General features: G+C 62.1%; 54 protein-coding genes (1 of these 54 cut by a window edge). 27 read left to right on the forward strand and 27 right to left on the reverse strand.

Annotated features, from left to right (window positions below; translation table 11 throughout):
* Positions 1–365: the 5' end (the start) of an adenylate/guanylate cyclase domain-containing protein gene (locus JL2886_RS15965; RefSeq protein ID WP_065273763.1), read on the reverse strand. It extends 1,336 nt beyond the left edge of the window; the window shows 365 of its 1,701 coding nt (coding positions 1–365); its start codon is at positions 363–365; the stop codon falls past the left edge of the window.
* Between the two features lie 160 nt (positions 366–525).
* Positions 526–1,467, reverse strand: coding sequence for a thioredoxin-disulfide reductase (trxB, locus tag JL2886_RS15970; protein ID WP_065272904.1), 942 nt, complete (start codon positions 1,465–1,467; stop codon positions 526–528).
* 223 nt (positions 1,468–1,690) lie between these two features.
* Here trxB and JL2886_RS15975 point away from each other — a divergent pair, with 223 nt between their 5' ends.
* A complete protein-coding gene (locus JL2886_RS15975; protein ID WP_065272905.1) occupies positions 1,691–2,191 on the forward strand; it encodes an Lrp/AsnC family transcriptional regulator in 501 nt (166 codons plus the stop codon).
* Positions 2,192–2,234: 43 nt separating this feature from the next.
* Here the strand turns inward: JL2886_RS15975 and JL2886_RS15980 are convergent, their stop codons facing one another.
* The 5 genes from JL2886_RS15980 to lgt all read right to left on the reverse strand — a co-directional run bounded on the left by JL2886_RS15980 (position 2,235) and on the right by lgt (position 6,336).
* A complete protein-coding gene (locus JL2886_RS15980; RefSeq protein ID WP_065272906.1) occupies positions 2,235–2,999 on the reverse strand; it encodes a Hint domain-containing protein in 765 nt (254 codons plus the stop codon).
* A gap of 280 nt (positions 3,000–3,279) precedes the next feature.
* Positions 3,280–3,432: a hypothetical protein gene (locus tag JL2886_RS19515; protein ID WP_156767925.1), complete on the reverse strand. Its 153-nt coding sequence runs from the start codon at positions 3,430–3,432 to the stop codon at positions 3,280–3,282.
* Positions 3,433–3,620: 188 nt separating this feature from the next.
* Positions 3,621–4,376, reverse strand: coding sequence for a peptidoglycan editing factor PgeF (gene pgeF / locus JL2886_RS15985; protein WP_065272907.1), 756 nt, complete (start codon positions 4,374–4,376; stop codon positions 3,621–3,623).
* Positions 4,373–5,440, reverse strand: coding sequence for a class I SAM-dependent methyltransferase (locus JL2886_RS15990; protein ID WP_065272908.1), 1,068 nt, complete (start codon positions 5,438–5,440; stop codon positions 4,373–4,375). Before JL2886_RS15990 ends, pgeF begins: the two co-directional genes overlap by 4 nt.
* The gene (gene lgt / locus JL2886_RS15995) at positions 5,437–6,336 is read right to left on the reverse strand and encodes a prolipoprotein diacylglyceryl transferase (RefSeq protein WP_065272909.1); all 900 of its coding nucleotides are present in this window, start codon (positions 6,334–6,336) and stop codon (positions 5,437–5,439) included. The genes JL2886_RS15990 and lgt overlap by 4 nt, the downstream gene beginning before the upstream one ends.
* Before the next feature lie 97 nt (positions 6,337–6,433).
* Here lgt and JL2886_RS16000 point away from each other — a divergent pair, with 97 nt between their 5' ends.
* The 5 genes from JL2886_RS16000 (at position 6,434) to JL2886_RS16020 (ending at position 9,688) form a co-directional block, all read left to right on the forward strand.
* On the forward strand, positions 6,434–6,682 hold the full coding sequence (locus JL2886_RS16000) for an accessory factor UbiK family protein (RefSeq protein WP_065272910.1): 249 nt from the start codon (positions 6,434–6,436) through the stop codon (positions 6,680–6,682).
* Between the two features lie 361 nt (positions 6,683–7,043).
* The gene (locus JL2886_RS16005; RefSeq protein ID WP_065272911.1) at positions 7,044–7,544 is read left to right on the forward strand and encodes a YbjN domain-containing protein; all 501 of its coding nucleotides are present in this window, start codon (positions 7,044–7,046) and stop codon (positions 7,542–7,544) included.
* 43 nt (positions 7,545–7,587) lie between these two features.
* The gene (gene proC / locus JL2886_RS16010) at positions 7,588–8,403 is read left to right on the forward strand and encodes a pyrroline-5-carboxylate reductase (protein WP_065272912.1); all 816 of its coding nucleotides are present in this window, start codon (positions 7,588–7,590) and stop codon (positions 8,401–8,403) included.
* Complete coding sequence (locus JL2886_RS16015; protein ID WP_065272913.1) at positions 8,396–8,734, forward strand: tRNA-binding protein; 339 nt, start codon at positions 8,396–8,398, stop codon at positions 8,732–8,734. The genes proC and JL2886_RS16015 overlap by 8 nt, the downstream gene beginning before the upstream one ends.
* Positions 8,735–8,737: 3 nt before the next feature.
* Positions 8,738–9,688: a 2-hydroxyacid dehydrogenase gene (locus JL2886_RS16020; protein ID WP_065272914.1), complete on the forward strand. Its 951-nt coding sequence runs from the start codon at positions 8,738–8,740 to the stop codon at positions 9,686–9,688.
* Positions 9,689–9,703: 15 nt separating this feature from the next.
* Here JL2886_RS16020 and JL2886_RS16025 read toward each other — a convergent pair whose 3' ends face one another.
* Positions 9,704–10,294: a thymidine kinase gene (locus JL2886_RS16025; RefSeq protein ID WP_065272915.1), complete on the reverse strand. Its 591-nt coding sequence runs from the start codon at positions 10,292–10,294 to the stop codon at positions 9,704–9,706.
* Between the two features lie 437 nt (positions 10,295–10,731).
* Between JL2886_RS16025 and JL2886_RS16030 the strand changes: the two genes are divergently transcribed.
* A complete protein-coding gene (locus tag JL2886_RS16030) occupies positions 10,732–11,202 on the forward strand; it encodes a hypothetical protein (protein ID WP_065272916.1) in 471 nt (156 codons plus the stop codon).
* Between the two features lie 74 nt (positions 11,203–11,276).
* Here JL2886_RS16030 and JL2886_RS16035 read toward each other — a convergent pair whose 3' ends face one another.
* Entirely contained in the window at positions 11,277–12,404 is a 1,128-nt protein-coding gene (locus tag JL2886_RS16035; RefSeq protein ID WP_065272917.1) for a beta-ketoacyl-ACP synthase III, read from the reverse strand.
* 226 nt (positions 12,405–12,630) lie between these two features.
* Here JL2886_RS16035 and JL2886_RS16040 point away from each other — a divergent pair, with 226 nt between their 5' ends.
* The 4 genes from JL2886_RS16040 (at position 12,631) to JL2886_RS16055 (ending at position 18,468) form a co-directional block, all read left to right on the forward strand.
* Positions 12,631–13,110, forward strand: coding sequence for a MarR family winged helix-turn-helix transcriptional regulator (locus JL2886_RS16040; protein WP_065272918.1), 480 nt, complete (start codon positions 12,631–12,633; stop codon positions 13,108–13,110).
* A complete protein-coding gene (locus JL2886_RS16045; protein WP_065272919.1) occupies positions 13,107–14,165 on the forward strand; it encodes an efflux RND transporter periplasmic adaptor subunit in 1,059 nt (352 codons plus the stop codon). Before JL2886_RS16040 ends, JL2886_RS16045 begins: the two co-directional genes overlap by 4 nt.
* Positions 14,166–14,175: 10 nt before the next feature.
* Positions 14,176–17,217 (forward strand): efflux RND transporter permease subunit, encoded by a 3,042-nt coding sequence (locus JL2886_RS16050; RefSeq protein WP_065272920.1) that lies wholly within the window; start codon positions 14,176–14,178, stop codon positions 17,215–17,217.
* A 372-nt stretch (positions 17,218–17,589) separates the two neighbouring features.
* The gene (locus tag JL2886_RS16055) at positions 17,590–18,468 is read left to right on the forward strand and encodes a delta-class carbonic anhydrase (RefSeq protein WP_065272921.1); all 879 of its coding nucleotides are present in this window, start codon (positions 17,590–17,592) and stop codon (positions 18,466–18,468) included.
* A 66-nt stretch (positions 18,469–18,534) separates the two neighbouring features.
* Here JL2886_RS16055 and JL2886_RS16060 read toward each other — a convergent pair whose 3' ends face one another.
* From JL2886_RS16060 to carB, 7 genes are all read right to left on the reverse strand, one after another.
* Positions 18,535–19,659: an ABC transporter permease gene (locus JL2886_RS16060; RefSeq protein ID WP_065272922.1), complete on the reverse strand. Its 1,125-nt coding sequence runs from the start codon at positions 19,657–19,659 to the stop codon at positions 18,535–18,537.
* 1 nt (position 19,660) lies between these two features.
* Entirely contained in the window at positions 19,661–22,402 is a 2,742-nt protein-coding gene (gene rbbA, locus JL2886_RS16065; protein ID WP_065272923.1) for a ribosome-associated ATPase/putative transporter RbbA, read from the reverse strand.
* A 10-nt stretch (positions 22,403–22,412) separates the two neighbouring features.
* Positions 22,413–23,411, reverse strand: a complete 999-nt coding sequence (locus JL2886_RS16070) for an HlyD family secretion protein (RefSeq protein WP_065272924.1) — start codon at positions 23,409–23,411, stop codon at positions 22,413–22,415.
* A complete protein-coding gene (locus JL2886_RS16075) occupies positions 23,401–24,621 on the reverse strand; it encodes an acetate/propionate family kinase (protein WP_065272925.1) in 1,221 nt (406 codons plus the stop codon). The genes JL2886_RS16070 and JL2886_RS16075 overlap by 11 nt, the downstream gene beginning before the upstream one ends.
* Positions 24,618–25,985 carry a bifunctional enoyl-CoA hydratase/phosphate acetyltransferase gene (locus tag JL2886_RS16080; RefSeq protein WP_065272926.1) on the reverse strand — a complete coding sequence of 456 codons (1,368 nt, stop codon included), beginning with the start codon at positions 25,983–25,985 and terminating at the stop codon, positions 24,618–24,620. Before JL2886_RS16080 ends, JL2886_RS16075 begins: the two co-directional genes overlap by 4 nt.
* Positions 25,986–26,076: 91 nt before the next feature.
* On the reverse strand, positions 26,077–27,822 hold the full coding sequence (locus JL2886_RS16085; RefSeq protein WP_065273764.1) for a PHA/PHB synthase family protein: 1,746 nt from the start codon (positions 27,820–27,822) through the stop codon (positions 26,077–26,079).
* 356 nt (positions 27,823–28,178) lie between these two features.
* Positions 28,179–31,541 carry a carbamoyl-phosphate synthase large subunit gene (gene carB / locus JL2886_RS16090; RefSeq protein WP_065272927.1) on the reverse strand — a complete coding sequence of 1,121 codons (3,363 nt, stop codon included), beginning with the start codon at positions 31,539–31,541 and terminating at the stop codon, positions 28,179–28,181.
* Between the two features lie 203 nt (positions 31,542–31,744).
* On the opposite strand from carB, the gene JL2886_RS16095 reads away from it, so the two are divergent.
* The 5 genes from JL2886_RS16095 to JL2886_RS16115 all read left to right on the forward strand — a co-directional run bounded on the left by JL2886_RS16095 (position 31,745) and on the right by JL2886_RS16115 (position 38,650).
* The gene (locus tag JL2886_RS16095; protein WP_065272928.1) at positions 31,745–32,974 is read left to right on the forward strand and encodes an aminodeoxychorismate synthase component I; all 1,230 of its coding nucleotides are present in this window, start codon (positions 31,745–31,747) and stop codon (positions 32,972–32,974) included.
* Positions 32,893–33,570, forward strand: a complete 678-nt coding sequence (locus tag JL2886_RS16100) for an aminotransferase class IV family protein (RefSeq protein ID WP_065272929.1) — start codon at positions 32,893–32,895, stop codon at positions 33,568–33,570. The genes JL2886_RS16095 and JL2886_RS16100 overlap by 82 nt, the downstream gene beginning before the upstream one ends.
* A gap of 397 nt (positions 33,571–33,967) precedes the next feature.
* Positions 33,968–35,821: an aspartate--tRNA ligase gene (gene aspS, locus JL2886_RS16105; protein WP_065273765.1), complete on the forward strand. Its 1,854-nt coding sequence runs from the start codon at positions 33,968–33,970 to the stop codon at positions 35,819–35,821.
* Positions 35,822–36,017: 196 nt separating this feature from the next.
* Positions 36,018–37,403: a DUF1800 domain-containing protein gene (locus JL2886_RS16110; protein ID WP_065272930.1), complete on the forward strand. Its 1,386-nt coding sequence runs from the start codon at positions 36,018–36,020 to the stop codon at positions 37,401–37,403.
* Between the two features lie 14 nt (positions 37,404–37,417).
* A complete protein-coding gene (locus JL2886_RS16115) occupies positions 37,418–38,650 on the forward strand; it encodes a DUF1501 domain-containing protein (RefSeq protein ID WP_065272931.1) in 1,233 nt (410 codons plus the stop codon).
* 99 nt (positions 38,651–38,749) lie between these two features.
* Here the strand turns inward: JL2886_RS16115 and JL2886_RS19520 are convergent, their stop codons facing one another.
* Positions 38,750–38,890 (reverse strand): hypothetical protein, encoded by a 141-nt coding sequence (locus tag JL2886_RS19520; RefSeq protein WP_156767926.1) that lies wholly within the window; start codon positions 38,888–38,890, stop codon positions 38,750–38,752.
* 1 nt (position 38,891) lies between these two features.
* Positions 38,892–39,611, reverse strand: coding sequence for a response regulator (locus JL2886_RS16120; RefSeq protein WP_065272932.1), 720 nt, complete (start codon positions 39,609–39,611; stop codon positions 38,892–38,894).
* A 231-nt stretch (positions 39,612–39,842) separates the two neighbouring features.
* Here JL2886_RS16120 and mce point away from each other — a divergent pair, with 231 nt between their 5' ends.
* Both mce and JL2886_RS16130 read left to right on the forward strand, forming a co-directional pair.
* Positions 39,843–40,247, forward strand: a complete 405-nt coding sequence (gene mce, locus JL2886_RS16125; protein ID WP_065272933.1) for a methylmalonyl-CoA epimerase — start codon at positions 39,843–39,845, stop codon at positions 40,245–40,247.
* Between the two features lie 56 nt (positions 40,248–40,303).
* A complete protein-coding gene (locus JL2886_RS16130; protein ID WP_065272934.1) occupies positions 40,304–40,579 on the forward strand; it encodes a DUF1467 family protein in 276 nt (91 codons plus the stop codon).
* Positions 40,580–40,638: 59 nt separating this feature from the next.
* On the opposite strand, the gene JL2886_RS16135 is transcribed toward JL2886_RS16130, so the two are convergent.
* The 3 genes from JL2886_RS16135 to JL2886_RS16145 all read right to left on the reverse strand — a co-directional run bounded on the left by JL2886_RS16135 (position 40,639) and on the right by JL2886_RS16145 (position 42,438).
* Entirely contained in the window at positions 40,639–41,331 is a 693-nt protein-coding gene (locus tag JL2886_RS16135) for an EI24 domain-containing protein (RefSeq protein ID WP_065272935.1), read from the reverse strand.
* Entirely contained in the window at positions 41,328–41,906 is a 579-nt protein-coding gene (locus JL2886_RS16140; protein ID WP_065272936.1) for a nitroreductase family protein, read from the reverse strand. Before JL2886_RS16140 ends, JL2886_RS16135 begins: the two co-directional genes overlap by 4 nt.
* 97 nt (positions 41,907–42,003) lie before the next feature.
* Complete coding sequence (locus JL2886_RS16145; protein WP_065272937.1) at positions 42,004–42,438, reverse strand: hypothetical protein; 435 nt, start codon at positions 42,436–42,438, stop codon at positions 42,004–42,006.
* A 189-nt stretch (positions 42,439–42,627) separates the two neighbouring features.
* On the opposite strand from JL2886_RS16145, the gene JL2886_RS16150 reads away from it, so the two are divergent.
* Positions 42,628–42,906 carry a DUF167 domain-containing protein gene (locus JL2886_RS16150; protein ID WP_065272938.1) on the forward strand — a complete coding sequence of 93 codons (279 nt, stop codon included), beginning with the start codon at positions 42,628–42,630 and terminating at the stop codon, positions 42,904–42,906.
* On the opposite strand, the gene JL2886_RS16155 is transcribed toward JL2886_RS16150, so the two are convergent.
* A complete protein-coding gene (locus tag JL2886_RS16155; RefSeq protein WP_065272939.1) occupies positions 42,901–43,167 on the reverse strand; it encodes a hypothetical protein in 267 nt (88 codons plus the stop codon). The genes JL2886_RS16150 and JL2886_RS16155 overlap by 6 nt on opposite strands.
* 173 nt (positions 43,168–43,340) lie before the next feature.
* On the opposite strand from JL2886_RS16155, the gene JL2886_RS16160 reads away from it, so the two are divergent.
* The 6 genes from JL2886_RS16160 to JL2886_RS16185 all read left to right on the forward strand — a co-directional run bounded on the left by JL2886_RS16160 (position 43,341) and on the right by JL2886_RS16185 (position 48,781).
* Complete coding sequence (locus JL2886_RS16160) at positions 43,341–44,075, forward strand: M48 family metalloprotease (protein WP_065272940.1); 735 nt, start codon at positions 43,341–43,343, stop codon at positions 44,073–44,075.
* A 2-nt stretch (positions 44,076–44,077) separates the two neighbouring features.
* Positions 44,078–44,458 carry a YigZ family protein gene (locus JL2886_RS16165; RefSeq protein WP_065272941.1) on the forward strand — a complete coding sequence of 127 codons (381 nt, stop codon included), beginning with the start codon at positions 44,078–44,080 and terminating at the stop codon, positions 44,456–44,458.
* A gap of 102 nt (positions 44,459–44,560) precedes the next feature.
* On the forward strand, positions 44,561–44,830 hold the full coding sequence (locus JL2886_RS16170; RefSeq protein WP_065273766.1) for a DUF6455 family protein: 270 nt from the start codon (positions 44,561–44,563) through the stop codon (positions 44,828–44,830).
* 28 nt (positions 44,831–44,858) lie between these two features.
* Positions 44,859–45,131: a DUF6455 family protein gene (locus JL2886_RS16175; protein WP_065272942.1), complete on the forward strand. Its 273-nt coding sequence runs from the start codon at positions 44,859–44,861 to the stop codon at positions 45,129–45,131.
* 117 nt (positions 45,132–45,248) lie between these two features.
* Entirely contained in the window at positions 45,249–46,661 is a 1,413-nt protein-coding gene (gene rimO / locus JL2886_RS16180; protein ID WP_065272943.1) for a 30S ribosomal protein S12 methylthiotransferase RimO, read from the forward strand.
* Between the two features lie 188 nt (positions 46,662–46,849).
* Positions 46,850–48,781 carry an AsmA family protein gene (locus JL2886_RS16185; protein WP_065272944.1) on the forward strand — a complete coding sequence of 644 codons (1,932 nt, stop codon included), beginning with the start codon at positions 46,850–46,852 and terminating at the stop codon, positions 48,779–48,781.
* A gap of 117 nt (positions 48,782–48,898) precedes the next feature.
* On the opposite strand, the gene JL2886_RS16190 is transcribed toward JL2886_RS16185, so the two are convergent.
* From JL2886_RS16190 to JL2886_RS16205, 4 genes are read right to left on the reverse strand one after another with little or no spacing between them, the layout of a single operon-like run.
* Positions 48,899–50,395, reverse strand: coding sequence for a phosphomannomutase/phosphoglucomutase (locus JL2886_RS16190; RefSeq protein WP_065272945.1), 1,497 nt, complete (start codon positions 50,393–50,395; stop codon positions 48,899–48,901).
* 18 nt (positions 50,396–50,413) lie between these two features.
* Positions 50,414–51,247, reverse strand: coding sequence for a 3-deoxy-8-phosphooctulonate synthase (gene kdsA, locus JL2886_RS16195; protein ID WP_065272946.1), 834 nt, complete (start codon positions 51,245–51,247; stop codon positions 50,414–50,416).
* Positions 51,248–51,251: 4 nt separating this feature from the next.
* Positions 51,252–52,946 (reverse strand): capsule biosynthesis protein, encoded by a 1,695-nt coding sequence (locus JL2886_RS16200; protein WP_065272947.1) that lies wholly within the window; start codon positions 52,944–52,946, stop codon positions 51,252–51,254.
* Positions 52,924–53,583: an ABC transporter ATP-binding protein gene (locus JL2886_RS16205; RefSeq protein WP_065272948.1), complete on the reverse strand. Its 660-nt coding sequence runs from the start codon at positions 53,581–53,583 to the stop codon at positions 52,924–52,926. The genes JL2886_RS16200 and JL2886_RS16205 overlap by 23 nt, the downstream gene beginning before the upstream one ends.
* A 299-nt stretch (positions 53,584–53,882) precedes the next feature.
* Here JL2886_RS16205 and JL2886_RS16210 point away from each other — a divergent pair, with 299 nt between their 5' ends.
* Together JL2886_RS16210 and JL2886_RS16215 are read left to right on the forward strand one after the other, a co-directional pair.
* Positions 53,883–54,485, forward strand: a complete 603-nt coding sequence (locus JL2886_RS16210; protein ID WP_065273767.1) for a uracil-DNA glycosylase family protein — start codon at positions 53,883–53,885, stop codon at positions 54,483–54,485.
* Entirely contained in the window at positions 54,485–55,276 is a 792-nt protein-coding gene (locus JL2886_RS16215) for an SseB family protein (protein WP_065272949.1), read from the forward strand. The genes JL2886_RS16210 and JL2886_RS16215 overlap by 1 nt, the downstream gene beginning before the upstream one ends.
* Before the next feature lie 87 nt (positions 55,277–55,363).
* On the opposite strand, the gene yghU is transcribed toward JL2886_RS16215, so the two are convergent.
* Positions 55,364–56,239, reverse strand: a complete 876-nt coding sequence (gene yghU, locus JL2886_RS16220; protein ID WP_065272950.1) for a glutathione-dependent disulfide-bond oxidoreductase — start codon at positions 56,237–56,239, stop codon at positions 55,364–55,366.
* Positions 56,240–56,269 lie beyond the last annotated feature (30 nt).

Here is a 56,269-nt window from a genome sequence, read left to right on the forward strand (position 1 = left end):
TCGTTGACGTTGTGAAGCTCATGCGCGTAGCGGGTGTAGGTAATGTGCCGCAACAGCTGCAATGGGATTAGAAGGCCAAGCCCCAACTGCACCGCCTCGTTCCAGGTCATCCGCCAGCTGCGTCGCCGGGTCAGTTGCCACAGGGCTAGCCCGGCATGCAGGATCAGCGCGCTATAGAGAATGACACCGCCCAGCACACTGCGGGTGATGATCTGGCGGGCGCTCTGCATGGCCTCCACCGCCGCAGGAGAGAACAGCGCCAGGCCCAAGTTGATGAAATGGAAGAACACATAGGTGAACAGGACCAGCCCGGTCACCATCCGGGTGCGGATAATCCAGTTGCCCTGCCACAGCGCATGCGTCACCTGCTGCTCTCCCCCGTGTTGCCTGCGGTGACTGTGACGGGATGCCGCGATCCGGGTCAAGGCTCTGCAAAAGGAAAGCCGCGCGCCCTTTGGGGGCGTGCGGCTGTTTTCGGCATCGGGCCCGGCCTGCGGCGGTATGCCCGCAGGACCTCGGCGTTGGTTATTCCTGTTCGGCTAGGAACCGTTCGGCATCCAGGGCCGCCATGCAGCCCATCCCGGCAGAGGTCACGGCCTGACGGTATTTGTGGTCAGTCAGATCGCCGGCTGCGAAAACACCGGGGACCGAGGTTTCGGTGGAGCCGGGCTTGACCTTCACATAGCCGCCATTGTGCAGCTCCAGCACATCCTTGACCAGTTCGGTTGCCGGGGCGTGGCCGATGGCGACAAAGACGCCCTTACAGGGGATTTCCGAGATTTCGCCGGTCTGCACGTTCTTGACCTTGACGCCTTCAACGCCGAGCGGCGCATCAGTGCCGACGACCTCTTCCAGCTGATGAAACCACAGCGGTTCGATCTTGGGGTTCTTCAAGAGCCGGTCCTGCAGGATCTTTTCGGCGCGCAGCTCATCACGGCGGTGGATCAGGGTAACTTTGGAGGCAAAGTTGGTCAGGAACAGCGCCTCTTCAACGGCGGTGTTCCCGCCGCCGATCACCACGATTTCCTGACCGCGGTAGAAGAAGCCGTCGCAGGTGGCGCAGGCAGAGACGCCAAAGCCCTTGAATTTGTCCTCGGTCGGCAGGCCCAGCCATTTCGCGCGGGCGCCGGTCGCCAGGATCACGGCGTCTGCGGTGTAGGTGGTGCCGCTATCGCCCTTGGCGGTAAAGGGGCGCTGGCTGAGATCCAGATCGGTGATGATGTCGCCGATGATCTCGCAGCCCATCGCCTTGGCGTGGTCCTGCATGCGCACCATCAGATCAGGGCCCTGAACCTCTGTGTCGCCGGGCCAGTTTTCCACTTCGGTGGTGGTGGTCAGCTGGCCGCCCGGTTCGATGCCCTGTACCAGAATGGGTTCCAGCATGGCGCGGGAGGCATAGACCCCCGCAGTATATCCGGCCGGACCCGACCCGATGATCAGTACCTTGGTGTGACGCGTATCGCTCATCTCATATCCCCAAATCCGCAGGTTGGCGGGCAATCCGCCGTCAGCCACAGGATATAGCGACAGACCAGAGGCGCTTAAACCCCCGGCATCACCTTCGTGACGCAGCTGTTATCCGAGGCAGCTTGATCTTGCGGAGGGCAAAGATTATTGCGGCGCAGTGAAATAATATTGCGCGCTTTCGCGGCGCTGATATAAGAAACGCAAACTGACGGGAGCTTCCACAATGGTCACTACACGCCTTGATCCGATCGATCGCAAGATTTTGTCGGAACTGCAGGCCGATGGGCGCATGACCAACGTAGAACTGGCCAAACGCGTCGGAATTTCCGCGCCGCCCTGCCTGCGCCGGGTGCGTGCATTGGAGGAAGCAGGCCTGATCCGGGGCTATCATGCCGAGGTCAACAGCCGGGAGCTTGGCTTTGAGGTTCAGGTCTTTGCCATGGTGGGGCTGGAAAGCCAGGCCGAGGCAGAGCTGAGCGCATTCGAGGAGAAATGCCGCGGCTGGCCGCTGGTGCGCGAGTGTCACATGCTGAATGGCGAGGTGGATTTCATCCTCAAATGCGTCTCACCCGATCTCAGCACCTTTCAGAGTTTCCTGACCGGAGAGTTGCTGACCACGCCGAACGTGGCAAGCGTCAAGACATCGTTGGTGATCCGCGGTGCCAAGGACGAGCCGGGCGTGCCGTTCGACGTTCTCGAAGACCGTCTGGCGCTGGAACCCTGACCGGACCTGCGCCGGGTCGCGAGCAGGGACGTCGACAGGTTGTTCAGATGGCGGCGTCTGCGCGCTCAAAGGCCAGCGGGCCGAAATCCGCAATCGCATCTGCGTGGCTGAAAAGGTTGAGGAACAGCGTCTTGATCGGATAGCTGACCAGTTTCAACGCATTCGGCCCGGGATGATAGGTTTCAAATTCCAGCCCGCCCACCTGAATGACTGCGTGCTGCGGCAGGCAGAGATGGAACATATCAACCACGGTCGGCGGTGAGGTTTCAAAGATATTCATGCCGTCCTGAAAATCCTGAACCGGAGTCAGCAACTTCTTGTCGCTTGCATCCCGTCGCATATGCGGCGGCGTGCACAGCAGCCGCGCGGCAGGACCGGCCACGACGCAGGACATGGGTTTTTGCATTCCAAAACTGTCAGCCATGAAGCTGGTCAGCGGATGGGTCTGTCCCTTGGAATCAGCGCGCGCTGGAACTAGGCTGGTGGAACCTTTCCAGATCAACGGCTGATATTCCCCGGTTTGCGTTGCGATCATGTCACCGGGCCAGAGGTCCTCAATGGCGACGGGGCCCATATCGGTCTGCACCAGCGTTCCGCGGGTAAAGGCACAAAAGGCGTTTTCGAACAGTGGCAGGGCCGGCGCGATGTGACGGGTTTCCGCGACGGTTCCGTTGGACAAAAGGGCGCTGACCTCGAACCGGCGCAACTGCGGTTTGGTGACCATGCGCAGCGCGGCGGGATCCTGAAGCAGGGCAGTGGCTTCGGCTGCCGATGCAGCGGCCTGGTGCAGCGAGTGAGGCGTGTTCATAGCGTCAGGGCCTTTCTCAATTCGACTTCGGAACCACAGCCCCGCGGCTGCGGGGCATTCGGACTGTTTGATCAGGCACCGTCTTTTTTGCACCTGCGCCGGGCCGGAGTGCCGGACTGGGCGGGAAGGTGACCGCAAGAGTTTAAGCAAACCTCTACACGGAAGAACCCCGCGCCCCGCATCCTGCCCAGGCCGGTCTTTCTTTGCATTTTCTGAACACAGGGAAGACGTCCAGAGGCTGCAATCCGCCGGGAAGCTAAGGCAAGTTTTCCGCCCTAACTCAGGCGCTTTTCAGCGCCTTCGGGGCACTGCGGATGCTGCGGCGGCGCTCTATTGATGCACGTCGCGCCACGCCGCGGTGCCAGGGCAATTTGCTTTTCTCGCTTTTGGCAGTTGCAACAATGGAAGCGATAAAACGGGTTCGTGCTGTCATTATTGCTCCTGCCGGGTCCATTCTGAACGATGTCTGTCTGAGCGCAGGTATCGGTAATCAATGCGACGTTATTGTGGCGCGGGCATGGAAAAGCCCCGGCAAAGCGGGGCCGGAGCGGTCACAATCCGGCTGCCGGGGATCTCCGGGAATTTTCAAAAGGGATCGGGGGCGCGTGTGTTTTCTTTTTCCTACAGGCGGATACAGGCAATCAGCCTGCCATAATCAGCCTGTTTTTCGTGGGTGGCCCGCCGATAGGAATAAAATCGCTTTGGATCGCTATAGGTGCAGTGGCCGGTCCATTCCGCCTCTGTAACTCCGGCGCTGCGCAGTTTATGCAGGCCAAGACCGGGCAGGTCGAACAGCAGCCGGTCGCCTTCGCCATTGGCAAAGAACCGGGCGTTCTCCGGGTTCTCGGCCATGAAATCGTCGAAGAACTCGGGGCCAACCTCATAGGCGCGCTGCGAAATCGTCGGGCCGATGACGGCGAGGATATTGCGGCGGGTTGCGCCCAGATCCACCATTGCTTCGACCGTCGCAGAAAGCACCCCGTCCAGCGCCCCGCGCCAGCCGGCATGGGCGGCGCCGATCACTCCGGCCTCGGGGTCGGCAAACAGCACCGGTTGGCAATCTGCTGTCAGGATCGACAGGGCGACCCCCGGTGTGCGGGTGACCATGGCATCGGCTCTGTCCGGGCTGTTGCCAACCTCTTCGATTACCGCGACGTCGGGGGAATGCACCTGATTGACCCGGGCCAGCCTCTCCGGGGCGACCTCCATTGCGGCAGCAACGCGGGCGCGGTTCAGTTCGACCGCTTCACGCTGGTCCGAAGATCCAAGCCCGCAGTTCAGTCCCTCGAAAATGCCGGAGGACGCACCGCCCCGACGGGTAAAGAACCCATGCCGCACGGGGCCAAGAAGATCCGATGTCAGTATTTCCAGCGTCATGACTGAAGCCCCGGTGGTGGTGTCGCGTTGCCGGGGTAGAGACCCAGCACCTTGAACAGGTTTCCCATTTCCTCGGGGTGCGTCAACCGCCGATGTGCGGCGATCAAATTGTCGAGTGCATCGCCCTCTAGCGGTTCGGCAAGGGCGCGGGCGCGGTCGGTGATGCCCAGCCGCTCCAGAAACACGCCCTGCGGGGTCAGCCGCGTGGCCGTGCAGCCGTGCGCCTGTGCCGCCTGTGTCAGAACCTCAAAATCCACATGGGTGGTCAGGTCTGCGCTGCCGGGTGCCTCCAGCGGATCACAGGGCGCATGATCGCGCAGCGCTTGCAGCGTGTCGCCAAGCGAGCGCCAATCGCCATAGTCCACGATCAGCGCCGCGCCGCCATGCGCTGCGATACGTGTAGCAATTGCAGCGGTGACAGGAGCCGCGCCTTCGCAGAGTTCGACAAGATCGCCCTCGCGGGTGTCTTCATGCCGGTGGCTGAGCGCGGGCTGTTTGGTCACCGGGCCAAGGCCGAAGGTCAGCGTGCCGTTCTGCATGCCGATGCGTTTTTCGCGCCAGCCGGTACCATCGCGCAGGAACTGGCGCACGGGCAGGGCGTCAAAGAACTCATTGGCAACCAGAAATAGCGGCTGCTGTGGCAGGCTGTCGATGGTGTCGTGCCAGATCGGTTCAAACCCTGTTAGCGCCTTGGCCTGTGCCTCGCGCAGGGTGGGGGAGGCCTCTACCAGATGCAGCTCCAGCGCGGCGTGGAAACCGGGCACCGCGCGAGTGGCGCGCAACAGATCCGCCATCAGGGTGCCACGGCCAGGGCCAAGCTCGGCCAGGGTGAACGGCGCAGGCGCGCCCTGATCCAGCCAGCTTTGCGCCAGACACAGGCCCAGCAGCTCACCGAACATCTGGCTGATTTCCGGCGCCGTGGTGAAATCCCCGGCAGCGCCCAGCGGATCGCGGGTGGTATAATAGCCAAAGCGGGGGTTCAGCAGGCACTCGGCCATGTAATCGGCCAGGCTCATCGGCCCGTCGACATCGATGCGGGCAATCAGGTGATCCAGCAGGCTCATGCCGTGATCCTCTGGCGGCGCAGGGCGGCGATGGCAAAGACCAGTCCCAGCGCGATCATCGGCAGCGACAGAAGCTGTCCCATGGTCAGCCCGTAGCCGCCGACATGCCAGGCAAGGCCGAGCGGATTGCCGGGGGTCACGAACTGCGCATCGGGCTGACGGGCGAATTCCACCAGGAACCGCGCCATGCCATAGCCCCCCAGAAACAGCCCCAGCACCAATCCGGGCCGGTGAAAGGCCCTGCGCCGCCAGGCCAGCCAGAGCAGCAATGTCGCCAGCAGCGCGCCTTCCAGTAGCGCCTCATAAAGCTGCGACGGGTGCCGCGCGCAAATCTCGCCCAGGGCCTGCCCACAGTCCTGCGCGGCCTGTCCCGGAAAGGAGACGCCCCAGGGCAGATCCGTTGGCCGCCCCCAGAGTTCCGCATTGATGAAATTGGCCAACCGTCCCAGCATCAGCCCGGGCGGCACGCTGACGGCCACCAGATCGGCCATCTGCAGCCGGGGTACACCGTGGCGCAGCGCAAAGATCCAGGCCGCCAGCACCACGCCGATCAGCCCGCCGTGAAAGGCCATGCCGCCTTCCCAGATCCGCAGGATCGCGGCGGGGTTGGAGAGGTAGTATCCCGGCTGGTAGAACAAAACGAACCCCAGCCGCCCGCCAAGGATCACGCCAATGATGATCCAGGTCAGCAGATCCTCGACCTGCTGCGGACGCATCGGTGGCTGGCTTGCGGGCCAGAGTGCGGGCTGTCGCAGAGCCGCCACTGCCAACCGCCAGGCGATCAGGATCCCGACGATATAGGCCAGCGCGTACCAGCGCAGCGCGAACTCAAAAGATCCGATGGTGATCGAGAAGATTTCGGGCGACAGGTCGGGGAATTGGATCATTGCGTGCATGTGCGACTGAATGCCTTTGCTCTGGAAGGGAAGTCAACGGCTTGCCCGCGGCCCTTTGGTTGCCCATATAGGGCATAAGCCTGATACGGAGAAGACGATGCAGAGCCGCAACAAGATCCTCGACGATATTTCCCAGCTGATGACCAATGCAATGGGCGTGGCCCATGGTGCACGCGAAGAAGCTGAAACCGCGATGAAGAGCATGATCGACCGCTGGCTGGCCGACCGTGATTTCGTGACACGCGAAGAATTTGACGCGGTGCGCGCCATGGCGCAGAAGGCCCGCGAAGAAAACGAAGCGCTGAAAGCCCGCCTTGATGCGCTTGAGGCCTCTGCCAAAAACTGAAGACTGAAGATTAAAGACCGGACCCATCCAGAATACGCATGTGCCTGCGCGGGCGAAAAGCCCGCTTGGGTCCGGTGCAGGCGGCACGTCCCGGCAGTGACGGCCAAATAACGCGGCGCCTTGATTGGGCCGCCTGATTTGCGCCGGGGGCCTTATCCACAGCTTTGCCGATATTTTGGGTGGCTTTCCGCTTCATCCACAACTTATTGCAGATATCCCCAAATAAAGGGTTGCCAGCGCCTATCCGGGTGTCCACCATATCTAGTATGGGAGCGGGGATGCCTCCCCGGTCCTTTGAGCGCAAAGCTAGCTCTAGCGGACCCGAAGAGGTGCGTATGCTAGATACCAGAGAGGTGGCATCATGGCCCTATCCGAGCATCATCTGGAAGACGACATCCACCCCATAGACATCGTTGAGAACGTTGCCTCCCATCATGACTGGGACTTTGATCGGATCGGCGATGATCAGATCGCCATGGCCGTCGAGGGGCAGTGGCGCACCTATTCGGTGACGCTGGCTTGGTCGGGATACGAGGAAACCTTGCGGCTGGTCTGCAGTTTCGAAATGGATCCGCCCGAGGACAAGCTGCCGCTGCTGTATGACCTTCTCAACCGGATGAACGATCAGTGCTGGGCCGGGGCCTTTACCTATTGGGCCGAGCACAAGCTGATGCTTTATCGCTATGGTCTGATCCTGTCGGGCGGCCAATCGGCCAGCGCCGAGCAGATTGACGCGATGATCCAGGCGGCGGTGTCGAATTGCGAGCGTTACTACCCGGCCATTCAGCTGACCACCTGGGCCGGGCGCACGCCTCAGGAATCTCTTCAGGTCGCCATTGCAGAGGCTTATGGCCGCGCGTAAACCTGTGCCCTGAAACTGATGTAACAGCACAGGGGCAGGGACAATGGACATGACGGATATCGCGGATCGCGGGCTGGTCCTTTTGGGATGCGGCAAGATGGGCTCGGCGATGTTGGCCGGATGGCTGGATGGCGGATTGCCCGCTTCCTCGGTCTGGGTGCTGGATCCCAACCCGTCGGACTGGCTCAAGGGCACGGGCGTCGCCATCAACGCAGGCCTGCCCGAAAATCCGGCCATCGTATTGATTGCTGTAAAACCGCAAATGATGGGCGACGCGTTGCCCGGTCTGAAGGCGCTGGGCAATGGCGATACCCTGTTCATCTCGGTCGCGGCCGGGATCTCCTGTGCCCGCTACGAGGCGATGCTGGGAGAGAAAACCCCCATCGTGCGCGCCATGCCCAACACGCCCGCCGCCGTCGGGCGCGGCATCACTGCCCTGATCGGCAACGGGCGCAGCAGCGGCGCCGATATGGATCTGGCCGAAACCCTCTTGTCCGCGATCGGCCAGACGGTGCGGCTGCAGTCCGAGGATCAGATGGATGCGGTCACCGGCGTCAGCGGCTCCGGGCCTGCCTATGTGTTCCACCTGATCGAAACACTGGCCGCCGCAGGTGAGGCGCAGGGGCTGCCCACCGATCTGGCGATGAAACTAGCCAAGGCCACCGTGGCGGGCGCAGGGGCGCTGGCCGAGGCGGCCGAGGAAGATCCCGCCCAGTTGCGGGTGAACGTGACCAGCCCCAATGGCACCACCCAGGCCGCGCTTGAGGTGCTGATGGACAAGGACAGCGGTTTCCCGCCCCTGCTGAACCAGGCTGTAGCCGCTGCTGCAAACCGATCCAAGGAGCTGTCCGGTGGCTGAGATTTCCTTTGATGATTTCCTGAAGGTTGATATCCGCGTCGGCACCGTGGTGCGGGCAGAACCCTACCCGGAGGCGCGCAAACCGGCGATCAAGATGTGGATCGATTTCGGCGATGACATCGGTGAGAAGAAAACCTCGGCCCAGGTGACCGCGCATTACACGCCGGAAACGCTGGTGGGAAAACAGGTTGTGGCGGTGGTCAATTTCCCGCCGCGCCAGATCGGCAAGTTCATGTCCGAGGTTCTGGTGCTTGGCCTGCCGGATGAGGCCGGGGAGATCCGGCTGATCGGGCCGGATGGTCCGGTGCCATTGGGCGGAAGGATGCACTGAGCGATGAAACTTTGGATTACCCGGCCGATGACAGCGGCTGTCGAGGCGCGCGCGCGGGAAGAGTTCGATGTGGATATCCGCCCCGATACGGGCGTGCTGAGCCGCGCGGAAATGCAGCGTGCCTTGCGGGATTATGACGTGGTCATGCCGACGCTGGGCGACCGGTTCGATGCCGAGATCTTTGCCGCGGTGCCTGCGCCACGGTGTCGGCTGCTGGCGAATTTCGGCGTTGGCTACAACCATATTGACGTAGAGGCCGCCCGGGCCGCCGGTGTTGCTGTGACAAACACGCCGGGCGCGGTCACCGATGCGACTGCCGATATCGCGATGACCTTGCTGCTGATGTCGGCCCGCCGCGCAGGCGAGGGGGAGCGGCTCGTGCGCGATGGCAGCTGGGAAGGCTGGCACCCGACCCAGATGCTGGGTCAGCATGTTACGGGCAAGACCGTCGGCATCGTCGGCCTTGGCCGCATCGGGGCCGCCATCGGGCAGCGCTGCCATTTCGGATTTGGCATGAAGGTCCTCTACACCGCCCGCAGCGACAAGGATCCGGGTTTCCCTGTCTCCCGTTGCGCCAACCTGTCAGAGATGGCCGCGCAGGTCGATTTCCTGGTGGTTGCCGTGCCCGGTGGCGCCGACACCCGGCATATGGTGGATGAAGCGGTGCTTGCGGCGATGCAGCCTCATGCGCATTTGATCAATATCGCCCGCGGCGAGATCGTGAAGGAAGCGGCCCTGATCACCGCTTTGCAAGAGCAGCGCATCGCCGGGGCAGGCCTTGATGTTTATGAATTCGAACCCGAGGTGCCCGAGGTGCTGCGCGCGCTTGATCGCGTCACCCTGCTGCCGCATCTGGGCACGGCCACCGAAGAGGTGCGCAGCAACATGGGGCATATGGTGCTGGACAATGTCGCGGCCTTCATCGCCGGGCAGAAACTGCCCAACCCCGTCTGAGCCACTCGGGGACGGTCAGGCTTTTGAGCCGTCCCCAACCGCTTCGCGCCAGTGACGGCGGCAGAGCGAGACATAAGTTTCATTGCCGCCGATCTGCACCTGATCACCCGTGGTGATCGCACGGCCCTGATCGTCCTGCCGGATCACCATGGTGGCCTTCTTGCCGCAATGGCAGATGGTTCGCACCTCGCGCATTTCATCGGCCAGCGCCAAGAGGGTGGCGGATCCGGGAAACAGGTTGCCCTGAAAATCCACCCGCAGCCCGTAGCACAGAACCGGCACCCCCAGATCATCGACCACACGGGCCAGTTGCCAGACCTGATCTGGCGACAGGAATTGTGCTTCGTCCACAAAAATACTGGCAACGCTGCCTTGTGACAGGCGTAATTTGATTTTTGCGAACAGGTCCTCGCCCGCACTGAACACATCGGCCTCGGCGCTGATGCCAATCCGCGAAGCAATCCGGCCCTTACCTGCCCGGTCATCGACACGTGCGGTCAGAAGGTAGGTGTCCATGTTGTTTTCGCGGTAGTTGTGCGAGGCCTGAAGCAGCACGGCGGATTTACCGGCATTCATGGTGGAGTAGTTGAAATAGAGCTTTGCCATGCGTGCGGTTTACCCTTTGGCAATGGCTGAGTGAACCGCAAAACAATCCCGGATCGTGAGGATGCAGAGGGCGGTGCGGATCACAGGATTCGAACCCTGGTGTCCAAAATACGCCCCCCCACAGCAGCCCGACCAGTCCGGGTCGAAATAGACCCTAGGGATGGATACAGGCACGCGCCACTGGGGAGGACGCCTAAAGAAGGATATGTCGTACACCCGAAACAGATGCTTGACCTCTCCCACTCATATTGAAGCGCAACCTCACTCACAAAGTTTGCTTCAACCCCAAACAAAGATGCACAATAGCATCTGGGCCACTCGTTAAATCCCTGAAAACCCAAGGGATGGCGCTAGTATTGCAATTCGTTTAAAAGGACTTCATGGGAAATTAACAAGTTCATTCCCCGCCCCGGGGCGGCTTATGAGGCAAGATTTACATGGCAGAGATCGGCAGGTACCTGAAAAAGCATACCGAAGCGCTGGTTAAGGACGTTGGCATAGAGGCCGCCTGTCAGATTACAGGCAAGTCCAAGGCGACATTGGGTCGTTACTATTCAGACAATGCCGAACATACGGAACGGTTCATGCCGGTGGATTCCGTGGCCAAACTTGAGGGGGCTGCTTCTTTTCCGCATGTGACCTCGGCGCTCGCGGATCTGAAGAATATCACGCTGTCCTATAATCACTCCGACGATTCGGGCGTGGAAAGTGTCGGGCGCACAGGCGGGGTGAATGCCGACGTGATCGCGCTGAGCCAGCGGTTTGCAACCCTGATGAGCGAATATCAGGAAGCCATCGCTGATGGCATCATCACCGTCAATGAGGCCAAGCGCTTGCTGCGGGAAACGGTCCTTTTGCAGCAGGTCCTGCTGGATATGAAATTGCATCTCGAAGAAGAGAGCAACTGACGCTCTCGGACGTTTCATTGCGGGGCAGTAGTCCCGCTGGTAGGCTCCGACGGACTGCGGGGCCTTTTCCGTTTTCAGCCCATATGGCGGCGCAGGATCGCCGAGCCGACCGAATAGCCGGCGCCGAAGGAACAGATCAGGCCAATTTCCTGGTCGGCCATGTCATCGGAATTCTGCGCAAAGGCGATGATCGAGCCTGCCGATGATGTATTGGCATAGTCTTGCAGGATATTGGGCTGTTCGCCGGGCTCGGGGGTGCGGCCCAGAACCTTTTTGCCGATGAAATCATTCATCGCCTTGTTCGCCTGATGCAGCCACAGGCGCTTCAGGTCATCATTGGCGATGCCACTGTCAGCTAGGTGGGTGCTGATGTGCTCGCTGACCATGGGTAGCACTTCCTTGAACACTTTGCGGCCATTCTGCATGAACTGCATGTCGCGGCGGTCCGCAACCCCGTCGGGGCGCGAGCGGCGCAAGAAGCCGTTGTTGTTTCGGATATTGTTGGAAAATTCGGTGGCACAGCGGGTCGACAGGATTTCGAAATGCGGCCCCTTGGCGTCTTCGATCCGTTCGACCAGGGTTGCGGTCGCCACATCGCCAAAGATGAAGTGGCAGTCACGGTCGCGCCACTCCAGATGGCCCGAGCAGATTTCGGGGTTGACCACCAGCGCTGAGCGGATGCTGCCAGAGCGGATCATATCCGCAGCCACCTGCAGGCCAAACGTGGCCGAGGAACAGGCGACGTTCATGTCGAATGCAAATCCGTCGATGCCGAGGAGTTTCTGGATCTCGATCGCCACCGCGGGGTAGGGGCGCTCCATATTGGAGGCCGCACAGATCACGGCGTCTACGTCGCCCGCGGTCTTGCCAGCCTGTGCCAGAGCCTTGGTCGCCGCATCGACGGCCATTTCCGCCATGATGCCCGGTTCGTCATCGCTGCGCTGGCGCAGCAGCGGGTGCATGACCTCGGGGTCGAGAATTCCCGTCTTGTCCATCACATAGCGCTGCTCGATGCCAGAGGCCTTGACGATGAACTCTTCCGAGGAGTGCTGCATCGGGGCCATTTCGCCCGCTGCGATGGCCTCGGCGTTCTTTTCGTTCATGCGGTCGGCGTAGGCGTTGAACGCCACGACCAGCTCGGCATTGGTGATGATCTGAGACGGGGTGAAGACCCCGGTGCCGGTTATGGCGGCTGTGTGCATGGTAACGGATCCCGAGTTCGCAAAGTGCCGTATATCTGGGCATTTTGCGTGCGGAAGGTCAAGGTCAGCCGCAAGCTGCCGCAGGGGCAAGCAGGAACAGTGGGGCAGTGTTCGGGGAATGTGAACTTCTTCACATGAAAAGTTCATTCGCTGAAGTAATCTGCCGCGAATCCCGCACCACGGCGATCCGCTGGTGCACACCCTATTTGCAACCGGGCCTGGCCTCATGACCGATGACACCTTGCAGCTATCGCCGGAGATCCGGTCTCTTATGGGCGTTTACGCGCTCTACTGGATGCTGGACGATGCGGTTGAGCGTATGGATCAGGCGCCGCGGATCGGGCGGTTGGAAAGCCGGATCCTGATCCGGCTGGACCGGCCCCGGCGCATGGGGGCGCTGGCACAACTGTTGCTGACCGGCCCCCCGTCCGTCACCGCGGCAGCGGATCGGCTTGAGGAGATGGGTCTTGTGCAGCGGCTGCCCGATCCGGACGACCGGCGGGCACTGTTGCTGCATCTGACCGACCGGGGCCGCACCGTGCGGAGCCAGCTGGACGAGGAGGCCCGCCGACTGTTCCGCCAGGTCTCTGGCCTCTCAACGGACGAGATCGCGCAGTTCGCGGCGCTATGTGAAAAAATACATGATACGAGTACAGGAAACGGCGCCCCGCTGGGATGCCCGGATCCGAAAGGAGACAGAGAATGAAAATCTTCCACCGAGTGTCACGGCTGATGCTGCCCGCGCTCGCCCTCTCGGCCCTGGTGCAGGCAGGGCCGCTGGCGGCGCAAGAGACGGCCAAACCGGTCAAGCTGCTGAAAACGCAGGCGGGCAGCGTGTTGGTTGAGCGCCAGTTCTTTGGTCAGGTGGCGGCGAAACAATCCGTCGACCTTGCCTTTCAGGTGGGCGGTCAGGTGCTGGAGTTTCCGGTGGCGCAGGGCACCGTGGTGCCCGAAGGGCAGCTTGTTGCGCAACTGGACCTGGAACCTTTTGAGCTGAAACTGGAACAGGCCCGGCTGCAAAAGGCGCAGGCGGACCGCACGGTGGCACGGATGGAGAAACTGACCGGGACGGTCAGCCAGGTGTCCATCGATGATGCGGAAACCCAGGCTGGTCTGGCCGGGGTCGCCCTGCGGGATGCAGAATACGCCTTGCAGCATGCGACGCTGACGGCGCCCTTCGATGCGCTGGTCTCCAGCCGCGAGGTCGAGAAATTCACCACGGTCAGCGCCGGGACGCCCATCGTCCGGCTGCACGATATGTCTGAACTGCACATCAAGGTGGATGTGCCTGAAATCCTGTTTCAGCAGGCAAATGCAGATGAAAAGGTGGATATCACGGCCTCCTTCCCGGGCTGGGACGCCACCTATCCGGTTGAAATTCTTGAATTCGATGCCGAGGCGAGCAGCGTTGGGCAGACCTACCGGGTGACCTTCCGTCTGGCGCCTCCTAAGGATCGGCAGATCCTGCCCGGGGCCTCGGTTTCAGTGCGGGTGCTGGTCAATACCGGTGCTGCGGCGATCCGCCTGCCGGCAACGGCCATCGTGGTGTCCCCCGAAGGGCAGACTGGTGTGATGGTCTTTAGCCCCACCGGGGCCGACAATGGCACGGTCGCCTGGCGGCCTGTCACTGTGACGCCGACGCAGTATGGCGATTTCACCGTCACCGAAGGTCTGACTGGCGGTGAAGAGGTGGTTCTGGCGGGCGGCACCGCCCTGTCGGACGGGCAGGCGGTACGCCGCTTTGCCGGTTTCGCGAACTGAGGGCGGGCAGATGGATATTGCACGCGGCTCAATCGAAAAACCGCTTTATACATGGCTGATCATGTTGATCGCCCTGTTCGGGGGCATCTGGGGTTTCCTGTCGCTGGGACGGCTTGAGGATCCGGCCTTTACCATCAAACAGGCTGTCATCGTGACCCAGTATCAGGGCGCCACGGCAGAGCAGGTGGCGCTGGAGGTCTCTGAACCGCTGGAGTCTGCGATCCAGAAAATGGCCGAGGTCGATATCATCACCTCGATCAACCAGCCGGGCCAATCCCTGATCGAAGTTGAAATCAAATCGACCTATGACGGCAGCGAGCTTCCCGCCGTCTGGACCAAACTGCGCGCGAAGATCCGCGATGCGGCCCTGTCCCTGCCCGAAGGCACAAGTCAGCCCTTCGTGAACGATGCCTTCGGGGATGTGTTCGGCCTGTTCTATGCCGTCACCGCAGACGGATTCAGCGATGCGGAAAAGCATGAACTGGCAACTTTCCTGCGGCGGGAGCTGCTGACGGTTGATGGGGTTGCCGATGTGGATGTCTCCGGCCTGCCGGACGAAGCGATCTATGTCGAACCCGACCTGCCGATTTCGGTCAACTTGAATGTACCACTGACGGCGATCGCCAATGCCATCGCCACCTCCAACTCGGTTCGCCCGGCGGGCAAACTGGATGCGGGCGATGCCGACACCCGGCTTCTGGCGCCGCAAGGATCGGACAGTGTTTCGGAAATCGCCGGTCTTTCTGTTGGGGTACAGGGCGAGGTGATCAACGTGATCGACATGGCCAAGGTCCACCGCGGCCGGGTTGCTGATCCCGATCTGATCGTGCGCTACAATGGGGCCGAGGCCTTTACTCTTGGGGTGGCCGGTATCGCGTCGGAAAACATCGTGGATGTGGGCAAGAACGTCGATGCCAAGCTGGCGCAGCTGGACAGTGACATCCCCTATGGCGTGTCGCTGCAGCCGATCTATCAGCAGCACGTGGTGGTCGAGCAGGCCTCGAATGACTTCCTGGTGAACCTGGCGATGTCCGTCGCCATCGTGGTTGTGGTTCTGGCGCTGTTCATGGGCATGCGCGCGGCCATTGTCGTTGGCGTGACCTTGCTGCTGACCGTGGTCGGGACGCTCTTGTTCATGAACCTTTTCAGCATCGAGATGGAGCGGATTTCCCTGGGCGCGCTGATCATTGCCATGGGGATGCTGGTGGACAATGCCATCGTGGTGGCCGAGGGCATGCAGATCTCGATGCTGCGAGGCAAGAACTCTCGCGAGGCCGCGCATGAGGCCGCCAGCAAGACGCAGATCCCGCTTTTGGGCGCGACTGTCATCGGGATCATGGCCTTTGCCGGTATCGGCCTCAGCCCGGATTCCACCGGTGAATTCCTCTTCTCGCTGTTTGCGGTGATCGGCATTTCGCTGCTGCTGAGCTGGCTTCTGGCGCTGACGGTGACGCCGTTGCTGGGGCATTATTTCTTCAAACGCGGCACTGGTGGCGGTGGCGACGAATACGGCGGGCTGATTTTCCGCGCCTATGGCGCCAGCCTGCGTCTGGCACTGAAACTGCGCTGGCTGGTGGTGGTAGGGCTGATCGCCCTGACGACCGTGTGTTACATAGGCTTTGGACAGGTCAAACAGGCGTTCTTTCCCGACTCCAACACGCCGCTGTTCTTCGTGCATCTGAAACTGCCGCAGGGCACCTCGATCCACACCACTTCGGCGCAGCTGCAACGGGTCGAAGACTGGCTGGCCGAGCGTCCCGACGTGGAATCGACCGCAGCCTTTGTGGGGCAGGGGGCAACCCGTTTCATGCTGACCTATTCGGCGGAAAAGGCGAACCCCAGCTATGGCCACCTGATCATCCGCGCGAGCAGCCTGCAGGAAATCCCGGCGCTTCAGGCCGATCTTGAGGCCTTTGGGCGCAGCAATTTCCCCGAGGCGGAATTCCGCACCAAACGTCTGGTCTTTGGCCCAGGCGGCGGTGATCCCGTTCAGGTTCGTTTCTCGGGTCCCGATCCGGCGGTTCTGCGCCAGTTGGGGGAGGAAGCCATGGTGCGGCTGAAAGACGGCTCTGACAGTATCCTGAGCGTGCGGCACAATTGGCGCGAACAGGAACTGGTGCTGGAGCCGATCTATGCCACAGACCGGGCACAGACGGCGGGGATTACCCGCGAGGATATCGCGGGCACCTTGCAGTTCTCCACCGACGGGGTGACGGCGGGCATGTTCCGTGAACGCGACCGGCAGATCCCGATCATCCTGCGCAGATCGCCGGAGGATCAGTTCAACATCATGGATCAGCTGGTCTTCTCCACCTCGTCGAACCGTTTCATGCCTCTGGAACAGATGATCGACGGGGTCGAGATCAAGGTGCAGAACACCCTGATGCATCGCCGCGACCGGGTGTTTACCCTGACCGTGGGGGCGGATATCGCGCCGGATGTCACTGCTGCAACAGTGTTCAAGGAGGTGCAGAACAGCATCGAGGAGATCGCCCTGCCGCCGGGCTACCGGATGGAATGGGGCGGGGAGCACGAAAGCTCGGCCGACGCCAACAAGAGCCTTGGCGCGCAGCTTCCGGTGTCCCTGCTGATCATGGTGCTGATCTCGGTCCTGCTGTTCAATGCGATCCGTCAGCCGGTGATCATCTGGTTGCTGGTGCCGATGTCGGTCAACGGCGTGGTCATCGGGCTTCTGGGCACCGGTCTGCCCTTTACCTTTACCGCGCTTCTTGGGCTCCTCAGCCTGTCGGGCATGCTGATCAAGAACGGCATCGTCCTGGTCGAGGAAATCGATCTGGTGCGCGCCGAAGGGCGGCCGCTGCGCGAGGCGATTGTCGAGGCGTCGGTGTCGCGTTTGCGTCCGGTGATGCTGGCCGCGATCACCACGATCCTTGGCATGGCGCCCCTGCTGAGCGATGCGTTCTTCGTGTCGATGGCGATCACGATCATGGGCGGTCTGGCCTTTGCCACCGTGTTGACGCTGGTGGCGGCGCCGGTGTTCTACCTGATCTTCTTTGCACGCGATGAAAAACGGGAAGCCTCCGCAGCCTGACCTGACGGTCTGGTACCAAACTCGAAAGGCCCCGGATATTTCCGGGGCCTTTTTGCATCTGCGCGGATCGCACCGGTTGCGCAGCGTCAGATCAGCGGCACGAAGGGCACATCGCAGGCACTGAGTGTCATCAGGGTCAGAAGAGTGATCATCACGCGCATTTTGGCGCTCCTTTGGTTTTGCTGCTCGATCACGGCAGCTGACCCCAAAGCGCCGCACAGGTCAAACCTTTCTCCGTGCCGTAGAGAGTTGACGGTGCTGCGGCATGATGTCTTAAAAATGCTCCGCTAACCCCTTGTTCAATACTTTTGTTAAGAGTGATATTCTGAACAGAAGCGCGCGAAGGTCCAGCAATCGGCGAGGGAGTTCTTCATGACACGAGCATATTTGCGTGCGGTTACCATTTCATCCTTTTTCCTGTTGGCAGGCGGCGTTCATGCGACATCGACCGGGCACGGTGAAGAGATGCACGTGGTCCCCGATGCGGTGATCGCAGAGCAACGTCAGGCCCTGTCGGAAAACACGCTGTTTGCCGGGTTCGGCCCGCAGGCGCCGCGCGATATCGACAGCATGGGCGGCAGCAACAAGGTCAGTTTTGAAGCCGCACCACCCTATAACGAAATGAACCTCTGCAACATCCATTTCCACGAAAGCGCCGAACACCGGGGCGGGGAATTCACCACCTATGCTGGCAACGGCGATGGTCACGGCTATGGCAGCGGCTACAAATATTCCGGTCAGCTGAGCGTGACGGAACTTGCGCCTTACCATGAAGAGGTCGGAGCCACCGAACACGGCAGTCTGGTGCCCGGCGACACGATTGAGGTGCATTTCGTGCACACCACCGCGCGGGTCGATCCCGGCCCGACGCTTGGCTCCTGCCTCAGCGAGGCCATCAAGAACCCGCAGCTGCGGGTGGAGGCGCAGGTCTTTGTGCTGGTCAACGATGAGACCGCGCTCGACTTCACCAAAGTCACGCGCTTGCAAAAGAAGAACGGCCTGACCCAGGCGGTAAACATGCCAACCGATACCGGGCGGCCGGTCGTCTATGCGGGTTCAACCACCGGACCTGGCTACAACGAGAAGGGATCGCCCTTTCAGGTTACCTGGGCGGTGCGCCCCAAGGTGGCCAAGGTCAGCATCCAGTCGGTCGCCAGATGGCTGGACTACAACACCTTTGACGAAGACCACGCCCATGGCGTGCGCAATCTGGTGATCAATCCCGACCTCCTGTCGGTGATCGGACGCTGACACGCGCTGCCCCGCTACTGGGGCGCAAGGTTTAGGAGCAGGGGGGCTGGGCAGACGCCCTCCGGTTCAGACGCTGGTTCCCAGTGCCCGGCGAAAGGCCATTAGGCTGCCGGACAGGAACACCGCGCCCAGGCAAGCCATCGTCACCAGTTCGGGCCAGACAATCGACAGATCCGCCCCGCGGAACACCACAGCCTCGGCAAAGGCCATGTAGTGGCGCGAGGGCAGCAGCCAGGTAAAGGGCTGAACGATATCAGGCTGGCTTTCGATCGGGGTCATGCCGCCGGACAGCATCATCATTGGCATGATCGTCATCATGATCAGCAGGGCGAATTGCGCCATGGTCCGGGCGATGGTGCCAAGGAAAATCCCGATGGCTGCCGCTGCAAACAGGTAAACCGCTGTGCCCGCAAAAAGCAGTGCATGCGTGCCGACCATTGGCACCTGCAGCAGGCCCTCGAACACCACCAGCATCGATAGGGCAAAGACGCTGATGATGATCAGCCCATTGGCCCAGATCTTGGCCAGGGCGATCTGAAAAGCGGTGAGGGGCATCACAAGCAGATGTTCGATGGTACCGTGTTCGCGCTCGCGGATCAGGGCGGCGCCGGTCAGCATGATCGCGACCATGGTCAGGTAGTTCAGGATGCCATTCAAGGCGTTGAACCAGACCTGGCTGCCATTGGGGTTATAGGCCCGCCGCAGCACCAGATCGACCGGCGCACCGGCGGACGGATCGCGGCCCGCCAGATAGCGGCTGACCTCGGTCTGGATGATCGCCTGAATGTATCCATCGCCCAGCCCGGCCTGCATCACTGCGGTTGCATCGATATGCAGCTGGATTTCGGGTTGGCTGCCTTTGCGCAGCTGTGCCTCGAAGTCGGGGGGGATGACCAGCGCGAACAGGAACCGCGCCTGATCCAGCCCAGGGCCGATCTCATCCGCATCTATGGGGATCGGGGTTTGGAAATAGGGCGGGTAAAAGGCATTGGCGATTTGGCGCGACAGCTGCGAATTGTCCTCGTCCGCAATGGCGATAGAGGCGTTATTGACGTTCTCCGGCAGGCTGGTGGCATCCATGTAGACCATGAAGGTGAACACGAAGAGGATCAGCCCCGCCATCACCGGATCCATCAGCACCGTGCGTAACTCCTTGGTGCCCAGCCAGAAGATATGGTGAAGCGCCTTCATGTTATTTCTCCTGTTTGCGCAGCAACAGCACTGCAATGGCCAGGAAGACCGGAAAAAACAGGCTCAGTTTCACAATGTCATGGCTCAGCGCCGCCCAGCCCAGCCCCTTTGTATAGGCGCCGACACTCAGATGCATGAAATAGGAGGCAGGCCAGGCCGAGCCGATCATCTGCGCCTCGGGCGACAGGGTCGAAATCGGCTGGATCATGCCGGAATACTGCATGGTCGGCATCAGCGAGAGCAGCGCCGCCGCAAAAACCGCGGCGACCTGCGTTTTGACCAGCGAGGACACGACAAGGCCATAGGCGGTGACCGCAAAGCCATAGCACAAGGCCCCGAGTGTCATCGCGGACAAGGAGCCTTTCAGCGGCACATCCAGTACAAAGATGACCATCAGCGTCAGCACCAGGTAGTTGCACATGGCAATAGCGACATAGGGCAATTGCTTGCCCACCAGGAATTCGATGCGATTGGTGGGGGTGACATAGAAATTGGTGATGGTTCCGATTTCCTTTTCCCGCGCCACGCTGACGGCCATCAGGATGACGGGAAACAGCATTAGCAGCATGGCCGGTATCGACGGCCCCATCGAGCGGATGCTGGCAAAGGTCGGATTGTAGCGGTAGCGGTTTTCGATGGTGAAACTGGACTGTTCCTGCGGATCGACACCGGCCTCCAGCATCAGATCGCGCAGATAAATGGCGTGCCCACCGGTGATATAGCCCTCGACGGTTCCGGCCCGCATCGTATTGGCCCCATCCAGCCAGGCCGAAACTTCGGGCGTGTTGCCCCGTGCCAGATCACGGCCGAAATTCGGTGGGATCTCGACGGCGACGCTGACTTCGCCTGCCGCCATCTGGCGGATCAGATCCTCCCGGTTCAACAGATCCGGCTGTTCCAGAAAATACCGTGACCCGGTGAAACTGCTTAAGTAGCTACGGCTGGCCGGAGACTGGTCCTGATCCAGCGCGGCAAAGGTCAGATCCTCCACATCCATCGAGACACCGTAGGACAGCACCACCAAAAGGATCACCGAGCCGAGAAAGGCAAAGGCCAGACGGATCGGGTCGCGGATGACCTCGACCGTTTCGCGCAGGCTGTAGGCCAGCAATCTGGACAGACTGAACCGGCCAAGCCTGGCCGGGGGATCATGGGCGTCTGGCACAGCACCGTCCTGCAGGGCCACGCTGTCGGCGCTCTCGCCTTCTCCGGTTGCGTCTTCTATATAGGCCACAAAGGCGTCCTCAAGCGAGGTTGCGCCCTTGGCCTCAACCAGATTGTCCGGCGTGTCATGGACCAGCACTTCGCCCGCATGCATGAGCGAGATGCGATCACAGCGCAGCGCCTCATTCATAAAATGGGTCGAGATGAAGATCGTCACCTTGTCGCGGCGGGACAACTCGATGAGGAACTCCCAGAACCTGTCCCGCGCCTCGGGATCGACGCCCGAGGTCGGCTCGTCCAGGATCAGGATTTCCGGCTCGTGCAGCACCGCTACCGCCAGCGACAGACGTTGCCGGATACCAAGCGGCAGCCCGCCAGAGCGTGTATCCATCACATGCGATAGCTCGAACCGGTCGGCCAGCGCCGCGATGCGCGCCGTGGCCTGCTGGCTGGGGATCTGGAACAGCCGCGCGTGCAGGGCGAGGTTCTGCGCCACCGTAAGTTCGCCATAGAGCGAGAAAGCCTGGCTCATGAAACCGACGCGTTTACGGGTCGCAAGATCCTTGGCGTTCACCGGCTTACCAAAAAGATAGGCCTCACCTTCGGACATCGGCAACAGGCCGGTCAGCATCTTCATGGTGGTGGTCTTGCCGCAGCCGTTGGAGCCGAGGAAGCCGAAGATTTCGCCAGGGCGGATTTCGAAACTAACGTTGCTCACGGCGGTGAAATCGCCGAACCTCCGGGTCAGGCCGCGGGCCACGATGGCGGGGCGCTCGCCATCGGTTTGCAGCGGCGGAATGACCAGCTCCGGCAACTCGCGGCCCTCCCCACCGGGCCGCAGGCGCACAAAGGCGGCCTCTAGGCTGTCGGTGCCGGTTCTGGCGCGCAGTTCTTCTGCCGTGCCGGTGGCCAGAACCAGGCCTGCATCCATCGCCACCAGCCAGTCGAATTCTTCGGCCTCCTCCATATAGGCGGTCGAAACCAGAAGGCTCATACCGGGATGTTCCTGCCGGATCTTGGCAATCAGGTCCCAGAACTGGCGCCGCGACAGGGGGTCGACCCCGGTGGTGGGCTCATCCAGGATCAGCAGGTCCGGATCATGCAGCAGCGCGCAGCACAGGCCCAGTTTCTGTTTCATCCCCCCCGAGAGTTTTCCGGCGGGGCGATCCAGAAAGGGAAAAAGCCCGGTTGCCCGGGTCAGCCGCGCGATCCGGCGGTTGCGTTCAGCGCGGCTTTGTCCAAACAGCTTGCCAAAGAAATCGAGGTTCTCCTGAACGCTCAGGTCCTGATACAGGTTCTTGCCCAGCCCCTGCGGCATATAGGCAAGGCGCGGACCGATCCGCTGCCGGTGGCCCGCCTTACGCATGTCGCCGCCCAGCACCTGCAGCGTGCCGGTCTGCATGACTCGCGCACCGGCGATCAGGTCCAGCAGCGTCGATTTTCCAACCCCGTCCGGCCCGATCAGGCCAACCACCTTGCCAGCCGGGATGTCGAGCGTCACATCCGCAAGCGCGACCACGTCCTTGTAGCGCTGCATCAGATTTGCAGCGCGGACGACGGGCTGGCTTTGATCCTCCATGGCCGGGCCCTTACTCTTTCGCGGTCAGTTCGGGGGGGATGTTGTTCAGAAACTCCGGCCAATCCGGCAGGGGCTCGCTGGCCAGACGCACATAGGCCACGCCGCGGATCCCGGTCTTCACAAGGTCGATGTTCGCTTCGACCAGCGGTTGTGGCACCCGGACCCGCACCCGGAACATCAGATCTTGCCGTTCGCTGGCGGTTTCGACCTGTTTGGGCGTGAATTGCGACACTGGTGAGACAAAACTGACCTTGGCCGGGATCACCACATCGGCGATATCAAGCCGGATGCGGGCCTCGCTGCCGATGGACAGAAGATGCGCCTCGGTGGCGGGCAGGAAAAACTCCAGATAGACCTCGGTGAGATCGACCATGGTCAGGACGCGTCCGCCTGCGCCGATGACCTCTCCGGGCTCGGTCAGCCGGTAGAGTACCCGTCCAAGGGTCGGTGCCGTCAGGCGGGCATCGTCGAGATAGGTCTGCACTTCCTCAATGGCGAAACGCGCCGCATCCACCGCGCGCTGCTGCGACAGAAGCGATGCCTTGGCCACGGTGAGGTTGGCCTCGGCAACCTTGTGATCGCTGAGACGTACGTCGAGGGTTTCGGCAGTTGCGACCCCGCGGGATACCAGCTCGCGGGTGCGTTCCAGCTCCTGATCGGCCAGCAGCAACCGCGCCTCGGCTTGCGCAATGGCGGCCTCGGCGGCTGCGACCTGGCTTTCCACCGATGCGTATTCCGCCTGTGCCCGCGACAGTTGCGCCTCCAACTCGCGGGTTTCAATGGTGGCGACCAGTTGGCCGGTCTCGACCAGATCACCCTCTTTCACCTCGACCGTGGCGACCCGCCCGGCGATCCGGCTGGAAATATCGACCTGAACCGCCTCGATGCGACCGTTGCCCGAGGTAATGCCATCGGGCAGCTCACCATTGCCGTTGGCGGTGTAGTAATAAAGCCCGGCGCCGGCCGCCAGGACCGCGATACCGGCTATGATCCATCTGCTAGAAAACATCTTTCATCCCCGGCTGTGCTGAATGTCCAGAGGCGTCGGCGCCAGCCTGTGCGTCCCACAGAAATGTGCGGACGTGGTCCGCGATAACGCGCTCTTCATTGGTGGCGATGACATAGGCGCCGACCGTGCTGTCCCCACCGTGAATGCGGGTGTCGTTGCGGGCGTTGGCCTCTGTATCAAGGGTGGCCCCCAGCCAGCCGCAGCCCTCAACGATCCGGGCACGGATCTCGGCTGCGTTTTCGCCCATGCCACCGGTAAAGACCAAGGCATCGATACCCTGCGCCGCGGCCGCCAGCGCGCCGATCTGCTTGCAGGCGCGATAGACAAAAAGATCCACCGCCTCCTTTGCGGCGGGGCTATCGCTCTCCAGCAAATCGCGCATGTCATCGCTGAGACCCGAGACACCGAGCAGCCCCGATTGCCCACCAAGCAGAGCCTCGACCTCCTCTAGGCTCATGCCCTTTTCGCGCATCAGGTAGAGCGGCACGCCGGGGTCCAGCTCGCCGCAGCGTTTGCCCATCACCAGCCCGTCCAGCGCTGTGAACCCCATGGTGGTGGCGATGCTTTTGCGGTTTTTCATCGCGCAGATGCTGGCGCCATGGCCCAGATGCAGCACCAGAACCCGGCCATCGGCGCGATCCCCAAGGTGGGTGGGCAGCTGCGAAGCGATGAATTCGTAGGAAAGCCCGTGAAACCCATAGCGCAGCACCCCAGCATCTGTGAGCGCGCGGGGCAGGGCAAAGATCTGCCCGATCCGCGGCGTGGTGCGGTGAAAGGCGGTGTCGAAACAGGCGATCTGCGGGATGCCGCGCCAGGCCCGTTGCAAGGCGTCGATCCCGGCGAGGTTATGCGGCTGATGCGCCGGAACCAATGGTGCCAGCCGCTCCAACTCACCCCGCACGTCGGCGGTGACCCTTGTGGCATCCGCAAAACGCTGACCGCCATGGACCACCCGGTGCCCGGCGGCGATGACCTTCAGTCCCGTGCTTTGCTCTTGCAGGTGGTCGACCAGCCAATCCAGCACCTCTTCGTGATCGGCTTCGGCAGGCAGGGGGAGCGGCTCTGAGATGTCCTCGACATGATGGACCGGGCCAAGGCCAATGCGGTCGATATGGCCCTTGGTTAAGGCGGCGCCGTCGCCCGCGGCAGCGTAGAGCGCGTATTTGACCGAGGAGGAGCCGACGTTGAGGGTGAGGATGGCTTCTCTCATGGTGCGATCCTGGCCTGTTGATGGCGCACAAACAGCTGCGCCAGAGCTGCCGAGGCGACCCGAGCCAGTGCGCCATCCGCCCGGCTGGTCAGCATGATAGGCACCCGCGCGCCCAGAACCAGACCCGCGGCTTCGGCGCCGGCGAGGTACTGCAATTGCTTGGAAATCATATTGCCGGCCTCCAGATCAGGGGCGAGCAGGATATCCGCGTCCCCGGCGACATCCGAGGTAATCCCCTTGGCCTGCGCCGCCGCGCGGGAAATCGCGTTGTCAAAGGCCAGCGGCCCGTCAAGGATCCCGCCGGTGATCTGGCCGCGCTCTGCCATCTTGCACAGGCCCGCTGCCTCGACCGTCGAGGGAATCTTGGGGGTGATGGTTTCAACCGCCGACAGGATGGCAACCTTCGGCGCGGCAACGCCAAGCGCCTGCGCCAGATCGATGGCGTTCTGTAGGATATCCGCCTTGGTCAGCAGGTCGGGAAAGATATTGATGGCCGCATCGGTAATCATCAGCGGCTTGGGGTAGCTTGGCACATCCAGAACAAAAACATGGCTCATCCTGCGTTCGGTGCGCAGGCCGGTGGCCTTGTTGACCACTGCCGACATGACCTCATCGGTGTGAAGGGCGCCTTTCATCAGGGCCTCGGCCTTGCTCGTGCGCACCAGTGAGACCGCCATGTCAGCTGCGGCGTGGCTGTGCGGGGCATCCACGATCTCGATCCCCGCCAGATCCAGACCAGCCTCGGAGGCGGCCGCCTTTATGCGCGGGGCCGGACCGATCAAAACCGGCGTGATCAGCGCCTTGTCCCGTGCCTCTAACGCGCCCTCCAGCGAGGCGACATCGCAGGGGTGCACCACAGCGGTCACGATCGGATCAAGGGGCTGCGTGGCGGCAATCAGCGCATCAAACCCTGCGCCGGGCTTGCTCAGCTGGCCCGAGGGGCGACCGGAGCGTGGCACGCGCAGGGGCTTGTCCGGTGCGATCACCTCTGCCGTGCCTTCGACAAGGGCGGCATCGGCGCTATCGGTGCAGAGGCAATCAAGCATCACGTGCCGGGTTTCGGGATCGGTTTCGCGCACCGTGATGCGCGTGGTGATCATCTCGCCAAGGCGGGCCGGGGCAAGGAAGCGCAGCGATTGAGTCAGGCAGACCGTGCCGGGACCGGGCAGTTCGGTGGACAGCAATTCGGAAATCAGCGCACTGCCCCAGGCGCCCGCCGCAATCCCATCGTCCGGCGCAGCCGCGTTACTGCCTTCAGGCATGTCGACATAGGGGCCGATATCGTCATCACGCAGAGCGCGGGTCAGCTCGGCGCTGTCGCCGGGGGTGATCTGATCAAAGGTCTTGCTCTCTAAATACTGCATCAGTGCCTCGTGATATCAATTATCCGCTACAATCGGGCAAAGCGCGCCGTGCCGCAATATCCCCCCGCTAACCCGGTCGGGGGCGGTGGCGTCACTCCATGAGTACGTAGGTGCCTGGCGCCGGGCAAAGCGCCTCTCCCATCGCGGGGGGCGCAGTGGGGTCTCCCGACCGGGTTTCAAGCCAGGCCACCCATTCCGGCCACCATGAACCTTCCTTGCGCTCGGCAACCTCGCGCCACTCGTCGGGGGGCAGATAGCGGTCCCGGTCGCAACTGGTGTGAACGTGATAGTGGCGCCGGGGGTGACCGGGTTCGGAAACCACACCGGCATTATGCCCGCCTTTGGTCAGTACGAATGTGACCGGGGAACTGGTCAGCGCGTCGATCTTGAAGGCCGATTTCCACGGCGCCACATGATCGGTTTCGGTGCCGACGGCAAAGATCGGCAACCGCAGATCATCAAGCGACACCGGATGGCCGCCGACCTCGTATTTTCCGGTGGCCAGTTCGTTGTTCAGAAACAGCTTGCGCAGATATTCCGAATGCATCCGGTAAGGCATCCGTGTCGCATCGGCGTTCCAGGCCATCATGTCATTGAGCTTGGGCCGCTCCCCCATCAAGTAATCCTTCTGAAGCCGCGACCAGACCAGATCGTTCGAGCGCAGCAGTTGAAAGGCGCCGGACATCTGGCCCGCATCCAGGTATCCCTGCTGCCACATCATGTCCTCCAAAAAGGCGACCTGGCTTTCGTTGATGAACAGCATCAGCTCACCTGCTTCGGTGAAATCCACCTGGGTGGCAAAGAGCGTCATGCTGGCCAGCCGGTCGTCGTCATCGCGCGCCATGGCCGCAGCGGTGAGGCTGAGCAGGGTGCCGCCCAGACAATAGCCCGCCGCGTGGATCTTCTTGGCGCCGGTGATGTCCTGAATCGCATCCAGCGCCGCCATCGGTCCCTTCTTGCGGTAATCGTCCAGTCCGAGATCAGCATCTTCGGATCCTGGATTGCGCCAGGAGATCATGAACACCGTGTAGCCCTGTTCGGTCAGGTATTTCACCATCGAGTTCTCGGGCGACAGATCGAGGATGTAGTATTTCATGATCCAGGCCGGAACGATCAGCAAGGGTTCGGGCTTCACCTTGTCGGTGGTGGGGTCGTATTGGATCAGCTCGATCAGATGGTTGCGGTAAACCACCTTGCCCGGGGTCACCGCCACGTTTTCCCCCACATGGAAATCCGTTTCCGGGCGGAGGGGTTTGCCGAGCAGCAGTTCCTGCATGTCGTCGCGCAGATTTTCCATGCCGCGCAACAGGTTCATGCCGTTTTCGTCGTTGGTCTTTTGCAGCACTTCGGGGTTGGTCAGCGGAAAATTGGCAGGCGAGACTGCGTCGAGCATCTGGCGCACGATGAAGGACACGGCGCGTTCATCCTCGCAGCTGACGCCGCGAACGCGGGTGGTCGCCTCTTGCCACCACTCCTGCTGCAAAAGGAACGCCTGCTGAAATGCGTTGAAGGGTTGCTTCTGCCAGGCGTCATGGCTGAAGCGCCGGTCGCGGCGTGCAGGTGGGATGCAGGGTTTGACCGCGTCAGAACCAAGAGAGGTTTCAAACAAGTAGCGACCATAGTCCGCTGCCCCTGATACGGCCTTGTTCCACAGGTTCATCTGCTTGCCCGGGGACACGGCAAGATGGATCGACCAATCGCCGACAACCCGCATGATCGCCGCCGGAGAAAGACCCCCGGTCAGCTTTGCCAGTTTGGAGCGCGCTTCCTTGTCGAGCAAGTCACCAATCTCGGCGGCGGGATCGTGCTCCGATTGCTGCGAAACCTCTGCAGGCATGGCCTCGGGCAGGGGAGCGGGGCGGTTCGGAACGCCTGTTTCCTGGCCCTCGGCCGCCTTGTTTTCTGTGTTCATCGCAGACACCTCAGCCGCTGGCACCAAAGATCGCGCCGGATCGCTCCGGTCATTGCTGGCACAGGGTACGCTGCGATGCAGCAAAGGCTATGATCTGAATCAACACGGCCGTCCTGATTGCGTGGGATTTTCGGGCCGTGCTTAGCGGGGTGGCAGGATCGCCCGGCAAATCAGCCCTGCACAAACAGGCGGGAGAGCACTTGTGGCACCGATGTCCGGGATGGAACGAAAAAGCCCCGGGAAAACCCGGGGCTTTGACAATTCTCTATCTGATCGCGGGATTATCCCTGCAGGCTTTTGACCTGAACGTCCCCTTCGGCCTGCGCCTTGATCGCCAGCGCGGCGGCATGGGCACCGGCGGCGGTGGTGAAGTAGGGAATCTTGTCATACAGCGCGACCGAGCGCATTTCCTTGCTGTCCTCGACCGCCTGAGCGCCTTCGGTCGTGTTCATCAACAGCTGCACGTGGCCGTCTTTCAGCAGGTCCACCACGTGCGGGCGTCCCTCGTAGACCTTGTTCACCGCCTCGCAGGCCACACCGTGCCCGTCCAGCCATGCCTTGGTGCCGCCGGTGGCGACCAGGGTGAAGCCTTGTTCGATCAGGGTGCGCGCGGCCTCCAGCATTGTGGCGCCCTTGTCGGCATCCTTGATCGAGATGAAGGCACGGCCTTCCGAAGGCAGCACCATCCCGGCACCCATCTGCGCCTTGAGGAAGGCGCCGGCAAAGGAGCGGTCCCAGCCCATGACTTCGCCGGTGGAGCGCATTTCCGGCCCAAGCAGCGTGTCGACACCCGGGAAACGGGCAAAGGGCAGAACGGCCTCTTTGACCGAGAACCAGGGCATGTCGGGATCGGCCAGAGTCATCGGATCGGCCATCGGCACATCGACATCATAGCCTGCATCGGGTTCATAAGGCGCCCGCTGCGGGAAGGCCGAGAGCTTCTCGCCCGCCATGACGCGCGCCGCGATCGAGGCGATGGCGCTGTCGGTGGCCTTGGCGACGAAGGGTACCGTGCGGCTGGCACGCGGGTTCACTTCGATCAGGAAGATCTCACCGTCCTTGATGGCAAACTGGATGTTCATCAGGCCGACCACGTTCAGAGCCTTCGCCAGGGCGTAGGTCTGGGTCTTGATCTCTTCGATGATGTCCTTGGACAGGGAGTAGGGCGGTAGGGAGCAGGCACTGTCACCTGAGTGAACGCCAGCCTCTTCGATGTGCTGCATGATGCCGGCCACATGCACGTCGGTGCCGTCGCAGATCGCATCCACGTCAAGTTCCACCGCACCGGCCAGATAGCTGTCGAGCAGCACCGGGCTGTCGCCGGATACCACCACCGCCTCGGCGATGTAGCGTTTCAGCTGATCCATGTCGCGCACGATTTCCATGGCGCGGCCGCCCAGAACGTAAGACGGGCGGATCACCAGCGGGAAGCCGATTTCCTCTGCGATCTCAAGCGCCTGTGCGTCGGTGGAGGCAATGCCGTTATGCGGCTGTTTCAGGCCCAGCTTGTTGACCAGATCCTGGAACCGTTCGCGGTCTTCGGCCAGGTCGATGGCGTCGGGCGTGGTGCCGAGGATCGGAATGCCTTCGTCCTGCAGTGCATTGGCCAGTTTCAGCGGGGTCTGGCCACCGAACTGCACAATGACACCATGCAGGGTGCCGTTCTCTTGCTCGGCGCGCAGGATTTCCATCACGTGCTCGAAGGTGAGCGGTTCGAAATACAGCCGGTCCGAGGTGTCATAGTCGGTGGACACGGTTTCCGGGTTGCAGTTGATCATGATGGTTTCATAACCAACATCGGTCAGCGCAAAACAGGCGTGACAGCAGCAGTAGTCGAACTCGATCCCCTGACCGATCCGGTTCGGACCGCCGCCAAGGATGACCACCTTCTTGCGATCCGACGGGCGGGATTCGCATTCGATCTCGCCCATCATCGGCGCTTCGTAGGTGGAGTACATATAGGGGGTCTGCGCCTCGAATTCGGCGGCGCAGGTGTCGATCCGCTTGAAGACGGCGGTGACGCCCAGATTATGACGGGCGCGGCGCACATTGTCCTCGTCCCGGCCGGTCAGCGCGCCAAGGCGGGCATCGGTAAAGCCGAGCATCTTCAGCGCCCGCAACTGGTCCTCGCGCATCGGCAGGCCGTTTTTGCGCACCTCGCGCTCGGCGTCGACGATCTCGCGGATGCGGGACAGGAACCAGGGGTCGAACTTGGTGACGTTCTGGATCTCGTCATCGCTCAGCCCATGGCGCATCGCCTGGGCGATGGTGCGCAGCCGGTCTGGGGTCTGCTGGCTGATTGCCTTGATCACGGCAGCCTTGTCGTCGCCGCTGGCTTCGTCCCACTGGCCGACGGTCATGCCGGGGATGGCGACCTCGTCAAAACCGGTGAGGCCCGATTCCATCGACGCCAGCGCCTTTTGCATGCTTTCGTGGATGGTACGGCCGATGGCCATGGTTTCACCCACGGATTTCATCGCAGTGGTGAGGTAGGGCTCGGAGCCGGGGAACTTCTCGAAGGCGAATTTCGGGATCTTGGTGACGACATAGTCGATGGAGGGCTCAAAGGAGGCCGGCGTCACCTTGGTGATGTCGTTGTCCAACTCGTCCAGCGTGTAGCCCACCGCCAGTTTCGCGGCGATCTTTGCAATCGGGAAGCCGGTCGCCTTGGAAGCCAGCGCTGAGGAGCGCGACACCCGCGGGTTCATTTCGATCACCACCATGCGGCCATCATCGGGGTTCACGGCCCATTGCACGTTGGAGCCGCCGGTTTCGACGCCGATCTCGCGCAGCACCTCGATCGAGGCGGTGCGCATCATCTGGTATTCCTTGTCGGTCAGGGTCAGCGCCGGGGCCACTGTGATCGAATCACCGGTGTGCACGCCCATGGGGTCGATGTTCTCAATCGAGCAGACGATGATCGCGTTGTCCGCCTTGTCGCGAACGACCTCCATCTCGTACTCTTTCCAGCCTAGAAGGCTTTCATCGACGAGGATCTGATTGACCGGCGAAGCATCCATGCCCGAGCGGCAGTAGTGGATGTAATCTTCACGGTTATAGGCGACGCCGCCGCCGGTGCCGCCCAGGGTAAAGGCGGGGCGGATGATGGCGGGCAGGCCGACCTCATCGAGCGCCTCAAGCGCCAGCTGTACGCCTGCTTCCAGATCGGCCGAGCCGTTGTCGCGGGTGGGGGCGGTGATGATCGTGGCGCGCGGGTTTTCCAGACCAAGGCGATCCATCGCTTCGCGGAACAGCTTGCGGTCTTCTGCCATTTCAATGGCTTCGCGCTTGGCGCCGATCATTTCGACGCCGTATTTCTCAAGCACGCCCATCTCTTCGAGCGCCAGAGAGGTGTTGAGACCCGTCTGCCCGCCCATGGTCGGAAGCAGCGCATCGGGGCGTTCTTTTTCGATGATCTTGGCCACCACTTCGGGCGTGATCGGCTCGATATAGGTCGCATCGGCGAGGCCCGGATCGGTCATGATGGTGGCCGGGTTGGAGTTCACCAGGATGACCCGGTAGCCCTCTTCACGCAGCGCCTTGCAGGCCTGTGCGCCGGAATAATCGAATTCGCAGGCCTGGCCGATGATGATCGGTCCCGCACCAATGATCATGATCGACTGGATGTCGGTTCTTTTTGGCATGGCCTAGCTTCCTTTGATTGTGGGTGCGGAATATGGGTCGAGTCACCGGGCGCCCCCATGCGCCCAAATTGTCCTGCGTTATAGGGACCGCGCCGAAAGGTTCAAGGGGGATCGGAAACGGATCGGAAAATGCCGCATCCACCCTCTTTGTGCGCATTGCGAACGCATATATGAGGAGGCGAGAGCTTTAGGAGACAGATCCGGTGCGGATTCGCTTTGATCAGGGGCCCACGGGGGCCGGGACGTGTTTCGATCAGCCGCTGCGTGTGATCCGTGCGGACGAGGCAGACCAGGTGCCCGCGGCGCTGGCGGCGCTCGACGCTGCGCGGCGGGCCGGGCATTGGCTGGCGGGCTATGCCACGTATGAACTGGGCTATGCGCTGGAGCCAAAGCTGGCGAACTGGATGCCGGACGGGCGGCGGCTGCCGTTGATCTGCTTTGGGGTCTATGAGGAGCCGCGGCAACAGGACATTGAGGGCAGCGCTCGTCCCCGGGCGGAAAGCGAAGCGCCCGCCCGGGGGGGCGGACGGGCGCTGCCCGGCGTGCTGCCGGGCGGAACTGGGCTTGGGGATATCACGCCACGCTGGAGCTATGTTCGCTACGCCGAGGCCTTCGCCGAGGTGAACCGCAACATCGGCAAGGGCGACATCTATCAGGCCAACCTGACCTTTCCCATCGATGCAGAGGCCCATGGCAGTGCAGAGGCGCTTTATGCCGCGCTGCAGGCAAGGCAGACAGTGGGCCACGGCGTGCTGGTCGAACAAGGCGGGCTGCCGGACCTTCTGTCGCGCTCGCCCGAGCTGTTCTTCCGCACCGACGCGTCAGGCCTCATAGAAACGCGCCCGATGAAAGGCACCCAGCCGCGCAGCGACGATCCGGTGGAGGACGCGCGCCGCCGCGATTTCCTGCGTCAGGACGAAAAGAACCGGGCCGAGAACCTGATGATCGTCGATCTTCTGCGCAATGACATCAGCCGCGTGGCGGAGACCGGATCGGTGCATGTACCGGAACTGTTCGCGGTCGAGAGCTACGCCACCGTGCATCAGATGGTGTCGTTGGTACGGGCGCGGCTGCGCCCGGATGCCGGGCTGGCCGAGATCTTTGCGGCGCTGTTCCCCTGCGGGTCGATCACCGGCGCCCCCAAGATCCGCGCGATGGAGATCCTTGCGGATCTGGAACCCTGGCCGCGTGACATCTACTGCGGCACTATCGGCTGGGCCGCCCCGGATGGCGCCTCGTCGTTCAATGTTGCAATCCGTACGGTGATGCTGGAGGACGGCCGGGCAACACTGAACGTGGGCGGCGGCGTGGTCTGGGACAGCACCGCCACATCAGAATATGAGGAAGCGCTATGGAAAGCCCGGTTCGCCCAGATGACGCAACCAGCGACACCACCAGTGACGCCATCAAGGGTGATCCCGCTTTCCGCCTGATCGAAACGCTGGGCTGGCACCCGGGCGAAGGCGGGCGGCGCCTGCATCGCCATCTGTCCCGGATGGTGCGCAGCGCGGCGGCGTTTGGCATTCCCTTCGATCCCGGGCCGTCCGAGGCGATGTTGGCAGACATTGTCAGTGATACACCGCTGCGTTGCCGCCTGACGCTCGACGTGGAGGGGCGATTTGACATGACCACTGCGCCACTGGGGGAACTCCCAGCAGAGTGGCGGCTGGGCATCGCAGACATCCGGCTTGATGCCGACGACCCGTGGCTACGGCATAAGACCACCCGCCGCGCGCTTTATGACAGCGCCCGGGCAGCTCTGTCGGCAGGCATCGACGAGCTGGTTTTCCTCAATCAGCGCGCTGAGGTTTGCGAAGGCACTATTACCAATATCTTTGTGACGCTTGCAGGTGGGCAGGTGGTGACGCCGCCGCTCGGCTGCGGCCTTCTGCCCGGCATCCTGCGGCAGGAGATGCTGGAGCGCGGTCTATGCGGCGAGGCGGTGCTGAGCCTTGAGGACCTGAAGGGGGCGCAATCCATTCATATGGGCAATTCCCTGCGCGGGCTGATCCCGGCCAAGCTGGTCTGAAACTGATCTGAAAAGGACGGGGGCGCGCCCGCGGACAAGAACCCCGGGCTGGGGGCAGCGGCTCTTTGCCCTTGGGCCCGGCAGCGCGCCGGGCGGCGCGCTGGGGTGGCACCACAGCGCCGCCCGCGCCGCGCCGAAGGCGGGGCGCCACGCCCAACTCGTCTGGCCGGATCGCGCAGCGATGGGGCGCAGAGGGGGCAGGAGCCTTTGCGCCGACGTGGCGAGAGGGCAAAAACGGGCATCTGACGGGGCGAATGCGCCCTGTTTGCTTGACAAGAGAGCCGCAACCTAGTGTACCAGCCCGGACGAATTCCGCGCCGCTTTGGCGCATATCCCGATTGATGGTCCGCCCGGACAGATGCCCCGAGAGACGACCCGCGACACGAAAGGTCAGCCAATGCACGCATACCGCAGCCATACCTGCGCCGAACTGAACAAATCCAACGTGGGCGATACCGTGCGCCTGTCTGGCTGGGTCCACCGGGTCCGCGACCACGGCGGCCTGCTGTTCATCGACCTGCGCGACCACTATGGCATCACCCAGGTCATGGCTGACCCCGATAGCCCGGTCTTTGCGGAGATCGAAAAGGTGCGTTCGGAATGGTGTATCCGCATCGATGGCAATGTGCTGGCGCGCGACGAAAGCCTGGTGAACCCGAAGATCCCGACCGGCGAGATCGAAGTCTTCATCCGCGATATCGAGGTTCTCGGCAAAGCCGAGGAACTGCCGCTTATGGTCTTTGGCGAGCAGGAATACCCCGAGGAAACTCGCCTGCGCTATCGCTACCTCGACCTGCGCCGCGAGAAGATGCAGAACAACATGGTTCTGCGCTCGAACATGATCCAGTCGATCCGCAAGCGCATGTGGGACAAGGGGTTCAACGAATACCAGACCCCGATCATCACCGCGTCGTCGCCCGAAGGCGCGCGCGACTTCCTGGTGCCCTCCCGTCTGCACCCCGGCAAGTTCTACGCCCTGCCGCAGGCGCCGCAGCAGTTCAAGCAGCTGATGATGGTCTCGGGCTTTGACAAATATTTCCAGATCGCACCCTGTTTCCGGGACGAGGATCCGCGGGCTGACCGCTCGCCCACCGATTTCTACCAGCTCGATATGGAAATGTCCTTTGTCACCCAGCAAGATGTCTTTGACACCATTCAGCCGGTGATGCAGGGCGTGTTCGAGGAATTCGGCGGTGGTCGCAAGGTCGACAGCGAATGGCCGCAGATCTCCTACAAAGATGCCGCCAAGTGGTACGGCACCGACAAGCCGGACCTGCGCAACCCGATCAAAATGCAGGATTGCTCGGAACATTTCCGCGGCTCCGGCTTTGCCATCTTTGCCAAACTGCTGGAGCAGGAAGGCACCGAAGTGCGCGCCATCCCGGCGCCCACAGGCGGCAGCCGCAAGTTCTGCGATCGCATGAACAAATTCGCCCAGCAGGAAGGTCTGCCGGGCATGGGCTATATCTTCTGGCGCAAGCAGTCGGCGGATTCCATCGCGCAGGAGCAGGGCATTTCCGTCAAGGAAGTCAACGCCAAGATCAAGGCGGGCGAGATCGTTCTGGGCAATGAGGCCGCCGGTCCGCTGGCCAAGAACATCGGCCCCGAGCGCACCGAGGCGATCCGCCAGCAGCTGGGTCTCGACGTGGGCGATGCGGCCTTCTTCCTGGGCGGCAAGCCCAAGTCCTTTGAAAGCGTTGCAGGCCGCGCCCGCACTGTCATCGGCGAAGAACTGGGTCTCATCGACAAGGACCGTTTCGCCTTTGCCTGGATCGTTGACTTTCCGATCTACGAGGCAGACGAGGAAACTGGCAAGATCGACTTCGAGCACAACCCCTTCTCCATGCCGCAAGGCGGGATGGAAGCACTGGAGGGCGACCCGCTCAAGGTGCTCGGCTATCAGTATGACCTCGCCTGCAACGGTTACGAGCTGGTCTCGGGCGCGATCCGGAACCATAAGCCGGAAATCATGTTCAAGGCCTTCGAAATTGCCGGCTATGGCAAGGAGGAGGTCGAGAAGCGCTTTGGCGGCATGGTCAACGCCTTCCAATATGGTGCCCCGCCGCACGGTGGCTGCGCTGCCGGTATCGACCGCATGGTGATGCTGCTGGCGGATGAGGCCAACATTCGCGAGGTCATCATGTTCCCGATGAACCAGCGTGCGGAAGATCTGATGATGTCGGCCCCGTCCGAGCCGATGTCGGAGCAGCTGATGGAACTGGGACTGCGCGTCATTCCGCAGGATCAGTAAGGCCAAAGGGCCTTGACCAAGACAATTCAAAAAGCTCGGAGCATGGTCTCCGGGCTTTTTTGTGCCTGCTGCGACGGAACCGGCAAATCCTCGCGTATCAGTAAGTGATGGGTGTGGGTGCCACGGAGGTTCTGGCCTACTGTGGAGATCGAGACCTGTTGATCCCGAAATGAAAATGGGGCCGGAGCAATGACAGATGCGGTTTGATCCTGAACTGGCCGAGATCCGGTTTGGCTGCGGGTTGTCACCCCGGCTGGCACCGCCGCAATCGCCCGAGGCGATGTTGCAGCGCCTGACCGGCGCCGATGAGATGGCGCGCGCCTATCCGGTGCAGGATTTTGATGCGGCCTTTGCCGATTCAGTGACGTTTCAGGCGCTCGCAAGAGAACGGCGCAAGCTGCGCGGTCAGCCGGAGTATGAGGCGGCGGACGCGCGCTACCGCACCTTTCGGCAACAGAAACGAACGGACCGTTTGCAAAATTTTGCCCAGCGTCTGCTGCGCTATGCCGATACGTCTGACGGCCTACGGGAGCGGCTGACCCTGTTCTGGTCGGATCATTTCACCGCCAAGGGGCGGCGGGGTGCCTTTCGGCATCTGGCAACCCCCTATGCCGAGACCGCGATCCGCCCCCATGTTGCGGGCCGGTTCGAAGATCTGCTGATCGCGGTGGTGACCAGCCCGCTGATGCTGCATTATCTGGATCAGAACAGTTCGGTCGGGCCGAACAGTCCTGTCGCGCAGCGGCGCAAACGCAGTGCCGGTCTCAATGAAAACCTCGCCCGCGAGGTGCTGGAATTGCACACGCTGGGGGTGGATGGCCCCTATAGTCAGACGGATGTGCGGCAATTGGCGGAGCTCTTTACCGGGCTCAGTTTCAATCGCAAAGAAGGGTTTAACTTCCGCTCCGGCCTGGCAGAGCCCGGCAGCGAGAAGGTACTTGGCCGCTCCTATGGCGCAGAGAAGGGGCGGTTGGAGCCGGTTTTGCAGGCGCTGCGCGATCTCGCGCGTCATCCGGCCACGGCCCGGCACATTGCCCGCAAACTGGCGGTGCATTTTACCTCGGACCAGCCGGACGCGGATCTGGTGGAGCATGTGGCAGAGCGGTTCCGCCAGTCCGGTGGCTATCTGCCGGATGTCTATGCGGCCTTGCTGGAGCATCCCGCCGCCTGGGCGCCGGAGCTACGCAACGTGAAGCCGCCCTTTGATTTCGTGGCCTCGGCCTGCCGGGCACTGCCTGTGGCTGCTGACCAGCTGTCGAGCCTGAAACGGCGGCAACTGAACCGGATCTTTGCCGCGCCGCTGACCCTGATGGGGCAGAAATGGGAAGACCCTGCCGGGCCGGATGGCTGGAGCGAGGATGATGCCGCCTGGATCACGCCGCAGGGCCTGTCGGCCCGCCTGCGCTGGGCTTTTGCGGCGCCGCAGCGGCTAGTGGCCGATCTTCCTGATCCACGCGGATTTGCCGGAACGACCCTAGGCAGTTTTGCCGATGGCAAGGTGCTGTTTGCCGCCTCGGCAGCCGAAACCCGGGCCGAAGGGGTCGCTCTGGTGCTGAGCGCCCCGGCCTTTCAGCGCCGTTAGCAGGAGGATTGATCATGAGACATTCCCGGAGAAGCTTCCTTGCACGCGGCGCTGCGCTTGGCTGTTCGCTGGCCGCCAGCCCGCTGCTGACGCCGGTCAGCTTTGCCTCGGCCCCCTGGGACCGGCGGCTGGTGGTGATCATCCTGCGCGGCGGCATGGACGCGCTGGACGTGGTGCAGCCCTATGGCGATCCGGCCTATGCCGCTCTGCGGCAGAAACTGCGCGGCGGCCCGGACCACGGCGGTTTGGATCTGGATGGGTTCTTTGCCCTGCATCCGGCCCTGTCGCCGCTGATGCCGCTGTGGCGGTCCGAGGAGTTGGCCTTTGTCCACGCGGTTTCGACACCTTACCGGGACAAGCGCAGCCATTTCGACGGTCAGGACCTGCTGGAGGCGGGTACGCCGGGGCTGGAACAGGCGCGCGATGGCTGGCTGAACCGCTTGTTGCAGCAGCAAAGCGGGATCGAGGCGCGCACCGCTTTTGCCCTGGGGCAGGGGGAGATGAAGCTTCTGAATGGTGCGGCGCCTGTGGCGGACTGGTCTCCGGATGCCGCTCTGATGATGAGCCCGCAGGCCGAACGTCTGGCCGGGCTGCTGATGGAGGATGATGCGCTGTTTCACGGCGCCTTGTCCGAGGCGCTGGACTTGTCACGCGAGGCGCCGGGGCTGCCGCTGTCTGGCGAGGAGGACATGCAGGGCGGGCAGATGGGCATGGCGGGTGGTATGACCATGCCGGTACCGACCCAGGGCGAGGCACATCTGAAGATCGCGGCCTATGCGGCGCAGCAATTGCGCGCCGACACTCGCATTGCGGCCTTTTCGATCAATGGGTGGGATACCCACAACCGGCAGGACAGGGCGTTGAAATCGGCGCTGGGCCGGTTGTCCGACACCGTGCTGGAGTTAAAAGCCGGTGTCGGCGCCGATGTCTGGGACAAGACGGCGGTGGTCGCGATGACGGAATTTGGCCGCACAGCGCGGGAGAACGGCACCGGTGGCACCGATCACGGAACCGGTGGCGCGATGCTGCTGGCGGGCGGGGCGATCCGCGGCGGCCGGATCTACGGGCGCTGGCCGGGGCTGGAGGAAGCCGCGCTCTATGACCGGCGTGACCTAATGCCGACGGCGGACGTGCGTGCACCCGCGGCCTGGATCCTGCGCGGCCTGACCGGGGTAGGGGTGGCCGAATTGGAGCAAACCGTGTTTCCGGGGCTGCGGATGGAGGATGATCTTGGCCTGCTGCGGTGACCCTGAAGGGTGCGCCGCGCTGGTCGGATCAAAAGGATAGAACCGCTTCAGGCGGCGATAGCGGCCCCGGGGGGCGGGGCCTGTTTCGCCAGGCAGAGGTCAATGCTCGTGGCGGTAGATAACCATCGGTTCCCGCGTATTGCGATCGCGGTTCTGGCGGATTTCGCGGGCGGCCTGGCGCGCCTGCAGATAGAGCACGATGGCCAGCGTGGCCGAGCCGATCAGAATGACTTCGAGCATGTCAGATCGCGATTTTCCGTTCGAGACGTTCCTGCACCATTCCCGCCAGCATTGCTGTATCCGGGCCGATGGGGCGGCCAGCCATGCGGGCCTGGGCAAGGCTTGCCGCGGCATTGGCGAGCGGCTTGTCGCCTGCACTGCGTGCGACACCGCCAATGAACTGCGTCAGATAGTCCAGCGTGTTGCCTTCATGGTCTTCGTTCAGAACATCTGCCGCATGGGCCATATCGTCCTGAAAGGCGAGGAAATCCGGCTCGATGGTTTCATCCGACAGGTCCTGCAGGCTGGCGGGCTGCCGGTCGGCGGGCAGGCGCGACAGGATCGCATGCTGGAATGCCGCCAGCGAGGTGATCGGCTTGGCGAGGAAGCCGTCGGCGCCAGCCTTGAGCGTCTCTTCTTCAAGGCTTTCGTCGCCGGAAATGCCAAGGATGACGGAAACCCGCGGTGATCCCTGATTGATCTCGGCGATCAGTTCCGTGCCGGAGCCATCCGGTAGCCCCACATCGGCAATCACGACGGAAGGGCGGTATTCCTTCAGGTGTCGGCGGGCGGATTTCAGGCAATCGGCGCGCCGGATACGGGCACCGCTGCGCAAACAGAGTAAGCGCAGCGCTTCGCAGGCAAAGCGACTGTCCTCGACCACCAGAATGGTCAGACCAAGAAGAGGGCGCCGTTTCGTCGGGAGACGGTGGGCGGCTGCAAACAGTTCCGAATCGTCCATTACTCATACTCCTTGCGGGATACTGACTGACGCTATGGATTTGAGGCTAATTAGAGGTTAACGCGATGCAGGAGATGCCAAGGCTGCGGGTTTTCCCCATGATTGCCTGCGGTTGCCCGGTGTTCTCTGCAGCCGCCCGGTAGCGCGCGCCGTGCGCATTGGCGCACTTGCCCCCATTGGCTGGTCTCAGCATAAGGAGGTCGAACAGGATTTGAGAGGAGAATACACATCATGATCGGTCGTTTGAACCATGTCGCGATTGCCGTGCCCGACCTTGAGGCGGCCTCGGCTCAGTACCGTGATGCGTTGGGCGCCAAGGTCGGCGCACCGCAGGATGAGCCCGATCATGGTGTCACAGTTGTCTTCATAGAGCTGCCCAACACCAAGATTGAGCTGCTTTACCCGCTGGGGGATGACTCGCCCATCAATGGCTTCCTGGAAAAGAACCCCGCTGGTGGCATTCACCACGTCTGCTACGAGGTTGAGGACATTCTGGCTGCGCGGGATCACCTGAAGGCGCAGGGCGCGCGGGTTCTGGGCTCTGGCGAGCCGAAGATCGGTGCCCATGGCAAGCCAGTTCTTTTCCTGCACCCCAAAGATTTCAACGGCTGCCTGGTGGAACTGGAGCAGGTTTGAGGCTACCTGAGGCCAGCGCCGGACGTCGGCGCGCGGATATACAATAAAGGTGCGCTATGGGAATTACATCGGGACTGGTGCTTTATGCGGTGATCTGGTTCATGACCTTCCTGATCGTCATTCCGATCCGGCTTGAGACACAAGGTGACAAGGGGGAGATCGTGCCCGGCACCCATGCCGGCGCGCCCGAAAACCATTATCTGAAGCAAAAGGCGGTGATCACCACCATCGCGGCCTTCGTGATCTGGGCCATCGTGGCAGGAATAATCCTGTCCGGAGTGATCAGCGTGAATGATTTCGACTGGTTCGACCGGCTGCCCGATCCAAAATAGCGCCTCTTGAGAAAACGCGGCCCGGGGGGGATGCCCCCGGACCGTTGATCTGTTCGCCGTCAGACCCTGCGCCACAGGCTGTGGAATATATGGGTGAAGGTGGCCGCGCCCAGGATCGGGATCACCAGGTTCACCAGCGGCACTGACAGCGGCATCGCCATCAACGTGCCTGCGATCCAAATGGTTCCCATGTGCTTGCGCCGCATCTTGCGGGCCTCGGGCATTCCGATGCGTCTGGCGGCGGCCAGGGTGAAGTATTCCCGGCCCAGAAAGAACCCGTTCAGCCCCCAGAAAATGAACATCGCGATGGGCGGGAACATCAGATAAAGCACCAGCGCCAGCAGGTTCGCGGCGATCAGCACGCCAAGGAAATTGACCGTGTCGCGCAGCGCCTCCACGATCGTTGGATCAGAGGCAGGGGGGAGCTGAGGGAAATGCTTGTCCTCAACCGCCTGTGCCACCTGATCCAGAAACATCGAAGTGATGGCCGAAGCGACCGGGACCATCAGAAAGACCGACAGCCCCATCATCAGAAGGATCGACCCGAAGGACAGGATATCGTCCAGCCATGTCACCTCCCCGAACAGGGGCAGTGTGACCTGCGGGCCGACCAGCCACTGCACCAGAAAGAAGAACAGCACATATGTGGCGATCAGCAGCGCAAAGGTCAGCCCGACACCCAGAAAAAGAACCCTGCGAAAGCGCGGATCGCCGGTCTGGGCCAGGGACTTGAAAAAGGCGTCAAAGATCATGTGCTGATCCAGCTGGTGATGCGCTCCAGATCCGGGCGCGGGCGTTCCGGCGGCTTGGTACCTTCGGTGGCAATATGGATGAAGCCGGCGATGCGTTCGTGCGGCGCCAGCGACAAGGCCTCTTCGCAGAACTGGCGGTCGTGGCTAACCCAGCCTGAGAGCCAATTCGCCCCCCATCCGGCCGCCAGCGCCGCATTGAGCAGCGCAAGGCAGACAGCGCCCGCGGAATAGGTTTGTTCGATGGCCGGGATCTTGGGGCTGTCGGTCTGCACCTCAATCACCGCGACGGCCAGTTGGCCAAGCTCGAACTGGCTGCGCCCCTTGGCGATATCCTCGGGCGATTTTCCCAGCCGCTCACCTGCGGCTGTGGTCAGCTCTGCAAGCCGTCCCATGGCGGGTTTTTCGATGACGATGAAGCGCCAGGGCTCCAGCTTGCCGTGATCGGGCGTGCGGGCGGCGGCGGTCAGCAGAACCTGCAACTCGTCCCGGCTGGGGACCGGTGCGACCAACGTCTTCGCGGGGCGGGAGCGGCGGTTCAGAAGGAAATCAAGGGCGGCAGCATTCTGTTCGGGCATATGTGAAACCTTTTTACATCAAGGTTTTATATGCTGGCTGGCGCGTGTTTTTCAAGGGGCGGTTCGGTGATTATCGCGGCGCGCGGTGCGGCAGCAATTATTCCCAGACCATGCGCTGGCCGCTGAGGCAGGCATGCAACGAGCCGGGCGGGATCAAACCAAGGTCCTGGAAGAAGGTGAAGTAATCCATGTGACCGATGTATTCAGCAATCCGGTCCCCTTCAAACCGCGCCATGAGACAATCGTAGGCGACAATCATTTCCGCGGTCGAAAGGCACTTGGCTGAAATGCGAATGCGCATCGAGATCCAGTCGTCCTGTTCGATCGCATTCATAACCTCAAAGGAGGACGGTCCGACCAAGCCCTGTACAACGAGTTTGAATTCGACCCATTCCATCATCGGAATGATCTGGCCTCCGGTGACAGGTCCGCAAAAGGTCGCCTCCTCGGTGAAATACCGACCCAAATCGAAGTCACCGGGATCTCCGAGGGCGGCATTCAGGAAATCAAGAATGATCGATTTTTTGTCCATAGGAGGTAACACCGAATACACAGGAGCCGCGCAGGCCCAACCAAACACATCTCAGGCGGTGCGAACCGCGTAACTTAACCTCACGCATTTTGAAGCGATCGTGGCTTGCTGTACAGCAGCTTGTTTCGGACCGTTGCAGCATTGCAATTGGTGCTGGTGTTTTGAGGGGCGGCAGGGCATCAAATCGACATGGGAAAACCAAAGAAGAAAGATCTACCGGACCTTGCGGACCTGGCCGTTGCGGGGCTGGAGATCCAGGTGCGGGCCACGCCAAAGGCGGCGCGCAACGCGATCACCCGGACCGAGGCGGGGCTGAAGGTCTCGGTCACCGTGGCGCCGGAAAACGGCAAGGCCAATGCCGCAGTCGCGGATTTACTGGCCCGGGCCATGGGCGTTGCGCCCTCTGCTCTGGAGCTGCGCCGGGGCGCCACATCACGGGACAAGGTTTTCGTCTATCGCGGCTCATGAACCAGATGCGGGATCCTGCGGCGTGGCCTCATCCGGAACCAGGCGATAAACGCCTTCTGGCAGGTCAAGCGCAGCGGCCAGATCGCGCAGCTGGCTGTAGGAGAGGGTGATCTTTTCTACCCTGTCGGTGCGAGGATCGAATTGCTCCACAGTCACGCATTCCGCAAAGGCGTTGATAGTCACATCTTCCAGCAAAGGGCGCTCGCCCTCATCCACCAGGGTAACGACGGTCGAGTCAAATTCGTGTTCGATGGTAAACATATCCCGATGTTGCCACCTTGGTGCTGTGATTGGCAAGTGTTTGCGCGGGCACCAGAAATGTGACGCGAACCTCCGCTGACGGCTGCAAGACTGACTGCAAAATCCGGCTGTCTGCGATTGAACCTCGGTTGGGTCCCGGCCTATGATCGGGCGATGACGTCAAGGAGAGGCCGATGCGCTCCATTCTGAAAACAGTCTCGCTTTGCGCACTCAGTGTTTTGAGCGCCTGCGGCGTTCCCGGTGCCCCGCCGCTCGGTGGCGGAGCGGTTGCTCCGGCAACATCCGGGGCGCGGGTGTCTGGTCTTTCGCCAGCCGAAGCTCGGCCAACCTTTGCCACCGTCGCCAGCCGCGTTGAACCGGTGGCCGAACGCACCTGCCGGACGCAGACCAGTGGTATGAATTGCGACTATCTGATCCGGATCGATCCCGACGCCAAAGCGCCGCCGAATGCCTATCAGAGCCTGTCGCAGTCCGGCCGCCCGGTAATCACCTTCACCCGCTCTATGCTGGGACAGATCGCCAACGCGGATGAGCTGGCCTTTGTCATGTCGCACGAGGCTGCGCACCATATCCGCGCGCATCTGGCGCGCCAGCAGCAGAACGCAGTGGCGGGTTCCGTGTTGCTGGCCGGGCTTGCCACCCTTGCCGGAGGCAGCGCGGCGGATATCTCCAACGCACAGGATCTGGGCGCCATTGTCGGTGCGCGGGGATATTCCAAGGAATTCGAACTGGAGGCGGATCAGCTCGGCACCATTATCACCCACCAGGCCGGATACCGGCCCAGCGTCGGGGTGCAGTTCTTCTATCGCCTGCCGGACCCCGGCGACAAATTCCTTGGCAGCCATCCGGCCAATCCGGACCGGGTGCGCGTGGTGCAGCAGACCATCACCCGCTACGGGCTGAATTGATCATGGCGGAAAACTCTGCAGATGCAGCGCCCGAGATGAAAAAACTGGGCGTGGTCCTGACCGACCGGGGGTCACGCTATGCGGTGACCGGCGCCCGAGTTACGTCGCGCGCCGAAGTCGACGCGGTGCTGGCGGCACTGAAAACCGACCGCGCCTACGCCAAGGCCACCCATAACACCTGGGCGGCGATGCTGCCGACGGGCGCGCTCAAGGCCGACGACGGAGAGAGCGGCGCCGGAATGGTGATCTTGCGGATGATGGAGCGGGAAGGGCTGCAAGATCATCTGATCATCGTCACCCGCTGGTATGGCGGCAAGAAACTGGGCGGCGACCGCTTTCGCCGGGTTCAGGACGCGGTGCGTGCCTATCTGAACCCCGCCTAGGCCCGCGTCACGCGATTGACCTGCATCAAGGTCCGGGGCCGGGCCTGTGGTATTTTCTGGCGTGACACGCAGCCAGGAGAACGCGCGATGGATGATTGCGGGATCAAGGATAAAGCTAAACTGAAGACGCACGCGGCCCTTTTTGATGAAATGGGGCAGGCGGTTGGGCTGGATCTTCAGGAAGAGGCCATCGCCGGGCGGCTGAATTTCGATGAAATCGCCGAAGCGGTGCTGCGCTGCACCCGCTGCGCCCATCCGGAGACCTGCCAGAAGTGGTTGCATTCACCCGCGCGTGCAGATGAGGCGGCTGACACTCCGGATTACTGCCGCAACCGCGATCTGCTGGGATATCTGCGCGAACCGGTCGCCTGATCTGGCAGCCTTTGGGGAGGATCAAGACATGCATCCATTGGGGGACGCGCTGTATCACCTGAGGCTTCTGGGGCTAATGGGCAAAACCACCGAGGCCGATCTGGTCGAGGCCTTTGAGGCAGGCCGCATCAGTTCCGAGGACTGGGCGGATATGGTCAACCGCTGCCGGGCCTGCGAGGGTATCGAGACTTGCGAACGCTGGCTCGCTGCCCATGACAAAGCTGAAGAGGCACCCGGCTGCTGCAAGAATGCCAAGGTCCTGCTGCGCCTGCGGGCCGAGAAGGAAAAAGCAGAGGCCTGAGGCCGCAGACAAGGCTGGAGAATGCCTGTGGGCGCTCACTGGTCAAGGCCAAAGAGGCCGTGCTCCCGCTGAAAACATCCATTCCCAAAGCCACACGCGCGTACTATATGCGCAGCCATGACCAGCAATCCGCCAGACCTCCGCCCCGACCTCGCCCCGAAAGCCCAGTTCGGTGATGCCCCGCGTAAAGACCAGCCGACCCTTGGCATGGTGTCGCTCGGCTGCCCCAAGGCGTTGGTGGACAGTGAGCGCATCCTGACCCGGCTGCGCGCCGAAGGATACGGCATCTCTGCCGATTACGCGGGCGCCGATGCGGTGATCGTCAATACCTGCGGGTTCCTCGACAGTGCCAAGGCCGAAAGTCTGGACGCCATCGGTGAGGCGCTGAAGGAAAATGGCAAGGTTATCGTCACCGGCTGCCTTGGCGCCGAGCCGGACTATATCCGCGAACATCATCCGCGCATTCTGGCCGTCACCGGTCCACACCAGTATGAACAGGTGCTGGATGCCGTACACGCCGCGGTGCCGCCTGCGCCCGATCCCTTTGTCGATCTGCTGCCCGCCACCGGCGTCAGCCTGACGCCCCGGCACTTCAGCTATCTGAAGATTTCGGAAGGCTGCAATCACAAGTGCAAGTTCTGCATCATCCCGGACATGCGCGGGCGGCTGGCCTCGCGCCCCGCCCACGCCGTGCTGCGCGAGGCGGAAAAGCTGGTCGATGCAGGCGTGCGCGAACTTCTGGTGATCAGTCAGGATACCTCGGCCTATGGGCTCGACCGCAAATACGATGTGAACCCTTGGAAAGAGGGCGAGATACGCAGCCATATCACCGATCTGTCGCGGGCGCTGGGGCAGTTGGCACCTGCATCGGACCTTTGGGTGCGGCTGCATTATGTCTATCCGTATCCGCACGTGCGCGAGTTGATCCCGTTGATGGCGGACCCGGACAACGCGCTTCTGCCCTATCTAGACATCCCCTTTCAGCACGCCCACCCGGATGTGCTGAAACGCATGGCACGCCCCGCAGCGGCGGCGAAAACGCTGGACGAAATCCGCGCCTGGCGCGAGATCTGCCCGGAGATCACCCTGCGCTCCACCTTCATCGTCGGCTACCCCGGCGAGACGGAGGCGGAGTTCCAGCATCTTCTCGACTGGATGGATGAGGCGCAACTCGACCGGGTTGGCTGTTTCAAATACGAAAACGTCGACGGCGCGCGCTCCAACGATCTGCCGGATCACGTGGCCGAAGAGGTGAAGCAGGAGCGCTGGGAACGCTTCATGGAAAAGGCGCAGGCGATTTCCGAGGCTAAGCTGGCAGCCAAGGTCGGCCAGACCATGCAAGTCATCGTGGATGACATCGACGAAGACGGCATCGCCACCTGCCGCACCAAGGCCGACGCGCCCGAGATCGACGGCAATCTGTTCATCGACGAGGGCACCGAAGGCCTGAAGGTGGGCGATCTGGTCACCGTCGAAGTTGACGAGGCCGGGGAATATGACCTTTGGGGGGCACTGGTCGCTGGCTGGTAAGCTCCGCTCACATCTGAAGGCTGTTTCTTGGTTCAATAGGCTCCGTGGCTTGTGCCGGGGGCTGTCCGCTGATGAAATTTCCGATGCGGCAATGGTGAAGTCTGTCCGCGACACTGTCCGGGCCAACCGACTATTGCGCCTTGCGGGGCGCACTGTATCCTCGGGGGAAACAGGCAGCGGAGGGTGCTATGCGGCTGATCATTCGGGTTCTTTCGGCAATATTGCTGACGCTTGCCGTGTTGATCGGGCTGGTCTTCATGCTGCCGGGAGAGAAGATCGCGGCGCTGGCGGCGCAGCAGCTGGAGGCGCAGACCGGCCGCAAGCTGGAGTTTCAGGGCGAGGTGGGCTTCAGCCTCTGGCCGGTGCTGGGCGTGCGGACCGAAGGCGTGACCCTGTCAAATGCCGATTGGGCGGGACCCGAGCCGATGCTGCGCGCGGCGCGGATGTCCATCGGGATTGCCCCCGCCGATCTGCTGCGCGGCAAGGTGCGGGTGACCGAAGTCACCGCCTTGCTGCCACATCTGAACTTGTCGACCCGCGCTGATGGTACCGGGAACTGGGTGATGTCACGCGAGGGGACCCCGGGTGCGGACGCAGACGCCACCCCGCAAGAGGGCAGCGATCTGGCGGTTCAGATCGAAAAGCTGACCCTGACCGGGGCCTCGCTGCGCTATGCGCCGCATGGAGGCACGCCGGTTGAGATGAAGGCCATCGATCTGGCGCTCAGCTGGCCGGATCCCGGCGGCACCGTGGATATGGAGATGACGTTGCGCCCGGTCGAGGCGCCGGTTCAGGTGAAGGCAGAGATCGGCACATTTTCGGAATTCCTCACCGGGCGGGTGTCTTCGGTCGGGGGGACTGTCAGCGGGCCCGGCGGCGTGCTGATGTTCGACGGCCGGGCCGGGATCGATGGGGCAGGATCGGGGCGGGTGACGCTGAAAACCACGGATAGCGCCGGTTTCATCGCGGCGCTGGGCGGTGGCGAGGTCTCTCTCCCCAAGGGGCTCGGGCAGGCTGCTGTGGTCGGCGCCGATGCCACCTATACGCCGGATGGGCGTCTGGCGCTGCGCGATCTGTCACTGGATCTGGATGGCAACACCCTGCAGGGGGCTGCGGATCTTGTCATGGCGGATGTGCCCGAGGTGACGGCGCAGCTGTCGGCTGGTGCGCTGTCCTTTCCGGGGCTGGACTCGCCCGTCGAGAGCAGTGGATCGGGCGCGGGCAGTGCGCCCGATGGTTGGCCAAAGGAGCAGATTGATGCCTCGGCCCTGTCAGCCTTCAACGGCACCGCTGTCCTGACCTTCCAGAGCCTTTCGGCGGCGGGGTATAACCTTGGCGAAAGCAAGCTGACATTCACTCTGGACCGCGCCCGCGCGGTGCTGAAGGCCCAGCCTGCCACCATGTTCGGCGGGCAGGTGACCGGGCAGGTCGTGGCCAACAACCGCAACGGCCTGTCGGTGGGCGGCAAGCTGTCCTTCAACGATATCCAGCTGGAACAGGCGCTTGGGCAGACGGCGGGCTATGACCGCTTGCATGGCGCCGCGCTGGGGGAGATCGAATACCTGGGTGTTGGCAATTCGGTGGATGCGATCATGCGCTCGCTCAGCGGCAAGGGCTGGCTCGAGGCTGGCAAAGGCTTTTTCACCGGTTTCGACCTTGAGGACCTGATGCGCTCCGGCTCGGGCAATGGCGGCAGCACGGTGTTCGAACAGTTGACTGGCAGCTACACGATCGCAAACGGCAACCTGCAGAACAACGATCTATTGGTCATCATCAAGGGGCTCAGGGCCGAAGGTGCAGGCCGGATCGGTCTGGGCGCGCGGGATCTGGATTACCGTTTCACGCCCACACTGCAGGGAGCGGATGGCGGCGCCGGGCTGTCGATCCCGGTTGCCATCACCGGACCGTGGAGCGCGCCAAAGATCCGGCCCGATCTGAAATCCGCCCTGCAGCCGCAGATCGACGAGATCGAGCAGGAGGCCAAGGACCGCGTGCGCGAAAAGCTGAGCGAGGAGCTGGAGACCGAGATCGCGCCGGAGCAGGACCTGAACGAGGTGATCAAGGACCGGATTGAGCAGGAAGCCAAGGACCAGCTGCTGCGGCTGTTGCAGGGAAACTGAGCCGGGCCGGAAGGCGCTCCTGTGCAGAAATGAAAAAGCCGCGCCCACCAAAGCTGGGCGCGGCGGTCGTCCGGGCCATGGCCCGGGCGAAAGACCTTCAGTTAGTCAACAACTTGATCAGATCGTCTGATCGTAGTCCCCGACCAGCGGTTCGGTGCGGATCACCGCATCGATATCGGCAAAGATCGCGCGCAGCTCTTCTTCGCTGTCGCTGCTTTCGCAAACCACCACTAGGTTCGGCGTGTTGGAGGAGGCGCGCACCAGCCCCCAGGATCCATTGTCCAGGATCACGCGGGCGCCATTGACGGTGACGACTTCCTTGATGGCGCGGCCTGCGATTTTCTCCCCAGCCTCAGCCTTGGCCACCAGTTTAGCAACAAGGCGCTCCAATACGTCGTATTTCTCGGTATCGGCGCAATAGGGGGACATGGTCGGGGTCGACCAAGTCTTGGGCAGCGCCTTGCGGAGATCCGACATCTTCATGTCCGGGTTGCGGTCCATCAGTTTGCAGATCTCGACCGCCACGCGCATGCCGCAGTCATAGCCGCGACCCACCGGTTCGGCGAGGAAGTAGTGGCCGGATTTTTCAAACCCCGCCAGCGCGCCGATTTCCTTCACGCGCCGTTTCATGTGGCTGTGGCCAGTCTTCCAGTAATCGGCTTTGACGCCGTTTTTCTGCAGCTCGGGGTCCGAGGCAAAAAGGCCGGTGGATTTCACATCAGCGACAAAGGTCGCGTTCGGATAGATCTTGCTGAGGTCCCGCGCCATGATGACGCCAACCTTGTCGGCAAAGATCTCTTCGCCTTCGTCATCCACCACGCCGCAGCGGTCGCCATCGCCATCAAATCCGAGCGCGAAATCCGCACCCGAGGCTTTGACGCTGTCGGACATGTCGTGCAGCATTTCCATGGCTTCGGGGTTGGGGTTGTAGTTGGGGAAGGTGTAGTCCAGCTCGTTGTGGCTGGGGACCACCTCGACGCCGATCCGCTCGAACAGCTCGGGGCCAAAGGCCGAGGCGGTGCCGTTGCCGGTGGCGCAGACCACCTTCAGCTTGCGGGTCATCTTGAAGTCGCCGACCAGATCATCGAGGTAGGCTTCCTTGACGCCATCGACGAATTCATACGAACCGCCATCGCGGGCCACGCCTTCGCCATTGAGGACGATATCACGCAGCTCGGCCATTTCATCCGGGCCGTGGGTCAGCGGGCGCTCAAAACCCATCTTGACGCCGGTCCAGCCGTTCGGGTTGTGACTGGCGGTGACCATGGCGACGGCAGGAACATCCAGATGGAACTGCGCGAAATAGGCCATGGGAGAGACCGCCGGGCCGATGTCCTTGACGCGGATGCCGGCCTGCATCAGGCCCAGGATCAACGCCTGCTTGATCGCCAGCGAATAGTCGCGGTAGTCATTGCCGACCGCGATCACCGGCTCAATCCCGCGTTTGTGGATCTGGGTGCCAAGGCCAAGGCCAAGGGCCGTCATGCCGGGCAGGTTGATTTCCTCGGGGTATTTCCAGCGGGCGTCATATTCGCGAAAACCGGTCGGCGTGATCATCGGATCGCGCAGGAAGGACCAGGTGTTCGGGGTGACGGGGGAGATCGGTTTAGTCATTAAATTCACTTTCGGGCATCAAATCGAAATCGGGTTTGCCTTGGCGAGCTGGTCAAAGGCCATCAACGTCTCGATCAGTTTCGGCATCTGGTCGAGATAGATCATATTGGGGCCATCCGAGGGGGCGCTATCGGGATCTTCGTGGGTCTCGATGAAAACCGCACCGATGCCCAGGGAAACGGCAGCCCGGGCCATGACAGGCGCGAATTCACGCTTGCCACCCGAAGAGCCGCCCTGTCCACCGGGTTGCTGCACCGCGTGGGTGGCATCCATCACCACGGGATAGCCGGTCTGCGCCATGATCGGTAGCGAGCGCATATCCGCCACCAGCGCGTTGTAGCCAAAGGAGGCGCCCCGTTCAGTCAGCAGGATGTTCTCATTGCCGGTGCTTTCCACCTTGGCCACCACATTGGCCATGTCCCAGGGCGCCAGAAACTGCCCCTTCTTGATGTTGACGGCCTTGCCGGTCTTGCCCGCTGCCAGCAGCATATCGGTCTGGCGGCACAGGAAGGCGGGGATCTGCAGGATATCCACGGCTTCGGCGGCTACGGCGCATTGTTCCTCGGTGTGCACATCGGTCAGCACGGGCACGTCGAATTCACGGCGGATATCGCTGAGAACCTTCAGCCCCTCGTCAAGACCAAGGCCGCGCTTGCCGGACAAAGAGGTCCGGTTGGCCTTGTCGTAGGAGGCCTTGAACACATATTGCGCCCCGGCGGCCGCGCAGGCCTCTTTCATTTTGCCTGCGATCATGCGGGCGTGGTCGGCGGTTTCCAGCTGGCAAGGACCGGCAATCACTGTCAGAGGACAGTCATTACCGATCGTCAGCCCGGCGATTTTGATGTGTTTCATAGCGTTAAGAGGATACCTGTTCCCGGAGAATGGATGCTGTAAGCGAGCACATCAGGTAAATACCGGAAAAGATCAGGAAAGCCAAAATCGTATTTTCGAACTTGCGCGGATAGGAGGGTTCCTCGCTGGGAACCGGTTCAACCGCGGTAGTCAGGTAACGGACCTGACGGTTGGCCTCCATGCGGGTGGTTTCCACTTGCTGCAAGGCCGATTGCAGCATCAGATCGCGGGTTGCGAGATCAGCCTGAGCCATCTGGATCTGCACGCTGAGGCTGGCGAGCGAGTTTTCGCCAGCAGCGGCATCGGTCATCCTGTCGTTGAGCCGCTGAATCAACGCCTCCAGACGGGAGATATCAGCCTCTGCACCGGCCACCTTGGCTTGGTTGGGGCGGGTGTTGTCCATCAGGGCGGCCAGTTCCAGCTCCTTCTCCTGCAGCTGGACCTCAAAGGTGGAGATCTGCGAGCGCAGTGACAGGATCACGCCTTCGGGATCCAGAACCGCGCCTTTTTGCTGCAGCCGCACCAGATGTTCCTGAGCCTGACGGCGTTTCGTCTCCGCCAGTTCGAGCGCGGCCTCTGCCTCGCCCACCTGATCGGAGCGTTTCTGTTCGGATAGGTGGTTTACCTTTTCCTGCGCATAGGAGATCAGCCGGTCCGAGAATTCCGCAGAGACCACCGGATCAGCTGCGGTGACTTCCATCCGGATCACGCCCTCGGTCGGATCATAGCCGATTTTGACGTTGCGCGAGTAGATCTTGTAAGCCTGTTCGTTGCTTGCGGCTGGGTCCAGACGTTGAATCGGGTCGATCCAGTCCTGGGTGAAATGCGCCTTGAAGCCGACTTCTTCATCCAGCCGCAGCATGGCTTCCTTGGATTGCAGAAAGCTTTGTACCGCAGTGGAATCCTGGCTGGTGGCAAATTGCGTGCCCGACAACAGACCGCTCATCGACCCGGCGCTGTCGGCCTTGAGTACCAGAAATTCGGACTTGGCCGAATACATCGGCGTTGCCACGGCATAGAAATAGTATCCGGTGATCAGCGTCGGCAGCATCACGAAAAAGCTGAGCCGCCCCAAGAGCAGCCACAGCTTGCGCCGCCGCCGCTTGGCGATATCGCGCTGGATTTCCTGGATTTCTTTGTTGCGCCGCTCTGCCGGGCTCAGCTCGGTGGAAGGCAGGGTCGTCTTGGCGGCGGGCACGGTCTGAGGCAGCTGGATCGCGCCGGGGTCCGGAGCGCCCTCTGGCCGGGCCTTGTTCTGCGGGACCACCAGTTCCAGCATGTTGGAACGCTTGAAGGGATCAATCCCTTTCAGGCGGAGCAGGCGGACGGCTTCGAAATCCGAGGTAACCGGCAGATTGTGCTGCTGCGCCACGCGCCGTGCCATGCGCAGCTGACGGCCGGTCAGCCCTTCGCGGCGGATCTCGTCGATATCCGTGGAGGTCTTGGTCTCACGCGCGCTGCTGACCTGGCCGGACATTGCCTGCCCGGTCGCGGCGCTGGGTTTCGCGTCTTTTTGCCCTGCTGAAGCCGTGGCCTGAGTGGATTTGACCTCAGACGCGCTGGCCTGCGTTGTTGCTCCTGCGGCTTTGGCGCTGCTGTCGGGGCCTGGGGCCTCGACAGGGCGCGCTGCAGCCGCAGCGGCGGCGCCGCTCGATGTGCGGCGGATGCGGAATTTCTTAGCCTTGGGTTTGGTAGTCATAGAGCTGCTTTGCCTCTTCCAAGGTTTCAAACATATGCAATTGCCCGTCCATCAGAACGGCTGCGGAGCGGGCGAATTTTTCCAGCGTTTTAGGCTGGTGGGACACGATCACGATGGTGGTCGTCTGCAGGCGCTCCTGCAGGATCGAGCCGGCCTTGCGGTTGAATTCCACATCGGTCGTGCTGGGCATGCCTTCGTCGATCAGATAGATATCGAAATCCAGCGCCAGCATCAGCGAAAAACTGAACCGTGCCCGCATGCCCGAGGAATAGGTGCCAAGGGGTTGGTCGAAGTATTCGCCAAGCCCGCAAAGCCAGCGGCAGTAGGCTTCGACATAATCCGGGTCCAGCCCATAGAGTTTGGCGATATAACGGCTGTTTTCCATGCCGGACAGGCGGTTGATGACGCCGCCCATGAACCCCAGCGGAAAGGAAATCTTGCAGCCTCGCCGGATTTCGCCCTCGTCCGGTTTCTCAAGACCCGCCATCATGTTGATCAGAGTGGTCTTGCCGGTGCCGTTCGGGGCCAGGATGCCCATGGATTTGCCCAGCTCCACGCGAAAAGACACCCGGTCAAGGATCACCTTGCGCTGGGTGCCGGTCCAGAAGGACTTGCTGACATTTTCAAACTCAAGCATGGCTTGTTCCGGTCTTGCCTGTCTGGTCCGTTGTCCGGCCTCTTGCCTCGGATGGCCCTTAAAAAGGACCGCTGCACTGTGCCACGGTTCTGATCGCGGCGATTTGATCAGGTTTGGTTACCTGAATTATATTAACGTCCTACGCGTGAAATCGGGCTTTGTTATGTCAAATTGTGACATAAATTCTGAACCGCTGCTTTACTCTTCGTCCATGGGCAGGGCAGCAAGCGGTCGATGCAGCTGGGCGAGGACAATTTGGGCCATTCTATAGCGATTTTGTTTCCAAAAGGGAAACGATGATGGGGCAAAGTTTCCATGACTGCGCGGCGCTGACGCAGGAGATTTCCGGTTGCCGCCTTTGTGCACAGCGGTTTGCCGCCACGGCCACGCGGCATGCGCCGCGCCCGGTGGTCTGGTTCCGCCCCTCAGCACGGATCCTGATCGCGGGGCAGGCGCCGGGTCTGCGGGTCCATGACAGCGGACGCCCCTATACGGATGCCTCCGGCGACCGGTTGCGCCAGTGGCTGGGGGTTTCCGAGGATGTTTTCTATGACCGGGACCAGATCGCCATCGTCCCGATGGCCTTTTGTTTTCCGGGCTATAACGCGAAAAAGGCGGATCTGCCGCCGCCGCCGGAATGCGCTCGCACCTGGCAGCACAGGGTGATGTCCGTCCTTCCCGAGGTTGAGCTGACGGTGCTTGTGGGAGGCTATGCGCAGCAGCATCATCTGGGGAAAAAGGCCCGGGTTAGCGATACGGTGGCCGATTGGCGCGCGCATGCGCCGCGCGTCTTTCCCTTGCCTCATCCGTCCTGGCGCAATACCGCATGGCTGAAACGCCACCCCTGGTTTGAAACAGATCTGCTGCCCGCGTTGCGGCACCGGGTCAAGGAGCTTTTGTGATGACAATGCCAACGCCGCTGGATCAGGCTCACGCGCAGATGGAGGCAGAGCCCGCGTCGGATGCCGCGCGTCTGCGGTTCTACGAACGGCTATCGGATGCCGAACTTTTCCTGATGCTGGAAAAGGAAGTCGAGAACGACAAGCTGGAGCCGGCCCTGTTCGACACGCCCGAGGGGCGCTTCGTTCTGGTCTTCGACCGCGAAGAGCGGCTCGCCCAGTTCGCCGGGCGCGCGGTGCCCTATGCGGCGCTGGCCGGGCGGGGGATCGTGCAGATGCTGTCGGGGCAGGGGATCGGTCTGGGCGTCAATCTTGAGGTCGCCCCCTCTGCCATGCTGATCCCAGCCGAGGCGATTGGCTGGCTTGAAGAAACTCTGGGTCACGCGCCGGATCAGGTAGAGGCGGCCATCGAAAGCTTCCTGCCGCCCGCCGGTCTTCCGGATCTTCTGCTGACGGCGCTGGATACCAAACTGGCGACTGCGGCTGGGCTGGCGCAATCGGCCTATCTGGTGGCAGTGCGCTACCAGGGTGGCGGGCAGGGGCATCTGCTGGGCTTTGTCGATGCCAAGGACGCCGCGCGGGATGCCCTGGCCAAGGCGGTGGGCGAGGCGCTGACCTTTTCCGGGATCGAGGCCGGGGCGCTGGATGTCGGGTTTTTCCAGGCGTCGGATAGGGCTGCGGCCAGCCTGTCACGGGTAGGGCTGCGGTTTGATCTGCCGCAGCCAGAGGCGCCGCAGGTCTATCAGCCGGTCGCGCCCGGCAGCGATCCGGACAAACCACCGCGTTTGAAATAATCAGTTCGCGTGGCACGGCGGCGACCCGCCGTGCCTTTCATGCAGGGGCGGACGGGGCAGGGCGCCCACGTCCGCTGACTGTCAGTCTCAGCTGTCTTCGGTTTCCAGCTTGTCTTGGGTGCGGGTGTCGAAATCACCCGCGTCATGGCGCTCGCGCAGCTGGGTGTGCAATTCGCCAAAGGCGCGGTTGACCATGCGGCCACGGCTGACCGCGGGGCGCGCGTCGATGTCTTTGGCCCAGCGCACGACATTGGTGTAGCTCGCTACGTCGAGGAACTCTGCCGCATCGTACAGGCGGCCCAGCACCAGCTGGCCATACCAGGCCCAGATCGCCATGTCGGCGATGCTGTAGTTATCCCCCGCGATGAAGGCGTTGCCATCAAGCTGGCGTTCCAGAACGTCTAGCTGACGCTTGGTTTCCATGGCGAAACGGTCGATCGGATACTGCCATTTTTCCGGCGCATAGGCGTAGAAATGGCCAAAACCGCCGCCCAGATAAGGCGCGCTGCCCATCTGCCAGAACAGCCAGTTCATCACTTCGGTGCGCTCCGGCCCGGACTTGGGCAGGAACTCGCCAAATTTCTCGGCCAGGTGCACTAGGATCGAGCCGGATTCAAACACTCGAACCGGGGTGTCGCCGCTGCGGTCCATCAGGGCAGGGATTTTTGAGTTAGGGTTGATGTCGACAAAGCCCGATCCGAATTGATCGCCTTCGCCGATGTTGATCAGCCAGGCGTCGTATTCGGCGCCGGAGTGGCCCTTTGCCAGCAGCTCTTCGAACATCACGGTGACCTTGACGCCATTGGGGGTGGCCAGCGAGTAGAGCTGGAAGGGATGCTTGCCGACCGGCAGTTCCTTGTCGTGGGTGGCGCCTGCGATAGGACGGTTGATCGAGGCGAAGCGTCCGCCGCTTTCCTGTTCCCAAGTCCAGACTTTCGGCGGGGTATAGCTCGTATCACTCATGTGGATGGGCCCTGTTCTGTATGTGGTGGC

This window comes from Phaeobacter gallaeciensis, assembly GCF_001678945.1.
In the GTDB taxonomy this organism is placed as follows: domain Bacteria; phylum Pseudomonadota; class Alphaproteobacteria; order Rhodobacterales; family Rhodobacteraceae; genus Phycobacter; species Phycobacter gallaeciensis_A.

Coding starts and splice junctions, on each gene's coding strand:
- JL2886_RS16120 (WP_065272932.1), bottom strand. CDS start 39,611: ATGGACGATTCGGAACTGTTTGCAGCCGCCCACCGTCTCCCGACGAAA.
- JL2886_RS16030 (WP_065272916.1), top strand. CDS start 10,732: ATGGCAGAGATCGGCAGGTACCTGAAAAAGCATACCGAAGCGCTGGTT.
- JL2886_RS16040 (WP_065272918.1), top strand. CDS start 12,631: ATGACCGATGACACCTTGCAGCTATCGCCGGAGATCCGGTCTCTTATG.
- JL2886_RS19520 (WP_156767926.1), bottom strand. CDS start 38,890: ATGCTCGAAGTCATTCTGATCGGCTCGGCCACGCTGGCCATCGTGCTC.
- JL2886_RS16045 (WP_065272919.1), top strand. CDS start 13,107: ATGAAAATCTTCCACCGAGTGTCACGGCTGATGCTGCCCGCGCTCGCC.
- JL2886_RS16075 (WP_065272925.1), bottom strand. CDS start 24,621: ATGAGAGAAGCCATCCTCACCCTCAACGTCGGCTCCTCCTCGGTCAAA.
- JL2886_RS16205 (WP_065272948.1), bottom strand. CDS start 53,583: ATGCTTGAGTTTGAAAATGTCAGCAAGTCCTTCTGGACCGGCACCCAG.
- JL2886_RS16130 (WP_065272934.1), top strand. CDS start 40,304: ATGGGAATTACATCGGGACTGGTGCTTTATGCGGTGATCTGGTTCATG.
- JL2886_RS16050 (WP_065272920.1), top strand. CDS start 14,176: ATGGATATTGCACGCGGCTCAATCGAAAAACCGCTTTATACATGGCTG.
- JL2886_RS15975 (WP_065272905.1), top strand. CDS start 1,691: ATGGTCACTACACGCCTTGATCCGATCGATCGCAAGATTTTGTCGGAA.
- JL2886_RS15990 (WP_065272908.1), bottom strand. CDS start 5,440: ATGAGCCTGCTGGATCACCTGATTGCCCGCATCGATGTCGACGGGCCG.
- JL2886_RS16165 (WP_065272941.1), top strand. CDS start 44,078: ATGGCGGAAAACTCTGCAGATGCAGCGCCCGAGATGAAAAAACTGGGC.
- JL2886_RS16145 (WP_065272937.1), bottom strand. CDS start 42,438: ATGGACAAAAAATCGATCATTCTTGATTTCCTGAATGCCGCCCTCGGA.
- JL2886_RS16140 (WP_065272936.1), bottom strand. CDS start 41,906: ATGCCCGAACAGAATGCTGCCGCCCTTGATTTCCTTCTGAACCGCCGC.
- yghU (WP_065272950.1), bottom strand. CDS start 56,239: ATGAGTGATACGAGCTATACCCCGCCGAAAGTCTGGACTTGGGAACAG.
- rbbA (WP_065272923.1), bottom strand. CDS start 22,402: ATGGAGGATCAAAGCCAGCCCGTCGTCCGCGCTGCAAATCTGATGCAG.
- JL2886_RS16110 (WP_065272930.1), top strand. CDS start 36,018: ATGCGGTTTGATCCTGAACTGGCCGAGATCCGGTTTGGCTGCGGGTTG.
- JL2886_RS15980 (WP_065272906.1), bottom strand. CDS start 2,999: ATGAACACGCCTCACTCGCTGCACCAGGCCGCTGCATCGGCAGCCGAA.
- JL2886_RS16100 (WP_065272929.1), top strand. CDS start 32,893: ATGGAAAGCCCGGTTCGCCCAGATGACGCAACCAGCGACACCACCAGT.
- JL2886_RS16070 (WP_065272924.1), bottom strand. CDS start 23,411: ATGTTTTCTAGCAGATGGATCATAGCCGGTATCGCGGTCCTGGCGGCC.
- kdsA (WP_065272946.1), bottom strand. CDS start 51,247: ATGAAACACATCAAAATCGCCGGGCTGACGATCGGTAATGACTGTCCT.
- aspS (WP_065273765.1), top strand. CDS start 33,968: ATGCACGCATACCGCAGCCATACCTGCGCCGAACTGAACAAATCCAAC.
- JL2886_RS16005 (WP_065272911.1), top strand. CDS start 7,044: ATGGCCCTATCCGAGCATCATCTGGAAGACGACATCCACCCCATAGAC.
- JL2886_RS16020 (WP_065272914.1), top strand. CDS start 8,738: ATGAAACTTTGGATTACCCGGCCGATGACAGCGGCTGTCGAGGCGCGC.
- JL2886_RS16150 (WP_065272938.1), top strand. CDS start 42,628: ATGGGAAAACCAAAGAAGAAAGATCTACCGGACCTTGCGGACCTGGCC.
- JL2886_RS16135 (WP_065272935.1), bottom strand. CDS start 41,331: ATGATCTTTGACGCCTTTTTCAAGTCCCTGGCCCAGACCGGCGATCCG.
- JL2886_RS16200 (WP_065272947.1), bottom strand. CDS start 52,946: ATGACTACCAAACCCAAGGCTAAGAAATTCCGCATCCGCCGCACATCG.
- lgt (WP_065272909.1), bottom strand. CDS start 6,336: ATGCACGCAATGATCCAATTCCCCGACCTGTCGCCCGAAATCTTCTCG.
- JL2886_RS16080 (WP_065272926.1), bottom strand. CDS start 25,985: ATGCAGTATTTAGAGAGCAAGACCTTTGATCAGATCACCCCCGGCGAC.
- JL2886_RS16185 (WP_065272944.1), top strand. CDS start 46,850: ATGCGGCTGATCATTCGGGTTCTTTCGGCAATATTGCTGACGCTTGCC.
- trxB (WP_065272904.1), bottom strand. CDS start 1,467: ATGAGCGATACGCGTCACACCAAGGTACTGATCATCGGGTCGGGTCCG.
- JL2886_RS19515 (WP_156767925.1), bottom strand. CDS start 3,432: ATGACAGCACGAACCCGTTTTATCGCTTCCATTGTTGCAACTGCCAAA.
- JL2886_RS16160 (WP_065272940.1), top strand. CDS start 43,341: ATGCGCTCCATTCTGAAAACAGTCTCGCTTTGCGCACTCAGTGTTTTG.
- proC (WP_065272912.1), top strand. CDS start 7,588: ATGGACATGACGGATATCGCGGATCGCGGGCTGGTCCTTTTGGGATGC.
- JL2886_RS16060 (WP_065272922.1), bottom strand. CDS start 19,659: ATGAAGGCGCTTCACCATATCTTCTGGCTGGGCACCAAGGAGTTACGC.
- pgeF (WP_065272907.1), bottom strand. CDS start 4,376: ATGACGCTGGAAATACTGACATCGGATCTTCTTGGCCCCGTGCGGCAT.
- JL2886_RS16085 (WP_065273764.1), bottom strand. CDS start 27,822: ATGCCTGCAGAGGTTTCGCAGCAATCGGAGCACGATCCCGCCGCCGAG.
- JL2886_RS16155 (WP_065272939.1), bottom strand. CDS start 43,167: ATGTTTACCATCGAACACGAATTTGACTCGACCGTCGTTACCCTGGTG.
- JL2886_RS16055 (WP_065272921.1), top strand. CDS start 17,590: ATGACACGAGCATATTTGCGTGCGGTTACCATTTCATCCTTTTTCCTG.
- JL2886_RS16035 (WP_065272917.1), bottom strand. CDS start 12,404: ATGCACACAGCCGCCATAACCGGCACCGGGGTCTTCACCCCGTCTCAG.
- rimO (WP_065272943.1), top strand. CDS start 45,249: ATGACCAGCAATCCGCCAGACCTCCGCCCCGACCTCGCCCCGAAAGCC.
- carB (WP_065272927.1), bottom strand. CDS start 31,541: ATGCCAAAAAGAACCGACATCCAGTCGATCATGATCATTGGTGCGGGA.
- JL2886_RS16210 (WP_065273767.1), top strand. CDS start 53,883: ATGGGGCAAAGTTTCCATGACTGCGCGGCGCTGACGCAGGAGATTTCC.
- JL2886_RS16115 (WP_065272931.1), top strand. CDS start 37,418: ATGAGACATTCCCGGAGAAGCTTCCTTGCACGCGGCGCTGCGCTTGGC.
- JL2886_RS16000 (WP_065272910.1), top strand. CDS start 6,434: ATGCAGAGCCGCAACAAGATCCTCGACGATATTTCCCAGCTGATGACC.
- JL2886_RS16025 (WP_065272915.1), bottom strand. CDS start 10,294: ATGGCAAAGCTCTATTTCAACTACTCCACCATGAATGCCGGTAAATCC.
- JL2886_RS16190 (WP_065272945.1), bottom strand. CDS start 50,395: ATGACTAAACCGATCTCCCCCGTCACCCCGAACACCTGGTCCTTCCTG.
- JL2886_RS16215 (WP_065272949.1), top strand. CDS start 54,485: ATGACAATGCCAACGCCGCTGGATCAGGCTCACGCGCAGATGGAGGCA.
- JL2886_RS16175 (WP_065272942.1), top strand. CDS start 44,859: ATGCATCCATTGGGGGACGCGCTGTATCACCTGAGGCTTCTGGGGCTA.
- mce (WP_065272933.1), top strand. CDS start 39,843: ATGATCGGTCGTTTGAACCATGTCGCGATTGCCGTGCCCGACCTTGAG.